At 48.6% G+C, this 57671-nt stretch carries 50 protein-coding genes (1 of these 50 running past the window's edge); 22 read left to right on the forward strand and 28 right to left on the reverse strand.

The window, feature by feature from the left end:
- Positions 1-445, forward strand: partial view of a hypothetical protein gene (locus WC980_00975; GenBank protein ID MFA5793631.1) — the 3' portion only. 281 nt of this gene lie to the left of the window's left edge; the window shows 445 of its 726 coding nt (coding positions 282-726); its start codon lies beyond the left edge, outside the window; its stop codon occupies positions 443-445.
- On the opposite strand, the gene WC980_00980 is transcribed toward WC980_00975, so the two are convergent.
- From WC980_00980 to WC980_01025, 10 genes are all read right to left on the reverse strand, one after another.
- Entirely contained in the window at positions 423-1445 is a 1023-nt protein-coding gene (locus WC980_00980; protein MFA5793632.1) for a glycosyltransferase family 9 protein, read from the reverse strand. The genes WC980_00975 and WC980_00980 overlap by 23 nt on opposite strands.
- A 4-nt stretch (positions 1446-1449) precedes the next feature.
- A complete protein-coding gene (locus WC980_00985) occupies positions 1450-3312 on the reverse strand; it encodes a glycosyltransferase family 2 protein (protein MFA5793633.1) in 1863 nt (620 codons plus the stop codon).
- 6 nt (positions 3313-3318) lie between these two features.
- Positions 3319-5406, reverse strand: coding sequence for a glycosyltransferase (locus WC980_00990; GenBank protein ID MFA5793634.1), 2088 nt, complete (start codon positions 5404-5406; stop codon positions 3319-3321).
- Positions 5407-5409: 3 nt separating this feature from the next.
- Positions 5410-6252 (reverse strand): class I SAM-dependent methyltransferase, encoded by an 843-nt coding sequence (locus WC980_00995; GenBank protein ID MFA5793635.1) that lies wholly within the window; start codon positions 6250-6252, stop codon positions 5410-5412.
- A 242-nt stretch (positions 6253-6494) separates the two neighbouring features.
- A complete protein-coding gene (locus tag WC980_01000; GenBank protein MFA5793636.1) occupies positions 6495-7199 on the reverse strand; it encodes a class I SAM-dependent methyltransferase in 705 nt (234 codons plus the stop codon).
- Positions 7200-7388: 189 nt separating this feature from the next.
- Positions 7389-8132 (reverse strand): ABC transporter ATP-binding protein, encoded by a 744-nt coding sequence (locus WC980_01005; GenBank protein ID MFA5793637.1) that lies wholly within the window; start codon positions 8130-8132, stop codon positions 7389-7391.
- A gap of 3 nt (positions 8133-8135) precedes the next feature.
- Positions 8136-8909, reverse strand: coding sequence for an ABC transporter permease (locus WC980_01010; protein ID MFA5793638.1), 774 nt, complete (start codon positions 8907-8909; stop codon positions 8136-8138).
- 2 nt (positions 8910-8911) lie between these two features.
- The gene (locus WC980_01015) at positions 8912-9271 is read right to left on the reverse strand and encodes an SMR family transporter (GenBank protein MFA5793639.1); all 360 of its coding nucleotides are present in this window, start codon (positions 9269-9271) and stop codon (positions 8912-8914) included.
- A gap of 14 nt (positions 9272-9285) precedes the next feature.
- Positions 9286-10374, reverse strand: coding sequence for a DUF362 domain-containing protein (locus WC980_01020; GenBank protein MFA5793640.1), 1089 nt, complete (start codon positions 10372-10374; stop codon positions 9286-9288).
- Between the two features lie 16 nt (positions 10375-10390).
- Complete coding sequence (locus tag WC980_01025; GenBank protein MFA5793641.1) at positions 10391-11266, reverse strand: decaprenyl-phosphate phosphoribosyltransferase; 876 nt, start codon at positions 11264-11266, stop codon at positions 10391-10393.
- A 424-nt stretch (positions 11267-11690) separates the two neighbouring features.
- Here WC980_01025 and WC980_01030 point away from each other — a divergent pair, with 424 nt between their 5' ends.
- The 12 genes from WC980_01030 to WC980_01085 all read left to right on the forward strand — a co-directional run bounded on the left by WC980_01030 (position 11691) and on the right by WC980_01085 (position 22165).
- On the forward strand, positions 11691-12044 hold the full coding sequence (locus WC980_01030) for a hypothetical protein (GenBank protein MFA5793642.1): 354 nt from the start codon (positions 11691-11693) through the stop codon (positions 12042-12044).
- Between the two features lie 36 nt (positions 12045-12080).
- Positions 12081-12989, forward strand: coding sequence for a HEAT repeat domain-containing protein (locus WC980_01035; protein ID MFA5793643.1), 909 nt, complete (start codon positions 12081-12083; stop codon positions 12987-12989).
- Positions 12990-13032: 43 nt separating this feature from the next.
- Positions 13033-13623, forward strand: coding sequence for a PilZ domain-containing protein (locus WC980_01040; protein ID MFA5793644.1), 591 nt, complete (start codon positions 13033-13035; stop codon positions 13621-13623).
- Between the two features lie 79 nt (positions 13624-13702).
- Positions 13703-14551 (forward strand): acetyl-CoA carboxylase, carboxyltransferase subunit beta, encoded by an 849-nt coding sequence (accD, locus tag WC980_01045; protein ID MFA5793645.1) that lies wholly within the window; start codon positions 13703-13705, stop codon positions 14549-14551.
- Between the two features lie 9 nt (positions 14552-14560).
- Positions 14561-15172: a 2-oxoacid:acceptor oxidoreductase family protein gene (locus tag WC980_01050; protein MFA5793646.1), complete on the forward strand. Its 612-nt coding sequence runs from the start codon at positions 14561-14563 to the stop codon at positions 15170-15172.
- Positions 15173-15184: 12 nt separating this feature from the next.
- The gene (locus tag WC980_01055) at positions 15185-15472 is read left to right on the forward strand and encodes a 4Fe-4S binding protein (protein MFA5793647.1); all 288 of its coding nucleotides are present in this window, start codon (positions 15185-15187) and stop codon (positions 15470-15472) included.
- A 2-nt stretch (positions 15473-15474) separates the two neighbouring features.
- Positions 15475-15726, forward strand: a complete 252-nt coding sequence (locus WC980_01060; GenBank protein MFA5793648.1) for a SemiSWEET transporter — start codon at positions 15475-15477, stop codon at positions 15724-15726.
- A gap of 17 nt (positions 15727-15743) precedes the next feature.
- Complete coding sequence (porA, locus tag WC980_01065) at positions 15744-16931, forward strand: pyruvate ferredoxin oxidoreductase (protein ID MFA5793649.1); 1188 nt, start codon at positions 15744-15746, stop codon at positions 16929-16931.
- A gap of 34 nt (positions 16932-16965) precedes the next feature.
- Positions 16966-17430, forward strand: a complete 465-nt coding sequence (locus WC980_01070; protein MFA5793650.1) for an NAD(P)H-dependent oxidoreductase subunit E — start codon at positions 16966-16968, stop codon at positions 17428-17430.
- A 9-nt stretch (positions 17431-17439) separates the two neighbouring features.
- The gene (locus WC980_01075) at positions 17440-19347 is read left to right on the forward strand and encodes an NADH-quinone oxidoreductase subunit NuoF (protein ID MFA5793651.1); all 1908 of its coding nucleotides are present in this window, start codon (positions 17440-17442) and stop codon (positions 19345-19347) included.
- A gap of 5 nt (positions 19348-19352) precedes the next feature.
- Positions 19353-20825: a 2Fe-2S iron-sulfur cluster-binding protein gene (locus tag WC980_01080; GenBank protein MFA5793652.1), complete on the forward strand. Its 1473-nt coding sequence runs from the start codon at positions 19353-19355 to the stop codon at positions 20823-20825.
- A 329-nt stretch (positions 20826-21154) separates the two neighbouring features.
- Positions 21155-22165 (forward strand): hemolysin family protein, encoded by a 1011-nt coding sequence (locus WC980_01085; protein MFA5793653.1) that lies wholly within the window; start codon positions 21155-21157, stop codon positions 22163-22165.
- A gap of 191 nt (positions 22166-22356) precedes the next feature.
- Here WC980_01085 and WC980_01090 read toward each other — a convergent pair whose 3' ends face one another.
- From WC980_01090 to WC980_01135, 10 genes are all read right to left on the reverse strand, one after another.
- Positions 22357-25032 carry a valine--tRNA ligase gene (locus WC980_01090; GenBank protein MFA5793654.1) on the reverse strand — a complete coding sequence of 892 codons (2676 nt, stop codon included), beginning with the start codon at positions 25030-25032 and terminating at the stop codon, positions 22357-22359.
- 1756 nt (positions 25033-26788) lie between these two features.
- Complete coding sequence (locus tag WC980_01095; protein MFA5793655.1) at positions 26789-27343, reverse strand: biopolymer transporter ExbD; 555 nt, start codon at positions 27341-27343, stop codon at positions 26789-26791.
- A gap of 14 nt (positions 27344-27357) precedes the next feature.
- Entirely contained in the window at positions 27358-27672 is a 315-nt protein-coding gene (locus WC980_01100) for a hypothetical protein (GenBank protein ID MFA5793656.1), read from the reverse strand.
- A 260-nt stretch (positions 27673-27932) separates the two neighbouring features.
- Positions 27933-28631: a MotA/TolQ/ExbB proton channel family protein gene (locus WC980_01105; protein MFA5793657.1), complete on the reverse strand. Its 699-nt coding sequence runs from the start codon at positions 28629-28631 to the stop codon at positions 27933-27935.
- 129 nt (positions 28632-28760) lie between these two features.
- On the reverse strand, positions 28761-30098 hold the full coding sequence (locus tag WC980_01110) for a DUF3999 family protein (GenBank protein ID MFA5793658.1): 1338 nt from the start codon (positions 30096-30098) through the stop codon (positions 28761-28763).
- Positions 30099-30111: 13 nt separating this feature from the next.
- The gene (locus tag WC980_01115) at positions 30112-31857 is read right to left on the reverse strand and encodes a DUF2339 domain-containing protein (GenBank protein ID MFA5793659.1); all 1746 of its coding nucleotides are present in this window, start codon (positions 31855-31857) and stop codon (positions 30112-30114) included.
- Between the two features lie 140 nt (positions 31858-31997).
- Complete coding sequence (locus WC980_01120) at positions 31998-32594, reverse strand: DUF502 domain-containing protein (GenBank protein MFA5793660.1); 597 nt, start codon at positions 32592-32594, stop codon at positions 31998-32000.
- A gap of 80 nt (positions 32595-32674) precedes the next feature.
- The gene (gene ppdK, locus WC980_01125; GenBank protein MFA5793661.1) at positions 32675-35335 is read right to left on the reverse strand and encodes a pyruvate, phosphate dikinase; all 2661 of its coding nucleotides are present in this window, start codon (positions 35333-35335) and stop codon (positions 32675-32677) included.
- Between the two features lie 42 nt (positions 35336-35377).
- On the reverse strand, positions 35378-35914 hold the full coding sequence (locus tag WC980_01130) for a hypothetical protein (GenBank protein ID MFA5793662.1): 537 nt from the start codon (positions 35912-35914) through the stop codon (positions 35378-35380).
- An 87-nt stretch (positions 35915-36001) separates the two neighbouring features.
- The gene (locus WC980_01135; GenBank protein MFA5793663.1) at positions 36002-36871 is read right to left on the reverse strand and encodes an NAD(P)H-hydrate dehydratase; all 870 of its coding nucleotides are present in this window, start codon (positions 36869-36871) and stop codon (positions 36002-36004) included.
- A 92-nt stretch (positions 36872-36963) separates the two neighbouring features.
- On the opposite strand from WC980_01135, the gene WC980_01140 reads away from it, so the two are divergent.
- The 7 genes from WC980_01140 to sppA all read left to right on the forward strand — a co-directional run bounded on the left by WC980_01140 (position 36964) and on the right by sppA (position 44327).
- On the forward strand, positions 36964-37395 hold the full coding sequence (locus WC980_01140) for a hypothetical protein (GenBank protein ID MFA5793664.1): 432 nt from the start codon (positions 36964-36966) through the stop codon (positions 37393-37395).
- 48 nt (positions 37396-37443) lie between these two features.
- On the forward strand, positions 37444-38499 hold the full coding sequence (locus tag WC980_01145) for a peptidylprolyl isomerase (protein MFA5793665.1): 1056 nt from the start codon (positions 37444-37446) through the stop codon (positions 38497-38499).
- A gap of 99 nt (positions 38500-38598) precedes the next feature.
- Complete coding sequence (locus WC980_01150) at positions 38599-39414, forward strand: ribonuclease Z (protein MFA5793666.1); 816 nt, start codon at positions 38599-38601, stop codon at positions 39412-39414.
- Between the two features lie 27 nt (positions 39415-39441).
- A complete protein-coding gene (gene groL, locus WC980_01155; GenBank protein MFA5793667.1) occupies positions 39442-41187 on the forward strand; it encodes a chaperonin GroEL in 1746 nt (581 codons plus the stop codon).
- A gap of 44 nt (positions 41188-41231) precedes the next feature.
- On the forward strand, positions 41232-41519 hold the full coding sequence (locus WC980_01160) for a co-chaperone GroES (GenBank protein MFA5793668.1): 288 nt from the start codon (positions 41232-41234) through the stop codon (positions 41517-41519).
- Positions 41520-41607: 88 nt separating this feature from the next.
- Entirely contained in the window at positions 41608-43230 is a 1623-nt protein-coding gene (gene groL / locus WC980_01165; protein ID MFA5793669.1) for a chaperonin GroEL, read from the forward strand.
- A gap of 47 nt (positions 43231-43277) precedes the next feature.
- Complete coding sequence (gene sppA / locus WC980_01170) at positions 43278-44327, forward strand: signal peptide peptidase SppA (protein ID MFA5793670.1); 1050 nt, start codon at positions 43278-43280, stop codon at positions 44325-44327.
- 149 nt (positions 44328-44476) lie between these two features.
- Here the strand turns inward: sppA and WC980_01175 are convergent, their stop codons facing one another.
- The 4 genes from WC980_01175 to WC980_01190 all read right to left on the reverse strand — a co-directional run bounded on the left by WC980_01175 (position 44477) and on the right by WC980_01190 (position 48129).
- Positions 44477-45397 carry a hypothetical protein gene (locus WC980_01175; GenBank protein MFA5793671.1) on the reverse strand — a complete coding sequence of 307 codons (921 nt, stop codon included), beginning with the start codon at positions 45395-45397 and terminating at the stop codon, positions 44477-44479.
- 31 nt (positions 45398-45428) lie between these two features.
- A complete protein-coding gene (locus WC980_01180; protein ID MFA5793672.1) occupies positions 45429-46331 on the reverse strand; it encodes a hypothetical protein in 903 nt (300 codons plus the stop codon).
- A 140-nt stretch (positions 46332-46471) separates the two neighbouring features.
- Positions 46472-46627 (reverse strand): DUF5679 domain-containing protein, encoded by a 156-nt coding sequence (locus WC980_01185; GenBank protein ID MFA5793673.1) that lies wholly within the window; start codon positions 46625-46627, stop codon positions 46472-46474.
- A gap of 110 nt (positions 46628-46737) precedes the next feature.
- Complete coding sequence (locus tag WC980_01190; GenBank protein ID MFA5793674.1) at positions 46738-48129, reverse strand: pitrilysin family protein; 1392 nt, start codon at positions 48127-48129, stop codon at positions 46738-46740.
- A gap of 12 nt (positions 48130-48141) precedes the next feature.
- On the opposite strand from WC980_01190, the gene WC980_01195 reads away from it, so the two are divergent.
- Positions 48142-49227, forward strand: coding sequence for a HEAT repeat domain-containing protein (locus WC980_01195; GenBank protein ID MFA5793675.1), 1086 nt, complete (start codon positions 48142-48144; stop codon positions 49225-49227).
- A gap of 6 nt (positions 49228-49233) precedes the next feature.
- Here WC980_01195 and mutL read toward each other — a convergent pair whose 3' ends face one another.
- The 3 genes from mutL to WC980_01210 form a co-directional block, all read right to left on the reverse strand.
- Positions 49234-50997, reverse strand: a complete 1764-nt coding sequence (mutL, locus tag WC980_01200; protein MFA5793676.1) for a DNA mismatch repair endonuclease MutL — start codon at positions 50995-50997, stop codon at positions 49234-49236.
- Between the two features lie 421 nt (positions 50998-51418).
- A complete protein-coding gene (locus WC980_01205) occupies positions 51419-52681 on the reverse strand; it encodes a (Fe-S)-binding protein (protein MFA5793677.1) in 1263 nt (420 codons plus the stop codon).
- Positions 52682-52732: 51 nt separating this feature from the next.
- Entirely contained in the window at positions 52733-54136 is a 1404-nt protein-coding gene (locus tag WC980_01210; GenBank protein ID MFA5793678.1) for an FAD-binding oxidoreductase, read from the reverse strand.
- Between the two features lie 284 nt (positions 54137-54420).
- Between WC980_01210 and WC980_01215 the strand changes: the two genes are divergently transcribed.
- Positions 54421-56244, forward strand: coding sequence for a DUF4272 domain-containing protein (locus tag WC980_01215; protein MFA5793679.1), 1824 nt, complete (start codon positions 54421-54423; stop codon positions 56242-56244).
- A 570-nt stretch (positions 56245-56814) separates the two neighbouring features.
- Here the strand turns inward: WC980_01215 and WC980_01220 are convergent.
- Positions 56815-57621 carry an inositol monophosphatase family protein gene (locus WC980_01220; protein ID MFA5793680.1) on the reverse strand — a complete coding sequence of 269 codons (807 nt, stop codon included), beginning with the start codon at positions 57619-57621 and terminating at the stop codon, positions 56815-56817.
- Between the last annotated feature and the right edge of the window lie 50 nt (positions 57622-57671).

A 57671-nucleotide genomic window follows, 5' to 3' on the forward strand; every position in this document is an offset into this window, starting at 1 on the left:
TCCCCTTTGCGCCATAAAATTCCTTAAATCTATCCGGGACGGTATATTTAAAACTTCAAATGAAAAATTATTGCATCGCGAACTTTCCTATAATACGGAAATTTATGCCGGCAGAAATACATCAGATGCTATAAAATGCAGATTAATCAATCTTAGCTCTACCGGCATGCTTGTGGAAAATTTTCTACCAACCATAGGCGGAGACATCAAAAAAGAGCGTGAAAAATTCAATTCGTTTTTCTCTAAATTCGAGGAGAATAAGAAAGATAAATTCACCGCTTCCTTGCTATTAAAACAAAACGATCAGTTAAATATCAGAACCCACATCGCCTTCATTGATCGTGAACCTAGTGAAAGTATTAAAGATATCGGATTTAGGTTTGATGATCTTAAGCAAGAAGAGCTTCAAGCCTTAGAAAAAATTATTTTGACAGAAGCTGCTTAATGCTTTCTAAGGTTTTCCCCACACTGATAGAGACCATACATTCCAACGTTTCCTTGGGACATTCTTTTTTGTCACAACCTAAACAATCCAAATCGCTAGCTAAACAAATATGGCGCTCTTTATCCCAGTAAGGCCCCCAGTTTTGAGGTAGACTCACACCCCAAAAGGATAACGTCGAAGTTCCCATAAGATAGGCTAAGTGCGTAGGGCCACTACTGTGCCCTATAAGTATTGATAACCTTGATATAAGATACGCTAACTGAGCAACTGTGGTTTGGCCTGTAAAATCAATTATTTTTCGCCCCATTTGTGATTGAATATCATCAACAATTACTTTTTCACTAATGGAGCCAATACAAATAATTTTTGCATGATGGTTTTTGATTAATTCGTCTGCCAATTTAGCAAAATGTTCTGGTGACCAACGTGGTGCCGTGCGAGAACCCGGATGTATTCCAATAATCAATTCTCTCTGATTTACTCCATTTTTGATTAGTATTTTATCTACCATATCTTTAGCATCTTCGGGTATATTCATAACTGGGCGACCTCTTAAACAAGATAAGCCCAGTTCTTTTATAGAATTAAGATTTAGTTCAATCATATGAATATCCCTTGAGAAATGAACCAATCTATTATACATTTTAGCCAGTTTAGCGCAGTCATATCCAATACGAACCGGTATGCCTGACAAATAAAGAACCAATCCAATAAATGAGGAACTATCATAAGATGAGATTGAAATATTAAACTTCTTATTTATAATCCGCAGCCACAACTTTGTAAACCAAAAAATAGATCTAGCCTCTCCCGGAGATGTTATCCATATATTATCAACTAATCTAGTGATCGCACTCAGTTCTGCCCCAACCGAAGTAGTTAACAGCGTAATTTCCGCATCCGGCATACCTTTTCTAAGCGAATTAAGCATTGGCAAAAATGTAACCATATCCCCCAACATGTTAATTTTAACCACTAAAATTTTTTTAGCGACTCGCATAATATTACTTAATAGACTTGAGGGAATAATCCTCTTTGTCAACATTTAAATTAGGGTTAAAATATGGGTCGCCTTTTTCTAGTTTAGTCTTCCATCTATTCCAAAATATAATTCTGTCTTTTGGCAATGGCTTATAAACGTCAATACGGCTAATCGCCTCGTGGTGAAGCAGTCTAGCAAAAGGCGTCCAGATGATACGATATCCTTTTTCTATTACTCGTAAACATAGATCAGTATCATTACATTCAACTTCCAAAGTCTCATCAAAACCATTTAATTCCCGAAAAACTTCACGACGCATCATCATGCAAGCCCCTGTTACCGCTGAAGTATTTCGTACTACGTCTAGAAATCCGTAATAATCAGCACCATCTTTAACAAATCTAAAACTATGTCGCCCCATAACATCGTTTTTCCCAGTGAAAAATATACCCCCATGCTGAACCGTTCCATCTGGGTATAAAAGTTTCGCCCCGACAATACCAATTTCCTTGCGTTGGCAATGCTCTATCATCGCCCCCATCCAATCACTGTTTAATGCTTCAGTATCATCATTAAGGAAAAGCAACATTGCGCCATTAGCCTCTTTCGCCGCTATATTATTTATTCGCGCATAATTGAATTCGTCCTTATATTTAATCACTCGACATTTCATCTGAGACATATCTATAGAACATCGGGATAAATCACTCCGACTATTATCTATAATAATAATTTCGATATTCCGGTAAGCTGTCTTCTGCGCTAATGAAGAAAAACATTTTTGGAATATATCCGGTTTACTAAATGCAGTAGGTATAATAATAGAAATAAGCGGGTTCTCTATAATTTTATATCTAACCCGATAAGCGTCATTACGAGGCAGCGACAATACTTCTGCTTCACGACCACGCTTCCTGATAATATACTCTAAGGTTTCTTTCCCACTTTTAGCATCAGAATGATGGTCAAAATAGCTGCACAAAATATTAGGGATATGCAATATTTTTTTACACTTTGATTCGGCAATTAAAAGCATTTTGTATAAATTATCATCTAATCCTTCAGTCTTTTTCAAACAGCTCGCTTTGACGCAAAAAAACCTACCCACATAGTTCATACCCATCAACAGATCAGGAGAGTAATCCGGCTTAAAAAAAGGTTTCACCCTGTTACCCGATTCGTTTAGCCAATCATTATCACAATATACTAAATCTATCTCCTTTTCGATATTAAGCCGTTGAACAATTTTAAATAAACAATGGGGCTGTATGATGTCACCCGGATAAACGAACCCAATAAAATCATTCTCTTTATCAACAAACAAATCTTTTACTGAATCCACACCAACCACGGAAGCTCCTTCTTGTTTACTAAAAGGCAAGTCACCTGCACCAATAAGATAAATCTTCCAGTTATGATAAACCTGTCCTGCCACAGACTTAATTGATTTCTGCCAAGCAAACGATTCAACACCCTCGCGAGCAATAATACCAATAGCAATCTTAGGCTGGTATGGAAACTCGTTGATTTCTCTTTGCATCCCGTAAAGGACATTTTCTGACGGATGTCTCTTAGACAACCATTCTTCATAACTAATAGAATGTTCATCCATGACACCCTGACCTGCTACAGCCCCCCTAAAAACTGTTGTAATTCTTTCGTAGAATCTGCGCCTCCGGCTTCCGAAAGGTAATATCCGACCTTTAGCTATCCGGTATTGTAAAATTAACGAATCGCCTAATGGTTGATCCTTAACAACTCCAAAAAATCTCTTTACTCGAAACAGTAAAAAATCATAACCGCCTCGCAGAATAGTACCTTCCGGTATTAATCGCTTCTTAATCCTTCGGAATTTATCCAGTAAAATCTCACCTAATGCTTTCATATGTTCTTATTTAATTAATTTCGATGCATCAGTTACCCATTTTATTTCTATCTGGCCTTCCAGCAATTTTGTAAACTTGTCATTACTATAATCCCAACTCCATCTTTTAGCCGTTTCTAGACCACCTTCAATAAGTTTCCTTAGTAAAATCCTATCTTTTATAAGTATTTCAAGCTTCTCACGTGCTGCCCGAACATCACCTTGCTCTATAACTAACGCATTAACACCATCCACAATATACTCATCGTAACCAGTAACTTTATTCATTATTACCGTACCACCACAAGCCATCATTTCCAGTGGTGGCATTGCAAATGACTCCACCTTAGACATCTTGACAAGAACATCACAGGCTGAGTATATTTTTCGCATATCCTTCAGCGGCACTTTCTCAAAAAAACGATCGCATTTCCAGCCCGGCTTGGGACGACCGCCCGAAGAAACACACCAAACATCCACATCCATCCTGTCAACTACTTCAAAAGCCTCTTTCATACCCTTAAAAGATACATCAATAGGTCCCTCTAAAAGAACCCTTAATCGAGCGCCTTTAGGTTCAAGCGGCTCGTCTGGGAAAAATAGTTTATTATCCAAACCATTGGGAATATAGCTCGCCATCTTACCGAAATCATCTTTAAGCCATTGTCTTAACCACTTGGCAATAACTATCATTTCAAAATCGAAGGTATAAGTCTGCCTGGCCAGTTTTGATTCCTCACTCCCAGGTGGATTCAAACGAGTCTCATCTGACTGAATAAAGTAAATCTTTCGTCCAACTGGTATATCTTTCACAGTATAAACTGTTTGCCAACTTGTACTAATTGCAATATCAATCCGTGGCATCAGGCTTTTCATATCATTTATTGATATAACCTGGGGCAAAACTTCCGGGAACCATTCTTCAAGACCTTTCTTAAAAGGAAACAACTCATTATCAATTATCAAAACATCATATCCTTTCTGCAAAAACCTGTTAGCATGCTGGCAAACTACAGCTGTTCCACCGGTAATCCCCTGGCTGGGTATAATAAAGGCTATCGTCGGCTTTATGGTTGGCACCATTTTATGCAATTTAATAGATTTCTCTCTCCACATTTTCTCATCAGGAATAAATCGTTCGCCCAGATTACCTGAATGAAACCGCAGAGTTGCCAACACCTCCGGCACTGCCTTAAACTTACAGCCCAGATAAGCCAACCTCAACCATAGTTCGTAATCCTCACAATAACACATATCCGGCCTTAAACCGCCGGCTTTAAACAAAACCTCTGTTTTAGCCATTACCGTGCTTTGGGAAATAAGGTTTTTCTCTAATAAACTGGCATAATCAATGCCTGATGCATAAATTATTGCACTATCTCCATAACACAAAGCATCCAAATTACGACACCCTTTTTCGTTTTTTACCTTCCATGAACCATAAATTAAATCGGCATCAAACTGTTCCATGCATTTCACCGATAACTCCAATCGATTCGTCTCAGCTATATCATCACTATCTAAAAATGCCAGATATTTCCCCCGGGCTTCCTTTATTCCACGGTTACGACCTCTTACCGAAGTCCCACTATTGTCCTTATATATAAAAATTCTAACCTGAGGATTCGATTTATAACTATTAACTACTGCTAGCGTTTCGGCCGGCGATCCGTCGCAAACTAGTATCAACTCAAAATTCTTGTATGTTTGCGCCAGTATAGACTCGATACTCTCTTCCAAAAAATCCGTCCGGTCATAAACCGGGATAACCACGCTCACCTTTGATCCATTTGCCAAATCAACCGGCATCATCTGCCCCCCTAGCGTAGCAACTTGGTATTGATACTGCAATCCAAACACTTTTTTAATACCACCAACTATTGTTTGATATGCCATTCGCCGACGGCTATGCCAAGGCATAAGTTTCTCCTTAAAAACACGAAGCCGACCTAAAATATATTCCGACAATGCCTTATCATAAGATAAACCAAATAAGTCCTTCCATCGCCTTAAAAACCAATCATAAAACAGCTTGCTGATGTAATGCTTCATCAAAAACTTATCCTTAAGCCGACGGTATTTCGCTAATAATCTATCCCCAATCCCTGATTGCATGATCTATTTCCTTCCAGCAATTATCACATTATTCAACAATCTAAACGGCAGCTTCCCAGCTAATATCCACCGCAGAGAAAAAGGTAATATTTCTGTAAACCACTCAACCAGTTTTATAATAATTAGCGGCATACCAATATACCTTCTTTTTATATAGATATATGACTTTATTTTATCAAATCCACCTTGTCTAAACAGATTGGCAAGCTCACCGTAGGTGTATTCTTTCAGATGAAATCCTGTAGCTACCTTATCCCCAAAATAGCCGGAGATGTCGTGGGGTCCGTGCAAACGGTTGGGCGTCAAACAAATATACACCCCATTTTCTTTCAAAACCCGGTTAATATTCTTAATTTGACCAACGGCATCATCCGGATGTATATGCTCTATCACGTGATTGCTGTAAGCAATATCAACGCTTTTTTGACCAACCGGCATTTCGCATCCATCATAAATAACTAATTTAAAGTTATCCGGCAGGCGCTGATTCTTGGTTATTTCTGCTGAAACATCCATCGCGTAAACATGCTTAACTCTTTTCGCCACCTCAAAAGCCAACCGGCAATTACCCGGCCCTATTTCTAAAAATTGAGCCCCTGGAAACAGGAACTTCTCCAACAGCTTTGTCTGCACCGCTACAATATCATTCTGGGCTTCCGCAGATAATTCCATAGCAGACAGCTCCGGCACCGCCCGATAAAGCTCATCATAAAGTAATTTGTAAAGATTCTTGCGTTCACCTTGGCTTGAATTTCGCAACTTATGTGCCAACTGCTTTTCCAGTTCATAATGTCTGGTTAATTGCTCTACGGTCCGCTTCTCACCTGCCGGGATCCTGACAGCCATATTATTTCTGCTATTCAATAAATTCAAGAGTATTACAAACACCATTAATATTTTAATGTTATGTTAATTATATACCCGGGTCAAGATTTTGTAATTAGGTGCAAACTCCGAATAGTCCTAATTGTGAGTATATTTCACATACCTCCACCGCCGGAGCAAATGTATCATAGCATTTCGTTATATTTAAGCTTCAAAGATCCTAAGGAGCTGCAAAAGGTGTTGCCTAACGAAGCCAAACCAGATTATTCCTTAACCGCTATGATTATATCTTGATAACTCAAAAAGTTATTCCTTCCGCACCATACCCCATATTGAATAGGCTCCCTGACTTTTAGTCCATATTTCTGAGATATCTCCTGGATGAACCCCTCGGCATAAGCCACAGCAAACTCTGGTGCATCCTTATTTACCGTACGACACCCGCCGATATCATATTTAAAATCCAGAGTGCTTAATTTTGCGTCAATGAGTTTTTCCGATTCAGTATTTAACAGAAAAAAAGTAATGAAGCATCGCCCGCCACTTTTTAGTACGCGAGCAATCTCAGACAGGTAACTTTCCATATCCCTGGGAAGCATGTGAGTGAACACGGATGTCAAGAATATAAAATCAAACGATTTATTATCGTAAGGAAACCTGTATTCCGACGCCTTATATTTACCCTGCGGGTTATATGATTTATTGAACACATCGGCCAATCGAAAACTAAAATTAGAATATCTGGGGGTAATCCTTTTTCGGCACCAGTTAATTCCGTCAGCGGCTATATCAAATCCCTCATAAGCGCCTCTTTTATCCAGATATTTTGTCAGAGGAACAGCCATCCGACCGATACCGCATCCGACATCCAGCACCTTTTCATCCGGTTTTAGCCCGCCAATTTCCAGGAAATAACTAAAAAACTCTTGACCGGTCTTCTTAAAATCACCATCGCCGACAAAAATCATGCCTTTTGGAGGAGTCAATTCATCCCGCCGGCCCAGCAATAAATCAATAGTATCTACAATAAAATAATAAAACCATCTGATTAACCGCCAGATAGACCTTGGCATAAATCTCCGAATAATATTTTTCATATAAGACTAAAACGCCGTGCAGGATAATACCGCTAGTTTCGCATATTTGACGGCCCGCGGTTACTGTTTCATCAGCTCATCGTATGACTTGATGACCTCATCCGGGTTGCCTTCCTTGGCAATCTTACCTTTGTCCAGAAATATCACTCTTTCTGAAAATCTAATTATATCACTCATGGAATGAGAAACCAAAACTATCGTTGTTCCTTTCTCCTTGAAAGACAACATCTTTTTGTAGCATTTCTGTTGGAATGCAATATCTCCCACAGCCAGTATCTCATCAATCAGCATAATTTCCGGGTCAAGATGAGCAATAATAGAAAATGCTAGCCGGGCCACCATGCCGCTGGAATATGTCCTGAGAGGCTGGTCGAGAAACGCCCCAATTTCCGAAAACGCAATGATGTCGCTGAAATTCTTATTGACTTCCGCCTTGGTCATACCCATCAAAATGCCGTTAAGGAAAATATTCTCTATGCCAGTAAGCTCAGCATTAAAACCCATCCCCAGTTCCAGCAATGGTGAAACACGGCCGTTTATAGTTACTTGGCCTTTATTAGGCTTAAGAACCCCGGCCATAAGCCCAAGCGTTGTACTCTTACCCGAACCATTTCTTCCGATAATACCTACCCGCTCACCCCGGCCGACCTTAAGCGAAACACCTTCCAGCGCATGGAAAGTAGTCTGGTTTAAAGCCTTTATTGAAGAAGGCAGACTAAACAAGAACTTCTTAAACCCGCCGGTCACCGCGTGATACAGCGGATAAGATTTAAAAACATTCTCAAAATTAATAACCGTTTCCATAATTTACAATACTTCCGCAAAACGCCATCTCAACGCTCTAAAAATATAATACCCGATAATGAATATCACCAGTCCAAAAATCAGTGCATTCAGCATCATAATCCAATCAATGGTTCCGGTTAAAAATAGGTTGCGCCAGGAAATCAACAACGGAGAAAACGGGTTATACTTTATAATAAACTGGTATTCTTTGGGCACCTGCGATTCATGGTAAAATATCGGTGTGGCGTAAAATAAGGCCATAGTTAGCAAATTGACTATCCGCTCTAAGTCTCGAAAAAACAGGTTAATAGAAGCAATTGTCAACGCCAACCCGCAAACCAAAAAGAATTGAATCAATATTAATATGGGCAGCCCGTAAATCCATGACCAGGTCGGGTATTCACCGAAAAAAAACATAAACGCCAGAATCACTGGTATCGACAGGATAAAGTGCACCATGTTATTAAAAACATCGGCTAGTATCACCGCCTCACGCGGAAAATTAGTTTTCTTAATCAGAGAAGAATTACCTAGAAATAAAAGCGGCGCGATATTAACAGAATTCATCACCCATTGCCACGGGAAAAGGCCAGCAATCAGAAACAAGGTGTAATTCTCTATCATTGCGCTCTTGGGAACTCTCATAACTATCCCGAATGCAAAATAAAAAATTACGGTGAGGAAAAGCGGGTGCGCCACGGACCAAATGTACCCCAACAGGCTGCTTTTATACCTAACTTTTATTTCCTTCTGAGTCAGCACCACTACCAAATCACGATAATATTCCAAACTCATACTTATTTTACGGCTACCATCCAGACGCCAGCTGTTATCAGTATCAAACCGGATATCTGCACCCAGTTAAGAACCTCTTTCATAAACAACACAGAGACCAGAATAACTATCGCATATCCGCAACTGGTCATAATCGGATAAGCAATGCTCAGGTTCATTTTAGAAAGTGCGTAGCTGTAAGCCACCAGAGCCAGGATAAAGCACGTAACGCCTAACCAAAGTATATAATTTCCAGCCATTCTTAAAAGCATTTCCGTTATTTTCAGGCCGTCCAAACTACCGCCTTTGGTCATACCCACCTTTATCAAAATATTAGCTAAAGCATTAAACACAATAGCCAGTGTCAAGATAACATATAGCATTTAAAACTCCTCGCTTACTCTTCCGGATATGTTTTAAACAGTTTCCCCCATTTGCTGTTTTTAAGAATTTGCTCCATTATACCAGCGCCTTTGAAAGGCCACCATATTTTATCATGATATAAATACGAACCGAATATAAATATATATACCAACGGCGTGTGGAAAAATAACCTCTGGAATATTTTCAACGGGCTAAACCACAATGTATCCCCGCACTTGCTGGCCAGGTTATCGCCCACGCAGAACGAAAAACACTCCTTAGAGATATCCTCTCCTACTATCTCAATATCCTCCGTTAAACCAACACCTAGCCCGGCTTCGTGCGCCAGACGGATGTATTTAAGGCTCATCGGGTCGAATCCCATCATTTTTGCGGCCACCGCATCAATCGCCACGCTGTCCGCGCTGGCCAAGATATAATCCTTTTCAACCGGTATCATCGTCCGCGGACCCGGCCCGTTGCCACAGATGGTGCCGTCCATTATCGCAAATATGCCTGAATGAATTTCCTTCTGAATCTGCAATAAATCCACCAGCGTTTCGTGAATAACGCTGTGCGTATAGTGGCGCTTAGTATTGAGCAAGCCACCAAATGCGTTTTTCATCGCACCGGTCGTAGTCGTGTAAATATGACACTTAACGGTCGGCAGGTGGATAATGCTTTTACCGATGAAATACTCCGGAATCATGATTCCATCTGGGAAAATCTTATCCAACACCAGCATCCTGGCCTTGGGCTGATAACGTACCCATTTAATATCTTCGGGCCGGAAGTTATACAACTCCGGTATCTGGTATTTCTTGTAAACCGGCCCTAAGCGATTGAGTTGCCCCCCCTTAAACGGATCGGTAACAACCGTATTATTGTGCACCGCTGAAACCTGCTTATAACCAAACATCCTTAATGTCTGGATCGTTCCTTCTAATTGCCACGGCGTGGTATTAGCGCCCGGGAAAGGAAAATGCCAGGAAATATTATCCTTGAGTATCACCGGCTTATCTTTAGGTAACGCCTGTCGGATTCCGGCCATTTCGGATAAACGCTCAATATCCGTCAGGACTGTTCCCGGATTGGTTTTTATAACTGCGACCTTAGATTTCATATTAAATGCGGGAATCTTAACCGACAAAATAGATGATACTGACGCAGGCGATAACCCAAAGTATCAAATTAATCAAAAGCGGCTTATCACTAAACATCAGCGATGCCGGGTCACCGCCCTTTTCTTTCTGATGCACCAGATAAAGATACCTGAATATCCCGTAAAGAACAAACGGAGTGGTCCAGAGCAGACGTTTGGTCCCGAAAGTCCTGAATGTTTCCTCGCTGACCGTATATAACATATAAGACATTACCGTTGAAGCCGTTACCACAGCCATCATCTGATCCAAAAAATAAGTGCTGTAATGCTCCAGCACCTCGCGGTGGCTCTCCGCATCACCGCCCATAACTATGATTTCGTGGCGCCGCTTGCCAAAAGCCAGGAATAACGCCAGAAGCACCGTACAAATAACCAGCCAGCTGGAAGGCAGAACCGAGATAACCGCCGCTCCAGCCAGTACCCTCAGAACGAACCCGGCGGCAATAACCATCACATCGATAATGACCATATGTTTCAGGGCTATTGAATAAAACAGGTTTATAAGAATATAGACCGCCAGCATCGAACCAAACCCTTTATTCAGTATGAAAGCTACCAAAACCGAGCCGGCCCCGAGCATGGCGGAAATAAGTGATGCCGCCCTAACCGATATCAGCCCGGATGCCAACGGGCGTGTCTTTTTCCGAGGATGCTGCTTATCGCTTTCCAGGTCCAGAATATCGTTAACAATATACACTGCACTAGCCGCTAAAGAGAATAATCCAAATCCGGCTAAGGATGAAAGAATATCCGGCCACTGAAAAAGCTTCCGGGAAAAGATAAGCGCCGCAAATACAAACAGATTCTTATTCCACTGTTTTACTCTGAAAAGTTGTATCAATGTTAATATCATAAATGATGCCATCACCTAAATTTTATCGCCTTATTTAATATATTATCGTCAAGTAACGCTTGCTTACTAAATTAATGTTCGGGAAATTACCAAAGCTATCCTGTCAAACAGAAATAACCAGGTTTTTGCCATTGCGTTTAGCGGGATAAAATACCACATCATCCCAACTTGAACAACAAACTTTCTTTATACGTATATCGCTATTTTTACACACAAGTGCTAATCCTGTTAATCAACGCCTCACCTTTTACATATCTCAAAAGCTTGACACGGCTTGTGAAATCTTATACATTAAATACTTTTTATGAGGACTATAAAACTCTTTCGGCTATTGTTACCAGTCTTTCTGCCCGTTCTGGTTGTTACGGGCTGCGTATCTTCCCGCCCGGATGAACGACCAGTGACTCCTAAAGAGCAAAAGGATATGGCCGAAATTAAGGCCAGTTTTATCCTGTTAGCGGACGGAATGACCTCAGGAGACCTGGACAAAGTCTTCAAAGTGGTCAGCGTCCAAGAATGGGATAGACAGCCTTTCAAGGAGTTCAAGGACAGCTACGAGAAGAACAAGCTGGTCTGGCAAGCGATGTTCAGGGGATCGTTCCTAAAAACCATCGGGATTGAAAATAACATGGCTTCGGCTGTGGTTATCTGGGGTACCGGTGAATCGGCCCTGCTGGAGTTCATTAAGGAAGGCGAAGGCTGGAAACTCCTGAGTATGAGCCTGCCGGCGCCGGTAATTTTCCCGGGCGGCGCGCCGCCGTCACCGGTTGGTCAGTAATAATTTAGTAATATTTTTATGGAGGGCGTTAACACTATGAAATCGATATTAAACATCAAGAATACCATATCGGTAATTTTAACAATGTCATTATTCTGTTCCGGCGCTTTTGCGGCCGATGCCAAGACTGAAGCCCCGAAACCGGCACCGTCAGCGATTACGCCAACTCCGGTTGCGCCGATACCCGAACCTGTTAAAGAACCGACCCAGCCCAAACCGACGCTTGACCCGGCAGTCATCCTGGAAAAGCAGGTGGCGTCACTCTTGGAATCATTAACCAGCAACGACCCGACAACCACGGAAGAATCCCGCCGGGAACTGCTGGAAATAGGCCGGCCGACCGTGCCGCACTTGCTTAAAGCGCTAGAAACAGCCAAACCGGACATGCGTTATATGGTGGTGGAAATAATATCAGATTTACGGGACGAACGAGCAATCAATTATCTGGTCAAACTCTTGGCGGATAATGATGAGTATACGGCCAGTATCGCTTCGGTAGCCGCCCGGGCATTAGGCCGGATGGGTAATAGTATTGCCATACCTCACCTGATGAAATCAATAACTTCGACCGACGTAGAACTGCGCTATGAATCCATCCGGGCGCTGGGACTGCTGCGCGCCAAGGACTCAATTCCTCTTATCAGACTAGCCGTCTCGGATACGGCCCAAACATTTTTAGGCTATTATGTCCGTGCCGCGGCTATCCAGGCGCTGGGACGGATGAAAGATGCGAATTCGGTTAAGGAATTAATTCCGATGCTCAGGAATACGGATGTGGAACCAGCTTCCGATGAACCGGTAGCCCGCTACGCGGTAAAATCACTGGAATTTATCACCGATTATAAAACAGGCAGTTTTTCAGCCAGGACCGACCAGAAGAAAAAGGATGAAATCATCAAGTCATGGGAAGATTGGTGGGAAAAGAACAAAAAGAATTACGAATAATAAGCGCCCTTACAACGCTTAACCCATAAAAAGGAGAATAAATATGAGTGACAGTGATAAAAGAAGGTCTTTCAGATTCCCAATAAAAGGCGGAAGCGTCCAATATAAGGAAGCAGGCGGATTATTCGCATTCCTTAAAGGGTCATCGGAAAGATATCCAATTATTAATCTCAGCTCCACCGGGTTAAGATTTTTAACTACAGACACCCTGTTAATCGGCGACAAGATGACTTTTGTTATCGGTATCCCAACCCTAGGCGGAGAACCGCTTTCCGCCGACGGACGGGTAACCTGGGTACAACGTTCCAACCGCTATAAAGCCAATGTTATCGGCGTGCAATTCACGGCCATGACCAAGGATTCAATTGCCCGGTTAAAAAACCTGGTTGCTTTTATGGGCAGAAAAATCAGGGTCCGGTCACGGATTAAAGTTCAGTTCAGCGAAGAAATGCGCAAACAACCGACGCTTTGGGAAATCGCCAGGGACTTTGACGTTAAGGTCAACCTGCTTAAAGGTTCGATGACTGACGTAGCTACCTGGCTAGAAATGGAAATCGAAGGCGAGAAGGAAGAGGTTCGGCGGGTTATCAAGCACCTGCAGGAACACGGCGCTAAAATAGCCCCTCTCAAATAGCTTATAAAGGCTATTTCACATAGTAAACACTGATTTGGCAGAATAAAACTGACCTGCCCCAATAAAAAAAGGACAGTCTATGGCTACCTGGGAAGGCTTAAAAAAGTTCGTCTTCCACCGCCGGCGCGAGATGCCGGACGGATTATGGATGCAATGTGACAGTTGTAATAACCTAGTCCACAAAAAAGCGGTGGTCGAAAAAATACAGGTCTGTCCGGAATGCAACTACCATTTCTATATTTCGCCACGTCAAAGGATTGACCTGATTATCGATAAAGGCAGCTTCCAGGAATACTGGACTGACCTGGATTCGGTCGACCCGCTTAATTTCAAAGCGGCTAAAACCTATAAAGATAAATTAGCGGAGGCTCAGAAGCTGACCGGAATGAAAGATGCCATTATCACCGGTAAGGGAACTATAAACGGATTGCCGGCGGTGCTGACGATGACCGACTCGCGTTTCCTAATGGGCAGTATGGGTTCGGTCCTGGGAGAAAAGGTGACCCGCTCGATAGAACTTGCCACCAGTGAAAGACTTCCGGTCATCATCATTTCCGGTTCAGGCGGCGGAGCCCGGATGGAGGAAGGCTGCATTTCCCTGATGCAAATGGCCAAAACATCGGCCGCGCTGGCCCGGCACCACGAAGCCGGGTTGCTCCATATATCCATACTGACCAATCCGACAATGGGCGGCGTAATGGCCAGCTTTGCCGGCCTGGGTGACATCATCATGGCCGAACCCAGGGCTCTGATTGGGTTCACCGGACCGAGAATCATCGCGCAAACAATCAAACAGGAACTTCCGTCCGGATTCCAAACCTCGGAATTTATGCTGGCGCACGGGATGATAGACCGGATTATCGAACGTAAAAACATGAAGTCTGATTTAACCGAGATACTGCAATATTTATCAACTGTAAAGAATTGAGGATGTGATATGCTAACAGAAATACGCTGGCATGCACGGGGAGGACAGGGAACACTGTTAGCCGCCCGAACACTGGCCAGGGTGGCAATCAAGGAAGGTAAGTACGCTCAGGGTATGCCGGAATTCGGCGCCGAAAGGATGGGCGCTCCGGTCAGGGCCTATAACCGCATCTCGGACCAGAAACTGTTCATGTATTTCGCCATTTCCAATCCGGATGTGGTGATTGTCCTGGACCCGACGTTGCTTAGCTTTGTCAACGTCACCGAAGGTCTGCCGAAAAGCGGCATCGTCCTGGTCAATACGGCGCTCAGCCCCGAGGAAATAAAGAAGAAACTGAATCTTAAAGACGGCAAAACAGCCACGATTGACGCCACCGGCATATCAATCGCCACGCTGCGCCGGCCGATGCCCAACACTCCGATGCTCGGCGCCCTGCTCAAATTACTGGAAATCAGGGCGGACGGACTCAAGGATAAGGCGGCCGTTAAAAATACCATCAAGATGGACTCGCTTTTAGCCGACGTTCAGGAAACATTCGCCGGCAAGTTTTCACCCAAAGTAGTTGAAGCCAACATCACCTCGATCAAAAGAGGTTACCAAGAACTAAAAGTACAAATATAAAGGAAATTATATATGAAGCTGATGAAATCAAAAGAACTGCCCCTCGGAAGCGTGATTGTCACCCCGGGTAACTCGGTGGAATACAAAACCGGTTCCTGGCGCAATGCCCGTCCGATACACGACAAGGACAAATGCGCTAACTGCCTGATTTGCTGGGTTTATTGCCCGGAAGGCTGCATCAGAGTCAAGGAAGGGCATATCGACACCATAGACCTGGATTACTGCAAAGGCTGCGGTATCTGCGCCCAGGAATGCCCGCTCAAGGAAAAGGCCATTAAGATGGTCGAAGAGGAGAAATAAGGATGAACATGCTGCTACACGGAATAATCGCCGGCATCCTGACGACCAGCGCTTTCCTGCCGCAGGTTATAAAAAGCTGGTCTTCGCACAAAACCGAAGACCTGTCTTCCGGAATGCTTATTCTCCTGGTCAGCGGCGCCTCATTATGGCTGATTTACGGCATCAGGCTTAAAGACAAACCGATTATTATCGCCAACGGAGCAACCCTGATGCTGGTAATTTCACTGGTAATATTAAAAATAAAATACGGTTAATAGAAAGAAGTTTAATTATGAGAATCGCAGCTTTGACGGGGAATAATGCGATAGCTGAGGCGATGCGCCAGATGAACCCTGACGTAGTGGCCGCATACCCGATTACGCCTCAGACCGAACTGGCCGAAGAATTCGCCGAGTTCGTGGCCAACGGGAAAGTTGATACCGAGTACATCGCGGTGGAAAGCGAACACAGCGCCATGAGCGCCTGCATCGGCGCGTCGGCGGCCGGAGCACGGGTGATGACCGCGACTTCTTCAGCCGGGTTCGCGCTGATGTGGGAAATGCTGCCCATCGCGGCCGGGCTCAGAACACCGATCATCATGACCGTGGTCAACCGGGCTTTTTCGGCCCCGCTCAACATCCACTGCTCACATGACGACACCATGGGCGGCCGTGATACGGGTTGGATACAAATCTACTCCGAAAACGCTCAGGAAGCCTATGATAACCTTATCCAGGCCATGCGCATAGGAGAAGATATGTCGGTCCGCCTGCCGGTAATGGTCTGCATGGACGGATTCATTATCAGCCACGCGGTCGAGCGCGTAGAACTGCTGGAAGACGACCCGGTGCGTAAGTTCGTCGGTCCGTACAAAAAAACCAATCCGCTTATCGATGTTTCCAAGCCGGTTACTTACGGCGCCATCGCCCTGCCGGATTATTATACCGAACATAAGCGGCTCCAGTCCGAAGCCATGCTCAACTCCAAGGATAAAATACTGGAAGTGGCCAAGGAATTCAAAAAGATGTCGGGCCGGGCTTACGGACTATTCGAAACTTATCCGGAAAACCTCAAGGACACCGATATCGCCATCGTGGTCCTGAACTCGGCGGCTGGCGTAACCAGGATGGTAGTCGACGAACTGCGGGCCAAAGGCGTCAAGGCCGGAATGCTCAAACCCAGGATTTACCGTCCGTTCCCCAGCCTTGAAATAAAAGAAGCGCTCAAGAATACCAAGGCGATTGCCGTGCTGGACCGGACCGATTCCTTCGGCGCCGGCGGCAGTCCGACATATACAGAAGTATCATCGGCGCTTTACGGACTGGCCAAACCACCCCTGATGATTAATTACATCTACGGGCTAGGCGGCCGCGACATCGTCCCCACCGACGTTCACAAAGTCTTCAAGCGCCTGGCTGACATAGCCAAAACCAAAAAAATTACCGGCAGGATCAATGATTACCTGACGGTTAGAGAGTAATAGATCTGACTTTTCTTATGAAAGAGGAGTAAACATGGTAACGGTAATGAAAGATAACGAAGTGGAAAAAATCATAGACAAATACAACGGCGATAAGGGCGCCCTTATCCAGATACTGCTGGATATCCAGCAGAAAAAAAGGTGGCTGTCCAAGGAGACCCTATCCCTGGTGAGCAAGAAGCTGGGCGTGCCCCTGACCCGGGTCTATCACGCGGCAACATTCTACAAGGCATTCAGCCTTGAACCGCGCGGACGGCATATGGTTACAGTCTGCCTGGGCACTGCCTGCCACGTTCGCGGCGCCTCAACCCTGCTGGACCGGGTATCCCAGGAAATGGGCATCAACGTCAACGGCACCACCAAAGACCAGAAATTCTCGCTGGCTACGGTCAACTGCATCGGCTGCTGCGCTCTGGGGCCGGTCATGGTCGTGGATGAAAATTATTACAGCAACCCTTCCGGCGCTGAATTATCAAAGATTATTAACAGTTTCGATTAAGGAGTTATTATGGCTAAGCTGAAATCTATCGCTGACCTGGAATCAATCAAGAAGAAAGCCGCGGATAAATTCTCCGGCAAGAAAGTAGTCGCGGTCTGCGCCGGAACGGGATGCCTGGCCTACGGCGGGCACAAGGTATCGGACGCTTTCGCCCAGGAATTCAAGAAGCAGAAACTTGATAGCAAGTTCATCCTTCGGCCCTGCGGATGCCCGGGCATCTGCGAGCTCGGCCCGGTCGTGGTTGTCTATCCGGAAGAAACCTGCTACCTTAAAGTCAAGCTGGAAGACGTCCCGGAAATCATATCCGAAACCCTTCTCAAAGGCAAGGTCATTGACCGGCTGGTCTTCAAGGATGAATCGGGCAAGCTTATTGCCAAGGAATCGGAAATACCGTTCTACAAGCACCAGAATCGGCTGATACTTTCGACTAACACGCGGATTGACCCGACCAGCATCGAAGATTACATCAATATCGGCGGCTATTTCGCCTTGGGCAAGGTGCTTTCGGGCATGGCCCCGGACCAGGTGCTGGATATCATCAAGAAATCATACCTCAGGGGCCGGGGCGGCGGCGGCTTTCCGACCGGGCAAAAATGGGAAACTACCAAGAACGCTCCGGAAAAGACCAAGTACGTGGTTGTTAACGCCGACGAAGGCGACCCAGGCGCTTTTATGAACCGGAGCGTCCTCGAAGGCAACCCCCACTCGGTTCTGGAAGGACTGATTATCGCCGGTTACACCATCGGCGCCAATGAAGGGTTCCTCTACGTCCGGCAGGAATACCCGCTGGCCCTGCAAAACACCCTTAAAGCTATCGCCGACGCCGAGGAATACGGCTTGCTGGGCGATAATATCCTGGGTTCGAAATTCAGCTTCAAGGTCAAGGTCCACCGCGGCGCCGGCGCGTTCGTTTCCGGCGAATCCAGCGCCCTGATGACCGCCATCGAGGGACGGGTCGGCGAGCCCAGGCTCAAATACATCAAGACCGCCATCAGCGGACTCTGGGAAAAACCGACTAATCTTAATAACGTGGAAACATACGCCAATGTCCCGCTCATCATCAACAATGGCGTGGACTGGTTCACTAAAATCGGCATCAAGAACAATTACGGCACCAAGATATTCTCATTGGTCGGCAAGGTCAAGAACACCGGCCTGGTCGAAGTCCCGCTGGGTACTCCCCTACGTAAAATCATCTATGAAATCGGCGGCGGCATCAGGGACGGCAAGAAGTTCAAAGCCGTTCAGACTGGCGGACCGTCCGGCGGCTGCCTGCCTGAAAGCATGCTCGACCTGCCGGTCGACTTCGACGAACTGACCAAGGCCGGCTCGATGATGGGCTCGGGCGGCATGATCGTCATGGACGAAGATTCCTGCATGGTCGATGTGGCCAAATACTTCCTGCAGTTCCTATCCGAGGAATCCTGCGGCAAATGCATCCCCTGCCGAGAAGGCATCGCCCAGATGCTGGATATTCTCAAGCGGATAACTGAGGGTAAAGGCAAGCCCGGCGACATACAGCTCCTGCTGGATATCAGCGATATGCTCGAAGCCGCTCTCTGCGCCCTGGGCACCACCGCGGCCAACCCGGTATTGACGACATTAAAATACTTCCGCAGCGAGTATGAAGAACATATCAACAACAAACATTGCCCGGCCCACGTTTGCAAGGCATTGACCACTTATTACGTCAACCCCCAGAAATGCGCCGGCTGCATGATATGCCTCAAGCAATGCCCGGTCAAAGCAATCAAAGGCGACCGCAAGATGGTCCACGTCATCGACCAGAAGACCTGCACTAAGTGCGGCACCTGCTTTGAGGTCTGTCCGGCCAAGTTCCGGGCGGTAGAAAAGATTTCACCGGTAAGCAAACTCCCAACAACACCAACCGAACCAATACCGGTTACGAAAGGATAGATGAAATGAGCCAGATAAAACTCAAAATCGACGGCAAAGACATCACAATAGAATCGGGCAAAACTTTGCTCGAGGCGGCCTGGGCAGCCGGTATCAAGATACCGACCCTGTGCTACCACGAAAAGCTGTCCCCCTACGGCGCCTGCCGGCTGTGCATGGTGGAAATCACCCAACGCGGCAGGTCCAAAATGGTCGCTTCCTGCGCCTATCCGGTCGAAGAAGGGCTTGAAGTCCAGACCAAATCAGCCAAGGTCATCAAAATCAGGAAACTGCTGATAGAACTGCTCCTGCCTCTGGCCAAGAACAGCATCCAGATAAGGAAGCTGGCCGAAGAATACGGAGTGACCGCCACCAGATTCCCGCGCAAGGTCGACGCCTGCATCCTGTGCGGATTGTGCGTCAGGTATTCATCCGACGTCAAGGATATCAACCAGGTCGGCTTTGCCGGCCGCGGCGTGGAACGCCACATCAACTGGGTGCCCCGGGAAGACGGCGAACCGCTGGCCCATTGCGAAGAATGCGCTACCATCTGCCCGACAGAGGTCTACCGGCTGAAAGAATTATCCAATAAAAAAGAGAATTTCGTATCCGGGCACAGGCTCTGCGCCGGTTGCGGTGCGGCCGTAGTCATGCGCCAAGCCCTGATGTCCATCGATGAACCGGTCGTCATCTCCAACGCCACCGGATGCCTCTACGTAGCCTCAGCAACCTATCCTTACACTTCCTGGGGATGCAACTATATCCACAGCGCCTTTGAGAACGCCTCAGCCACCATCTCAGGCATAATCGGGGCTTATAACGCCCTGAAACGCCGGGGCGACCCACTGGTCAAGGACAAGGAAATCAAATTCGTGGCCATCGGCGGCGACGGCGGCACCTATGACATTGGCCTGCAGTCACTTTCCGGCGCGCTGGAACGCGGCCATAACTTCCTGTATATCTGTTACAATAACGAGGCTTATATGAATACCGGCATCCAGCGCTCGGGCGCAACTCCCCTGGGCGCTTCGACCACCACCACGCCGAGCGGCAGCCAGGGCTACGGCAAGAAGGAATACCCCAAGGACCTGACGGCCATCATAGCCGCCCATAATATTCCCTACGTCGCCCAGACCACTCCGGCCCACCGGGATGATTTGATGGCCAAAGTCAGGAAAGCCATATCAATAAAAGGACCCACTTTCATAAACGTCCTTTCGCCCTGCCATCGCGGCTGGAGGTCCGATATGCCCATGTCGCTCGAAATGCTACGCCTGGCCGTGGACACCTGCTACTGGCCGCTCTATGAAATAGAGAACGGCAACTATAAAATCAACTACAAGCCCAAGGAAAAAACGCCCATAAAGAACCTGCTTAAAGCCGAAGGCCGATTCAAGCACCTGTTCGAACCCAAAGAGCAGACCGAGGTCATAAACCAGTTCCAAACCACGCTGGACCGGGGGTGGGAAAGACTGGTGGCGTTGTCCGCCAAGAAGTAAGAAACCAAAGCCCCAAACGCCCCGTTACCGTGAGGCTTCGGGGCGTTTTTGTTCAGTATAGAAAAGCATACTTCGAATGGATAAAATGCTTTTCTATACTGCCTGTGGGGGTCTGGGGGATTGCAGCCAATCTCCCAGGGGGTAACAGTGGAAGCCCGACCCGCTGGGACGGGCTGAAACGCCATAGGGGTGATAACCCCTATGGAAGAAAATCCCGAGGTATTCCGAAGGAATTTTCTTTATAGCAATTGCTTGTCTTTCCCCATATTTCCCGTATAATTCCGCATCACCCTGGAATATTAAATCAATAGTTTTGTAAGGAGTAAATTATGTACGATTTTATGTCTCAACTACCGCTCCATACCATGCTGGTCGTGGCCATAGCGCTCCTGCCGCTGAGCTTTTTCTTCTCGGCCACGGAAATAGCCATGTTCACCTTCCGAAAAAGCAAGCTGGCCATGCTGGTCAAACAGAACAACAAAGGCGCCCTGCTCATCAACCGGATTATGCAAAAACCGGATAAGCTCCTAAGCACCATCCTGGTGGGCAACAACCTGGTTAATATAGCCATAACCGCGCTGGCCACCACTATCTTCCTGGCCTGGTTCGGCGAAAAAGGCCTGTTCATCTCCATGGCCGTGACCACTTTTGTCCTGATAGAGTTCGGCGAAATCACGCCCAAGGTCCTGTCCAGCCAGTACTGGGAGAAATTCGCCTTTGCCTGCGCCCGGCCGATTTACCTGTTTTCTTTCCTGTTTTACCCGTTCATCCAGATGTTTTCGAGCATAACCCGGGTAGTCACTTACATATTCAACATCAAGATACAATACCGAAAACCCATGATTACCAAAGAGGAAATCAAGCACATCGTTGAATTATCCTCGGAAACCGGGCACCTCGGAAAAGATGAAGTCACCTTTCTGCAGAACGTCCTGAAATTCACCGACCAGGTAATCAGCGACGTAATGGTGCCCCGCGACAAGATAGTCGCCCTGGACGCCAATATAAAGCCCGAAGAAGCCACCAAATTCGTCACCGAGAAGCACTATACCCGCATCCCGATATATGAAGGCAACCTGGATAACATCGTCGGCATCCTGCATACCAAGGACTATTTCAACGTCATCTGCTACCAGAACCTGATTGTCATGGATGACCTGCTGCGCGAGCCGTTCTTTGTTTCCGAAGAAGACAAGATAAGCGACGTCCTGAAAAAGCTGCAAACTAACCGCGTCCACTTGGCGCTAGTCCGCGACAGTCATAATAAAATCACAGGGCTGGTCACCATAGAGAACATTCTGGAAGAAATCGTCGGGGATATAATGGACGAGTACAAGTAGTTTTACTAAATTCAACCACTGAAAGCACTGAAACCACTGAGAATTATGGAGTGTCAATACTTCGGCATCTTATGGCACTCAAACGTAGCGTAATGCTAAAAGCTGATAACACCAAAACTATAAACGTCTAAATCTTTATATAAATTCAGAGCCTTCAGTGTCCTCAGTGGTTTAATGTGGCAGATACTGGTCTATCCCAGCAGGTCTTTGAGCGCGTCGCTCAGCCGGGCCGACTGGTCGGACAGCTCCTTGCACAGGGCTTCCTCCCTTTCAACAATCACCTCCGGCGCGCGCTTGCGGAAATTATCGTCAGCCAGCTTGTTTTTGGATGCAGCCAGCAGTTCGGTCAGCTTCTTGAGCTTGCCCTCTATCCGCTTCTTCTCGGCGGCGATGTCGATGATGCCTTCGAGCGGTATGAATATCTGGATATCGCCGACCACTTCGGTGGCGGACAGTTGCGGTTTGGCCGCATTAATGCCCCACTCCACCTGCTCTATCGCGCCCAGATGCTTTATCAGTGATTCAAACTGCCTGATATCCTTGAGCATCCCGTCGCTGTTAGCCGAGATGACCAGCTTCAGCGGCTTACGCTTGTCGATATCCATCTTGTTGCGGATATCGCGCACACCCCGGACAATGCTCATCAGCTGGCCAAATGTCTTTTCCACCGGCAGGTCGAACAGCCGTTCATCCGGTTTGGGCCAGTCCGCCCGGGCGATTGATTCCACCGGCTCAAATCCAAACCGCTCCCAGAGCTCCTCGGTAATAAAAGGAATATACGGATGAAGCATCCTCAGCAGACTGCTAAACACCTTCCTGAGCACTATGTCCACACCGGCCGGGTCGACTCCGGCCTGCTTGTACAGCCGGGGCTTAGCTATTTCCAGATACCAGTCGCAGAACTCGCTCCAGAAAAAATGATACGCAATATAAGCGGCCTGACTGAATTCATACTTCTCCAGCGCGTTAGTGTAATCGCGGATGGTCGAGTTCAACCGGCTGAGTATCCAGCGGTCTTCGGGCAGATGCGGATAAAAATCAGCTTTATTGTCTGCTGACGGAATGCCCGCCTGACCGGCATAGTCGGGCAGGTTTGAGATAACCAGCCTTGAAGCGTTCCAGAGCTTGGTGCAGAAGTTGCGCCCGGACTCGTAGGTGTTATTGTTCAGGCAGATGTCGCCGCCCAGTGGGATGTTGGCCATAATCCCAAACCTGAGCGCGTCGGCGCTGTATTTACTCATCAAGTCCAGCGGGTCCGGCGAGTTGCCCAGTGTCTTGCTCAGCTTCCGGCCCCGTTCGTCGCGGGCAATGCCGTGGATATAGACGTGGCGGAACGGCACATCGCCCATAAACTCCAGCCCGGCCATTATCATCCGCGATACCCAGAAAAATATTATGTCCTTGCCTGAGTTCAACCAAGCCGTCGGGTAAAAATACTTCAAATCCGGCGTCTTGGCCGGCCAGCCGAATACGGCAAACGGCCACAGCCAGGACGAAAACCAGGTGTCCAGCACGTCCGGGTCCTGCTCCAGCTCGGTCCCGCCGCAGTGCGGGCATTTGGCCGGCGCAGTCCTCGCGGCTATGGGCGGACATTCATTAGAATTTTTGGTTTTATTCTCAATACAATACCATATCGGTATCCGGTGCCCCCACCAGAGTTGCCTGGAGATGCACCAGTCGCGGATATTGGACATCCATTCCATATAGACCTTGGACCAGCGTTCCGGATAGAACTTCACCCGGCCGTCCTGGACGGCCTTGATAGCCGGCTCGGCCAGCGGTTTCATCTTGACAAACCACTGCTTGGAAAGATACGGCTCAATGACCGTATTGCACCGGTAACAATGGCCGACGGCGTGGAGGTGCTTGTCCTTCTTCTCATACAGACCGCCCTGTTCCAGATCGGCAACGATGCGCTTGCGGCATTCGAACCGGTCCAGCCCTTTGTAAAGCCCGGCGTTCTCGTTCATCCGACCGGTCTCGTCAAAAACCTTGATGAACGGCAGGTTATGCCGCCCGGCCAGCTGGAAATCGTTGGGGTCGTGCGCCGGGGTGACCTTGACCGCGCCGGAGCCGAACTCCTGGCTAACCATCGGGTCGGCAATAATAGGTATCCGGCGGTTAACTATAGGCAAAAGCACGGTCTTGCCGACCAGGCCTTTATAACGCTTGTCCGACGGATGCACCGCCACGGCCGTATCGCCCAGTATCGTTTCCGGCCGGGTGGTGGCCACGGTAATGAATTCAGGAGAATCCGCGATGGGATATTTAATCCAATACAGCCCGCCCTCGATATCCTGGTGCTCTACCTCCTCGTCCGAAAGCGCCGTCTGGCAGCGCGGACACCAGTTGATGATATAATCGCCGCGGTAGATTAGGCCCTTCTCGTAAAGCCGGACAAATACCTCAGTCACGGCCGCCGAGTACGGTTCGTCCATGGTAAAGCGCAAGCGTTCCCAGTCGCAGGAACAACCCAGGCGCTTGAGTTGCTGTATGATGGTGCCGCCGAACTTTTCCTTCCACTCCCAGACGCGCTTAAGGAAGCCGTGCCGTCCGATGTCGTGGCGCTTGACGCCCTCCTCGGCCAGCTTCTTCTCCACCATATTCTGGGTGGCGATGCCGGCGTGGTCCGTGCCCGGCACCCAGGCCGTCTCGAAACCCTGCATCCGCTTAAAACGAACTATGATATCCTGAGGCGTCTCGTCCATAACATGGCCCATATGGAGAATGCCGGTGACATTAGGCGGCGGAATGACCACGGAGAACGGCTTCTTCCGGTCCGCAACCTTGGCCCGGCCGATGCCCAGCGCCTCCCACTTGGCCTGGATGCGCGGTTCAACCTCTGATGGTTTATAAATAGACTCCATAGTTAGCCGTTAGCCTCGCAGTGATGCCAAAGGCATCTCGAGAGACTTACGGATAACTATCCCGTGGCCTATATTGGCACGGGGCAATTAGCCGTTAGCCTCGCAGTGGCGCCAAAGGCGCCTCGAGAGACTTACGGATAACTATCCCATGCCAATCAGGCATGGGGTAATTAACCACATAGTACACAGATTATCTCAAGGGTCAAGAAAAATAGCAGCCGCGAAGATGCAAGTGCCTAAAAATACAAGGATTCATTTACATTCGTGGTTTCATAGTTTCGTGCCTTCGTGGTAAAAATCATTTAGTTTATTTTTCTGAATACCCCCCATTATAAAATGCCAGGGTGGGCAGAATGCTGATTATAGGCCTGTGGATTATGACATATAAGACTATCGGGTGTTAGACATAAGGCTATCGGATGTTAGATATAAGGCTATCGGATGTTAGACATAAGGCTATCGGATGTTAAATATAAGGCTATCGGATGTTGGATATAAGGCTATCGGGTGTTGGATATAAGGCTATCGGATGTTGGATATAAGACTATCGGATGTTATATATAAGGCTATCGGATGTTAGATATAAGGCTATCGGGTGTTAGATATAAGGCTATCGGATGTTAGATATAAGGCTATCGGGTGTTAGATATAAGGCTATCGGATTTTAGATATAAGGCTATGGACTATGACATATAGGTGTTATAGATGGGGGTACTAGGGGGGTGGGGGTAGGGTATAGGTACCCCCCTGCCAAATATGCATTATATTAGGATTTGGAATAAAAGGGGGGGGGTGATTTCAGGAAAACTTCGCCCGGAAATGAGCTTAATTACTGCGTTACAGGGGATGAGAAGTGTCCCCAAGACCAATGACGCCATAACCCGTTCCGAGTTCTTGCTCTGGAACCCGCCCGTTCCGGGTCCTCGCCCTGAGGACCAGTCAGGGTCCGTAAGGTCAGGGTTCGTAGAGTGGCGACACTTTCTTTCATTTCCTATTTAGGTTCTATCTCACATAGCCCTTATGGGATGTCCCATAACACTTATGGGATGTCCCACAGCTCTTATGGGATGTCCCACAGCCCTTATGGGATGTCCCACAGCTCTTATGGGATGTCCCACAGCCCTTATGGGATGTCCCATAGCCTTTATGGGATGTCCCATAGCGCTAATCCGCCATAAAATAGGTCATAAAAACCACCCCGCTCTCACAGCGGCGCTCAATCATACCGTCACCGGGTGGCGGCATGCTTATAGCGCCCCTTATCCCGACTACTCGTCGGGAAACCCGCCATTTCCCCTTGTTTTCTGTCCATCGTCTGATGTCTATTGTCCATAGTCTATTACGCATCCCTCTATATATATTATTAGAGCCAGTTGGAGCAGAGCGACTTACTGGCTCTTATCCCGATGAGCAAAGCATCATCGGGGTCTACTATAGCCCTCTATTTATATTAAACGTAAAATCTCGGAAAAAGTGGCGCTACGCGAGCCCCGTTCGCTATGCTCAGGGATAATGTGGCAGCCCGTACGGGTTCTTGTCCCAAGACCCCTCAGGGTCTAGGGATAACTCCCTTTGGTCGAACTGCCACTAATCCTTCGGAACATTTTATTATTGAGAATTTGTGAAGTTTTTTTTTGTAGAAGTATTGACAGGGAATCCCATTCACGATGCTCAAGGATAAGGGACACTAACTCCCTTGGGTCGAAGTGTCCCTAATAGGGTCTGGAAATTTGCAATTGTAGATTGAAATGAACTGCTAATCCGTGTCCAAATTAACAGTAGCTATACCTACCTTTTTACACGTATTCAGGGCATTAATCACTGCCTGCATCGGAACGTTATCATCAGCCTTTATGGTAAATTGCACCCGTAGATTTTTAGACCTATATTCGCCATACATAGATTTTAATTCATCACAAAGCGCATTCCAATCTTTTAGCTCCGTATCATCAATAAATATCCTTGTTTGCAAAGGCTCTTTTTCACTCGCATATTTTAGGTTAATTAATACTAATGTTTTTTTGCCTTCATCATAATCAATAATAGCATTAGGCTTAAATACATCATCCTCATCATCCTCGGTCGCGTTATTTACAACCGGCGGCCTATTAACAATAACCTTCTTAGGCAGATAACAATACAGTCTCCCCTCGAGTTGACCACTCCCAAAAACGAAAGAAAACGAAAAGAAACAACCTATTATGGCAACAACTACCAGAACCGCAAAAAGTATGCCCAGAATAATAATGTAGCTATCACTATTCGGTATCACCGGTATATTTTTACCAAATATTTGATTTCTGGATGTCATTGAATATTTCCTCATCAATCCTCAGAGCCCGGCGGTTTTGTCGCAGCTAATTCTATCTTCCAAATAAGATTTTCCTTGGCAGACCGGAGTATTTTTTTAACCAGTGAGTACGGCGCGCCGGCATCAGCCCTTATCATTATCGAGCTGTTCGAAGGCGTGCCCGGACCGCCGGGCCGGTCATTATCCGCAGCTTTTGACAAGACATCTTCAATTCCCTTTTTATCAATAATCTTACCCTTAATGATTACCTTCCAATGGTCCAGGTTGTGGCAAAGCTTCTTGACTTCTCCGTTTTCAAACATCCAGTCCCGGCATACAGCATTCTCCATACTAATATGAGGTACATAGATCAAAAGATGATCCGGGTCAGGTTCCATATCTTCAGCGCAAGCTGATGCCATTGGCAAATAAATACGCGGCCCGATTTTACAAAAACGTATAGCTACCGAGGCAAGTATAAAAAGAACTATCAATATGATTCCAGAGCACAGCGCAATAATACCGGCCGGTAAATAATACGGCCAAGTCTTCTGGTTATCATTTTTATCAAACACCAATAATCTCATAATACTTCCTGTAATGCCGCACTTTACTTTACCAAGACAATCAATTTCCGGCTGACAGCGCCCAGCTTAAAAACATAGTAATTCAACCTTATCCTTAACAACAGATATAAAAATATATTAAGCATCGATATGGTTAGTCCGATTGTCATAATTATCAATATTTTTTCAAATGAATAACTAAGCTGGTGAGGACTTCCCATTGTGCAGTATAGATTATAAAATATATCAATCATGCCGGATGCCGTGCTGAATGCGCCTATAAGTAATGCCAGTATCCCGGCAAATAGGTATTTATTGGGTTTATTATTGATTCTGAATGTCATTTCCTGCAGGGATAACTCCATGGCATTGACGATAGCATCTTTGCCCTTGTCTTTTTTATCCAAACCATCCAGAACCACCGTCATCAATGGTTTTTCGGATGTTTCACAGAGCTCTAACGCCTCGTCATACTGCCCTTTTGCCATTAACGGCTCCAGTTCCGCAATGGTTTTAATCGGCGCGATATTGCCCACCCGGAACTCAAGGATATCGCTTATGCCATAAATAATAAATGCAAAGCACCATACTATCATTACAAACCCTAAAATACCAGAGGTCTTTACAAGGTTGAAAGGACTTGTATAGTAGTACGGTATAGACTCATATACTTTATAAAGTATGACTACCCCTAAAATATACAAGCCGATGCTTACCGCCCAGATGACAATATGTTTTACCATTTTTATCCTCCATATCACGGAGCTAGGGGAACGCCAGCTATCAGGCGTATCCACCGCCCCTAATAATTTTTGAACTGCTACTATTAACCCGCGTTCCCCGGCTTATCCGCCGGCGTATCGAGTCAGTTTCTATTGTTCTTCCGGCTTGATGGATTTGGACCACTTGACGATGGCGTAGCCCATCACCAGTATGGCCACGATAACCACCACCCACATCAGCACGGCGTTGCGCTCGGACCAGGGCCGTTCCGGCGGCAGGTTCAGGTATCGGGCGTTCTTGGCCTCTTTGCCCAGACTCAACTCGTTCAGCCGGACTGCTCCCATATAAGGCAATAGTTTTTCTATGTCGTAAACAGGCCGGAGGGCCCAGTTGTTGCCGTAATAAATGGTATACCCGGCGCCGGTCTTGCAGTCGAACACTATACGGCGCACCGCCCCAGCCACCTTGACGGAGCCGTCCGGGAATTCCAGCGGACGGTCGTCGTAGTTATAGACCAGCACCTTCAGATAGCGATAACCGTTTTCGCGGTATCCCAGCTTGCCCTGCCGGGTTATCAGCTGGGCGGTGTTGAAATCGTAGATGTAGCCGGAGCCGAGCGAATTCCAGTAGACCTCGGTCTGGGGCGGGGTGCGTTTGTCCTTAGGCGCGGGCGGCACCAATTCGTCGGCGCCTAGCACTTCGACCCGGCGGTGGTAGTTCTCGCCGGTGGGCTTGAGCTCCATCCGGTAATTCGGCTGGCCGATACTGCCCGTATCGACTATCAGCTCGCCGGCCTTAAGAACGCTGTTGGCAGTCCGGCTGATGATTTTGATGTCGGCCAGGTAATATTCCTCGGCATCCTTGCTGAGCTTGCGGTGCACCGTAGCCCGGCTGACGTCGAAGGGGTTGGGCCCCTGCCCCATAATACTGACCTTGATGTAGCGGTAGTCGTTTTCCGGATACTCCATCGCGGTGTAAGCCGACTTGTAATCGTTGGTGGTGAAGTCGAAGATGTAGCAGTCGTTCCGGAGCATATACCAGGTCTGCTGGTCGTTGCTGGCCCGGAGCTCGACCCGGTTCCTGAAGTTCTGCTCCTTGGTCTCTATGCGCAGGCTGTTGTTGCGCCGCTGGGTGATGTCCTGGCCCAGGTCCATCGTAAAGACGGTCTGCTCGGCCGGCACGAAGGAACGGTTGAACATATTGGCTAAAACATCGGTTTCCTGCGCCGACTGGGCGTTAACGAAGACCTTGTAGGGCGTCTCCTGGAACTGGTTATTGATTATCCGCAAATCGGACAGGTCGCTTTTAGCGCCGGCGAATATTTCCCGGTCAACGGTTATGCCGGCATAACCGGCGGCGCCGCCACCCGGGTTTTCGACAGGCTTGCAATACTGCCAGTCCTTGACGTTGAACTCAGCCATCGCCCAGCCGGCAACCAGCATCAGGCATATCAATGATATTTTTTTAAGTGTGGTGTGTTTGAGCATAACTGACTCCTTGTTAATTTTGCAGGCGCTTATAAAACTTCTGGTACAAGAACGACACCCCGACCAGGATAATGCCCAGTATCATAAACGAGGTTATCCGGTATATCGGCTCCAGCCCGGCCATATCGAACAGGAAGACCTTAACGATGGTGACGCCAAACATGACAAAGGACAGCCAGCGGACCAGCGCCGATTTCCGGGCGATGCCGATGACCAACAGCGCCAGCGCGTAAACGGCCCATTCGACCGAAAGAGTCCGAAGCATCATCGATTCGGGCAACACCTTGCCGCAATAGCGGTACCAGGCCACGGTCTCCATAGTCATCATCCAGAATCCCAGGCCGACGCTGAGCACCAGCAAGAGCGGCACCATAACATTGCGTTCGGTCCGGGCCGGGGCGCGCCGCATATATATGTAAGCCGCGCCCAGATATCCAGCCAGGGCTATAAGGAAGGTGATGAATCGCTCGTTGATGATAGCCATGAAGCCGACGGCGTTGACGTTCATCGATTCGTATCCGGCCAGCCGGATGAATACCAGGAATACCAGAATCAGGATGCCGCCGACGCGGGTGGCCCAGGAACCGGTCTGGAAGCCTATCCATACCAGGCCGACGGCCTCAACTACCCAGGCGATGGTTATCCATTTGTGCGACAGCTGGATGGGCACGACCAGGGTCAGGAAGGTCAGGGCGATGCCCAACAGAATCAGCACCAGGTATTTGTCCTCTTTATTACGCATCTGGGCCAGACGGCCCAGGCCCATATAAACCCCGGTCATCAGCAGGGTGAATATGCCCATATAGGCCTCGTAATCTGACCAGAGCAGGCCCAGACTGGCGCCGTAATACAGGAACGGCACAAATATCAGCAAGAACAGGTCGCCGAAGCCGGTCTTCTTGCGATTAACGATATTATAGAAGAATGACAGGAAGGCAAATATCAGGAAGAACAGGGACATGAATAACTCGGTCCGGGGCAGTTTCTCAATATGGTAATGCTGGGCGGCCCAGCCGATGAACAGACCGATGGTGAAGAAAAATGCCAGGTAATCCAGAAACTTCCAGCGCTTGAAATAGGCCGTGGCCAGGATGCCGATGTCAAGAATGGCGATGTAGGAAAACAGGGCAATCTGGTTATCGATGCCGGTGGAAAGCATTATCGGGGTCAGGAATCCGCCGATAAGAGCCAGCACGGCGATGGGCGCGGCCGAATACCGGACCGACAGGATTATGCCTATGAGCGTGACCAGTATCATGAATCCGAAGGCCGGCCTCTGCCCTATCAAGCCGTAGAAGGAGAATGCCGCAAAGACGGACAGGTAAAGTATGGCCAGCCCGCCGCCCATCAATCCGAAGGCCGGCCCGCGGAACTTGCGTAATACCGCGAAGTGGCCGATGGTTATCAGTCCCAACCCGCCGATGATGCCCAGTACCACCCGGCCGGTCTCGCCTATCCATTTATTGTCGAAGGCGTATTTGAGGAAGAACCCGGCGCCGATAATCAGGGCGAAGATGCCTATCCAGTTGGCGTACTTCATTCCGATTTTGGTTTCGATGCTATCGCCGGCCGGCTTGGGCTCGGCTGTAACCGTGGTCGGCTGTGATTCCATAACCTTGGCTACGACCGTTTCCACTTGGGCTTGTTCCGCCGGCTCAGGCGCTTTTTCGATGCCCAGTTGTTTTTCTATCCGGGCCAGGCGCTCGGCCAGCTCGTCAATCCGATGGGACAGGTTTTCATCAAAGGGTTTGTCTGCCATATGCGGGTAATTTATTACCGAATGAGGTAATTGTCAACGAAATATAACCATATTTGACTGGGATTAAACTTATTGTCCCGACGGAATAGTCGGGATAACGTGGCAGATAACTCGCTTCGCTCGAACTGTCACTAACGAGCTTATTTAGCGTCTGCAGAACTGCCGCTGATACCGGCCGAGACGATGAACTTCATCACCTCCGGGCCGTTCTTGTTTATGGGCGTGACCTGGTCTTTGCAGACTATTATCAGGTTGCCGGCGAAGTTATATGCCTGGGGCACATAGACCGCGACGTGGTCCTTAAGGTCCAACCCTGCCTGTCCCGTTGGGCGGGACGCAGACAGGCCCAGCTCGGCCAGGTCGTCACGGGTGATAAAGCCTAATACTCTAACACTTGACTCAGAAGATAAAGATACCAGCACCGGGCGGTCAAACATCTTCTTTTCTCCGGTAAAGGCGCCGGTCAGGTCCTTGATGGATGTATATATCAGTTTTATCAGTGGGATGTGCTTGAAGGCCCTGTCAATCAGGTTCAATATGCTCCCGGCAAAAATGCCCGAAAGCAAATACCCCACCGCCGTGACCAGCAGAATGGTGGCTACAAACCCAACACCGGGCAGAGGGATATGCAAAAGGCCATCAACCCAGTTAAAGACCAGATAGAGCACGTAAACCGTAGCGGCTATCGGGACGATGAACAACAGGCCTTTGATAAAGTAACCGAGCATTTTTTTCATAGGTTTACCTTTACCACAAAGACACTAAGGACACAAAGAATAATTTACCTTCGTGCTCTTTGTGCCTTTGTGGTTAATTATTACTCTTTAAGCGCCGCATGCGCCGCCGCCAGCCGGGCGATAGGCACGCGGTAAGGCGAAGCGCTGACGTAATCCAGTCCGACCTTATGGCAGAAATGGATGGATTGCGGGTCGCCGCCGTGTTCGCCGCATATGCCGATGCGGATGCCCTTACGGGCTTTGCGGCCCTTGGCCGCGGCCATAGCTATCAACTGGCCGACGCCGTCTTCGTCTATGCTGACGAACGGGTCGTAAGGAAGTATTTTATTGGCTACGTAGTATTTGATGAACCGGCCGGCGTCGTCGCGCGAGAAACCGAAGGTCATCTGAGTCAGGTCGTTGGTGCCGAACGAAAAGAACTCGGCCTCGAGCGCGATTTTCTCGGCCGTCAGCGCCGCCCGGGGGATTTCTATCATCGTTCCGACCTTGTAATGGACCCGGATGCACTGCTCTTTCATTACCTGTTCGGCCACGCGGACCGCGATGGCCTTCTGGTCCTTGATTTCGTTGACGTGCCCGACTATGGGAATCATTATTTCGGGCTGGACCTTCTTGCCCTTCTTGGCCACGGCGCAGGCGGCCTCGATAATGGCCCGGACCTGCATCTCGGTTATCTCCGGATAGGTGATGCCCAGCCGGCAGCCACGGTGGCCCATCATAGGGTTGAACTCGGACAGCTCTTCGACGCGCTTGAGCAGTTTTTCCTTGGCCACGATTTCATCAGGTTCGCGGCTGCCTTCGAACTTGATGGTGGTGATTTCAACCATCAATTCCTCGCGCTTGGGCAGGAACTCGTGCAACGGCGGGTCTATCATCCGGATGGTCACCGGATAGCCCTTCATTATGTCAAAGAGCCTGAAGAAATCGTCTCTTTGCAGTGGCAAAAGCTTGTTCAGCGCTTTGCGGCGGAGTTCTTCGGTTTCAGCCAGAATCATTTCCTGGACAATGGGCAGGCGGTCCGGCGCGAAGAACATATGTTCGGTTCGGCACAGGCCGATGCCCATGGCGCCGAATTTTATGGCCATATCGGCGTCGCGCGGGATGTCGGCGTTGGCTTCGACGCCCAGCGTGCGGAACTTGTCGGCCCAGCTCAGGAGCTTGTTGAAATCCTGGAACATCTTTGATTTCTCAGGCGCCAGAGTCCCCTTGACCACCTGCATTATTTCCGAATCGTTGGTCTTGATGTCGCCCAGAAACACCTCGCCGGTCGAGCCGTCAATGGATATGAAATCGCCTTCCTTGACGGTAACGTTGCCGGAAGTAAATCTCTTATGCTTTTCGCTGACCTTGATGACCGAACAACCAACCACGCAGGGCTTGCCCATCTGGCGGCCGACCACGGCGGCGTGCGAGGTCATTCCGCCGGTGGCGGTCAGAACGCCCCTGGCCTTTATCATGCCCTCGACGTCGTCCGGCGACGTCTCCATCCTGACCAGCACCACCCGCTCGCCTTTCTGCGCCTGGTGCACGGCGTCAACGGCGTTGAACACTGCCTTGCCGGAAGCCGCGCCGGGTGAGGCGTTAAGCCCTTTGGCGATGACCTTGGCCTTTTTCCTTGCTTCCAAATCGAATATCGGATGCAAGACCTGGTTAATCTGGTCCGGTTCTATCCTTAAAACGGCTTCTTTAATACTTATCAATTTTTCCTCGACCATATCCACGGCGATGCGCATGGCGGCGTAGCCGGTACGCTTGCCGTTCCTGGTCTGGAGCATATAGAGCTTGCCTTTTTCGATGGTGAATTCAAAATCCTGGATGTCACGGTAGTGTTTTTCCAGGCGGTCGGTGATACCGCGCAGTTGCTTGAAGGCCTCGGGCATTTCGTCAGCCAGCTTGGTAATCGGCTGGGGCGTACGGATGCCGGCCACCACGTCCTCGCCCTGGGCGTTGGTCAGGTATTCGCCGTAGAACTTTTTCTCTCCGTTAGCCGGATTGCGGGTGAAACCAACGCCGGTGGCGCTGGTCATGCCCAAATTGCCGAAAACCATGGTCTGGATATTTACGGCCGTGCCGATTTCTTCGGGTATCTTGTACATAGCCCGGTAGGCGTTGGCCCGGGGATTGCGCCAGGAACGGAATACGGCGTCGCGGGCCATCGACAGCTGGACCAGCGGGTCCTGCGGGAACGGCTTGCCTGAGCGCTCCAGTATCAGTTTCTTAAGCTTGGCAACCTTATCTTTATTGCTGCCTTCGGACATACCCAGGTTCTTGGCGTATTCGATTTCTAAAACCACCTCACCGAACATCATCAGCAGGCGGCGGTAGCAGTCATAGGCAAAATCGGGGTTATTGGTCAGCTTGGCCAGCCCTTCGACGGTCTGGTCGTTCATGCCGACGTTAAGGATGGTGTCCATCATACCGGGCATGGAAAACTTGGCGCCAGAACGGACCGAAACCAGCAGCGGATTGACCGGGTCGCTGAACTTCTTGCCGGTGGCCGATTCGAGCATCTGGATATATTTAATGTATGTCTTTTCCAGGGCCGGCGGGAATTTCTGGCCGCTTTCATAATACAAGCGGCAAACTGCGGTGGATATGGTGAATCCCGGAGGAATCGGCACGCCCAACCGGGACATCTCGGCTAGGTTAGCGCCCTTGCCGCCCAGGATGTCTTTCATCGCACCCTTGCCTTCGGTCTTCTTACCGCCGAAGAAATACAAATACTTTTTACTGTCAACCATTTTTTTCTCCTATAGTCTTATTATAAAGTACACAATTAATGCTTATTCGCCTTCTTTCGTGGTTGCATTTTTAGTTGGCGGCGGGAACAAGCGGTCCTCGTCCTCCTGGGGCATTTCCAGTATGCCGGCCAGGGTGAAATCAACCCGCCAGGCCAGCGCCTTGGTCTCAGCCGATGCCGGCTCATACACGAAAGTAAATGTCTTGGAATATTCCGGATATTTCCAATGCCGCAGAACTACTTTGGCTTTCTGAACGTCTAGTCCAGTCCGACTGTCCTTTTCGTTATAATAATCGATTGATTGCGTTTCCCAGTTTATCATCAAACTCCGGATAAGCACTCCGAAAATGGTCCATTTCATCATCATGTTGAAATCGCCGTATTTATAGCGGCTGCGGGTATTTTCCGACATACAGTAATAAGCCGTGCCGTAGTCTTCCTTTTCCAGGGCATCACGGAATATCTGCAGGTTCTTTTCCGGCGTCTCAATCGGGGCAATCGGCGGCCGGGGCGGGCAGGAAGCGCCCGGCAGCATAATAAGAAACACCGCGACCAATAATATTATTTGGTAAATTTTCATAATTAACTGGCTGATTGTATAGCCATTAAGCCTGATGTCAAGAGAAATCAATAGGTTTAACTAATAAAGCTATTTATATTCAAATGGTTATTTAGATAAAGTCCGCATCGCACGGGTCAGGTATTTTAAGAGGTCCGAGGCTATCAACGAGTGCTGGCCGAGGTCTTTGGCGGCCAGGTCTCCAGCCTTGCCATGCAGGTAGACAGCCAGCTGGGTAGCCTGGAAATCGGGCAGCTTCTGGCCAAGTAAACCGGCGATGATTCCGGTCAGGACATCGCCCGAACCGGCCGTAGCCATGCCCGGGTTGCCGGTATCATTAATGTAAATACGCTTGCCGTCGGTGACTATGGTCTGATAGCCCTTGAGGGCTATGATAATGCGGTGTTTCTTAGCGGTTTCTACGGATACTTTTTGGCGGTTGTGCTGGACATAAGCGCCGGACTTATTAATCAGACGGGCCATTTCGCCGGCGTGCGGAGTTAGAATAATGGAATTAGCTATGGACTTGACCATCCTGGGAATATATTCAGCATCGGATATGGCGTTAAGACCGTCGGCGTCAATCACTACTGGTTTCCGGCAGGCCAGCAGGAAATCCTGAACCAGCTTGATGGTCTCGTTGTTGCGCGATATGCCCGGACCGACCACGACAACATCAATATCCCTAGCCAGAGAAACCAGGCGCTCTTTGGCTTTATAAGCAAAGGTGCCGTCGTAGGTCTCGGGCATCGGAAAGGTAATAACCTCGGTCAGTTTGGAAGCCAGGATAGGCTGCTGTGATTTAGGCACGGCCAGGTAGACCAGCCCGGCGCCGGACCTCAAAGCACCCATAGAACAGAGGTAGGCCGCGCCGGACATACCGGTAGAACCGGCCACCATCAGTATCTTGCCGTTATCGCCCTTATGGCAGTCGGGCCGACGGCAAGGCATTTCGGGTAATGTATCTATCAGTTTCATATTTTTTATTATACGTATTCTATATTTTGCATTTGGAAAATCAACTTTTTATTGACATTAATGCAAATATGCTATAAATGGGAACTTAAATTATGGCAATGAAACTTCCAGGTAAAAGCCGTATATCAGCGGCCGCTCATAAGGCGCCAGAGGTAAAAAAGGCACCGGAGCCCGCGGCACCGCCCTCACCGTCCGCCTATCCGATGAAGACGGCCATAACCTTCGGCGTGCTCCATGTAATATTCGCTTTATCTGTCACCGTCTGGAACTTTAACCTGAGCATTTTGCAACCCAACAGCGCCGATTGGATTATCAGATTACTGGAAATCCCGGGCGCCCTGTTTGTCAGCCTGATCGGACAGGCCGATAATGTCAACTCATTCCTGCCCTATCTTATTGTTTACCTCATCAATACACTTATCTATGCTGCCATAGGCTATGGCGTCGGCATCCTTATAATAAAATATAAGATAGACGAGGAATTAAAAACCATCCTCCATCTGGAGGAAGAAGCATATCAATAGTTCCGGATTGCATCCGCTGATAATATTTTTACTGAAAGGAGAATTTATATGTTCAAAAGATTAACCATAGCAACCGTAATAGCCGTACTCATCGGAGGATTTTATATGAATATCCACAGCGAAGAAAACGATAACGCTAATATCAAAACAACAACACCGGTTCTTAAAGTATCCATAGAAATTCCCAAGAGTATGGTCAATCTGGGCGAAAATGTTGACATAAACTTTACTTTGGCCAACCTTTCCCAGCAAAAGACCGATGTTATCAAGCCGATATTGGATGTTGACTCGGTTTCGTTCGAACTATCCCATACGCCGGACCAGGGTAAACCGTACAGCTTCACTTATACCATTATAAATCCTTCTGTTTACGAGCATTCCCGCGATAAGATGGAAAAAATAACTCTGGATAAGTTCGGGCTGCCCGGCAGCACAAATAAGATAACATTTTCCATTCCGGCCATAAAACAGGGGCGATGGACAGCCAAAGCTTTTTATAAAGGCGGGCCTAACACTGTCAACTCAGAGGTAGCCTCATTCGCATCCCTGCCGCCGGCCCAGGATGCGGCCAAGGCCGGTATGAAATCAAACAACAACGAAGTGACCGCTACTATCGAAACCAACAAAGGCAATATGACCCTTCGTTTCTTCCCTGAGGACGCGCCGAACCATGTAATAAATTTCATCCAACTGGCCAGGAAGGGCTTCTATAATAACCTGATTTTCCACCGGGTCATCAAGGATTTTATGATTCAGGGCGGCTGTCCGGAAAAAACCGGCCGGGGCGGTCCGGGATATAATGTAAAAGGCGAATTTAACCAGCGTCAGCATCTCAAGGGAACGCTTTCAATGGCCAGAAGTAAGAGCAACGACAGCGGCGGCAGTCAGTTTTTCATCTGTCTGGAAGCAAGACCTGACTTGGATAGAAATTACACCGTATTCGGCGAGATACTGGAAGGCATCAACGTGCTGGAAACCATCGGAAATGCCCCGACCAGCGGATCACAGGGTAAAACGCCAGACCGGCCGCTGGAAGATATGGTAATCAAGAATGTTACCGTCCAGACCAGGCCGGTGGTTGAACCAGCGCCATCCGGCAAATAAACAGGTCCCTCTCTTTGCGCCTGCTTGTATAATAAACTCTGCGGCAGTCTGGGAATTTTTCTTGACAGAATGCCTGATTTTGATTACTATAACGTGTCTATGAAAGTCACTTTTCTTGGTTCCGGAACAGGGATACCTTATACTCGGCGTGCTTCGCCCGGGATACTGGTTGAGTCAGGTAACATCCGTTTGCTTATGGACTCCGGCCCCGGCGCCTTAAGGCAGCTGGCTCAGCTGGGCATCAATTCACATCAGATTAGCCACCTGCTTTATACCCATTTTCACCCGGACCATACCAGCGACCTGATTACGTTCCTGTTCACAGCCCGTTACCAGATAACATCGCCCTTAAAAAACGGTCTGACCCGAGCAACACAAAAGTTCATTAATAGCCATAAAACCGGATTTCGAACCGCCCCGCTGACAATCATCGCGCCTAAGGGATTGAATAAATTCTACCGGAATATCCTTAACCTCTATTATAAGTGGATCGTACCCACTACCTATAAATTGACACTTAAAGAAGTACTGGAAAGTTCCTTCAAAGTCGGCAATCTCAATATCAAATCATCTGAGATGAAGCACGAAAAGTACAGCGTAGGTTATCGGCTGACAACTCCTGGCGGAAAAAGCCTGGTTTATTCAGGCGATACTGAATACTGCCCGAACATCGTACGGCTGGCCAAGAACTCCGATGTTCTGGTCTTAGAGGCCTCGGCTCCGGATGAAGTAGCTATGCCCTACCATCTCAGACCGCTGACCTCGGCCCGGATAGCATCCGAAGTAAACCCGAGAAAGCTTATTCTGACCCATCTTTATCCGGTCTGCGACGAACATAACATTACCAATCAGGTGCATAGTCATTGGCCCGGCAAAGTGGAAACAGCATTGGATTTCAAGAGTTTTAAACTGTAATATTTTATATTAATAGGAGGAATCAACATGTCAAAGAATGTAGTTTTCGATGAACAGATACGGCTTTTGCTTAAAAAAGGCGTAGACAAAACGGTCCGGGCGGTTAAATACACCTATGGCCCGGCCGGACGGGCGGTGATGATTGACAAGGGCTGGGGCAGCCCGTCCGTTACCCGGGACGGGGCCAGCGTAGCAGACGAAATCGATCTGATTGACCCGCAAGAAAATCTGGGAGCCCAGATGGTCAAAGCGGCCGCCTCTAAAACAAATGACGATACCGGCGACGGCTCAACCACTACCGTTATCCTGGTCGGTGCGATATTCACCGAAGGGCTCAAACACGTCACCGCCGGCGGCAACGCCATGGCCATAGGCCGGGGGATCAAAAAGGCTGTCGCCAAACTGACCGAAGAAATTAAAAAGATATCAGAACCGGTCAAGGTCGAACGCAGCAAAACCAACAAAATAATCAACCAGATAGCCACTGTGGCGGCCGGCAACGACCCGGTCATCGGGAAATTCATAGCTGACGCCATGGACAAGGTCTTGGCCGACGGCGTCATTACCATCGAAGAAGGCAAAGGCACCGAAACCGATGTCAAAATCGTCGAGGGTATGCAATTCGACCGCGGTTTCGTGTCGCCCTACTTCATAACTAACCAGGAAAAGATGGAAGTTATCCTGAACAACCCATACATTCTTATCTACGAAGACAAAATCTCCAACCAGAATGATTTAATCCCGCTGATGGAGTCGCTCATCAAGGAAAAACGCCCGCTTCTTATTATCGCCGAGGACATTGAAGGCGATGCCCTGGCTACGCTGGTCGTCAATAAAGTTAAAGGCACGCTGGAATGCGCCGCGGTCAAAGCGCCCGGTTACGGCGACCGCCGGAAGGAAATGATTGAAGACATCGCTATAATGACCGGCGGCAAGGCCGTATTCAAAGACCTGGGCGTAAACATCAAGAAACTGCCTAAGGAATACCTGGGCACAGCCCGCAAGGTCATTATCGATTCGGAAAATACCACCATCGTCGAAGGCGCCGGAACTTCCAAGGAAATTAAAGCACGTACCGAAAAAATAAGGTCAGAGATGGCCAAAAGCGATTCCGATTACGACCGGGAAAAACTCCAGGAACGACTGGCCCGGTTCAGCGGCGGAATCGCACAGATAAACATAGGCGCGTCCACCGAAACCGAACTCAAGGGCAAGAAAGAGCGGGCTGAGTCGGCACTGTCAGCCGTTAAGGCGGCCCTGGAAGAAGGCGTAGTCACGGGCGGCGGAATTGCGCTGCTCCGTATCACCAGCGCGCTGGATAAACTTAAGTTCGAAGGCGACGAACAGATTGGCGTCGAGGTCATCAGAAAAGCCCTGGAACTGCCCTTCCGCCAACTCATTGAAAACAGCGGACGCGAACCGTCATCAATACGACGCAAACTCAACTTATCCACTAAACCAGACTGGGGATTTGATATCCAAGCCGGCGAAATCCGCAACATGACCGAAGCAGGCATCCTGGACGCCACCAAGGTAGTTCGGACTGCATTACAAAACGCGGCCAGCGTAGCTGAACTGCTTTTAACCACCAACGCCGCAATCACCGATATCAAGGAAAAAAATGGGGGCGGACCGCAGATGCCTCCGGGCGGAATGCCCGGCATGGGCGGTATGCCTGGTATGGGTGGAATGCCCGGAATGGGTGGTATGCCCGATATGGGTGGTATGCCCGATATGGGTGGCATGGATATGCGCGGAATGGGTATGGATTAAAATTATTCTCCCCGCCATTAGCCGGGGGTCAAAGGAGATTAAATATGAATATCAGACCGTTAGAAGACAGAATCGTGATAAAACCACTTGAGGAAAAAACTACCACTGCCGGCGGAATCATCCTGCCGGATACAGTCAAGGAAAAACCCCAGAGGGGCGAGGTCGTAGCGGCCGGCTCCGGTAAAATTATGACCAGCGGTAAAAAAGCTCCTCTGATCCTAAAAAAAGGAGATACCGTCATATTCGGCAAATACGCCGGAACAGAAATCAAGGTCGACGAGAAAACTTACATCATAATGAAGGAAGACGAAATCCTGGCCCGGATAGAATAATAATAAAAGTCTGCGGGTAACGAGTTCATCGGCTCGAAAATGAACTATCTTATGAACTCGTAAACCCATGAACCTGAAGGAGTAAACTATGTCTAAGCAACTAATGTTCGATTACGAAGCGCACCAAAAAATACTTAAAGGCGCCAAGTCCCTGGCCGATACACTCAGAATAACCCTTGGCCCGACCGGGCGGAACGTCCTGCTGGATAAGTCGTTCGGTAACCCGGAAATCATCAAGGACGGCAATGCCATATCTAAAGAGGTAGAACTACCCGATCCGTTCGAGAACATGGGAAGCAAAATGATCAGCGAGGCCGCTTCCAAAACTTCCGACGTCATAGGCGACGGCGCATCTGTCTCGGCCCTGCTGGCTTACGCCATATACGAATCCGGACTTAAATACCTGACTTCGGGCGCTAATCCGGTCGGGCTCAAAAACGGCATAGAAAAAGCCACGTCCACAATAGTAGACACGCTTAAAGAAATGTCCAGACCGGCCACCGAAAAATCAGATTACCAGAATATTGCTACCGTTTCGGCCAATCGGGATGAGAAAATCGGCAAGCTTATCGCCGAAGCGATGACTAAAGTCGGCAAAGAAGGCGTGATTACGGTCGATGAAGGCAAAGGCCGGGAAACCACCCTGGAATTCACCGAAGGGCTATCGTTTGACAAGGGCTACATCTCGCCGTATTTCGTAACCAACCCGGAGAATCTGACCTGCGTCTTGAACGACTGCTATATCCTGCTCTACGAAAAAAAGATTACCAATCTGCAGGAAATGCTGCCGCTTCTGGAGCAGGTGGTCCAGACCGGAAAATCAATATTAATAGTGGCCGAGGAAATCGAAGGCGAGGCGCTTACGGCCCTGGTCATCAACAAACTCCAGGGCAGCTTGAAATGCTGCGCCGTCAAGACGCCGGCTTTCGGAGACCGCAAGAAAGCCATTATGGAAGATATCGCCATAGTCACCGGCGGACAGTTCTTCTCCGAGGAACTGGGAGCTAAGCTAGAAGAAATATCGGTCAATAACCTAGGCAAGGCTAAAAGTATCAAAATCGATAAAGACAATACCTACATCGTCGAAGGCGCCGGCGCTAAGAAGAAAATCGAGGCACGCGTGGCTCAGATACGCAACCTGATTAAAACCACCACCTCGGATTATGACCGGGAAAAATATGAGGAACGGCTGGCTAAATTAGTCGGCGGCGTAGCGGTCATTAAGGTCGGCGCGCTGATGGAAACGATGATAAAAGAGAAGAAATCGGTCATTGAAAACGCGGTAAACTCGGCTCGAGCGGCCCGGGATGAAGGTTATCTGCCGGGCGGCGGACTGGCTTACCTAAAATGCCTGCCGGCGCTGGAAGACCTGAAAGAGAAAACATCAAACCCGGACGAACGTATGGGCATAACTATCGTAGCCCAGGCAATGGAAATACCGCTCCGCCAGATTGCCGACAACAGCGGCCGCGACGGCGCCATGATCGTGGAAGACCTCAAAGAGAAATCAAAGGATGACGACCCCATCGGGTTTGACGCCTTCTCGGGCGAATATACCCATATGATCAAGGCCGGTATCGTCGACCCGACCAAGCTCCTGAGAAGCGCCATCCAGAATGCTTCGAGCATCGCCGGACTGATGCTTTCTTCACGGACATTAATCACCGATTTCAAGGAGAAGGAAAAAACTATCGAAGGCAGTATCCAGTAAATATCATCCCGACAAGCGGGACTAACTGATTCCGAACGGAGGATTATATGAACGATACCACAAATACCGGGATGATCCAGCCCGAAATACGCAAAGGAAAAACAGCTAGCTTCTGGATATCAATAATCCTGGGCATACTGCTGGTATTCAGCGCACTGGGTAATTTTATCCTGCTTATCGCATTAGCAGCTAAAGTCGGAAGCGTCGGGCAGTATAACAAAAGCGATTTCAATGAAACCTTCGTTCACGGCGACAACTCGGCCGACCACAAGATAGTCTGCATCACCGTGTCCGGCCCAATTATAAGAGATTCAGCTCCATCGATGTTCAACCAGAGATTAGACCCGGTCAGCACGGTCATGGAATCCCTGGAAATGGCCAAGAATGACCATGATGTCAAAGCGATTATACTTGAAGTCAACAGCCCGGGCGGCGGCATAACCGAAAGCGACCAGATTTATAACGAACTGTTGCGGTTCAAAAAAGCACGTCCCGAAGTTAAAATCATCACTTCCATGGACAGCGTAGCCGCATCGGGCGGTTATTATATCTCTATGGCTACAGACCGGGTGGTCGCCCGGCCGACAACCATCACCGGCAGTATCGGCGTGATTATGGGGCTGATTAATATGGAAGAGCTCTTCAAGAAAATCGGCGTCAAGGAAGTCATCTTCAAATCCGGCGCCAAGAAGGATATGTTCTCACCCACTCGACAGATAACCGATGAGGAGAAACAGATTGCCCAAGCCATCATCAAGGAGATGTACGACCGATTCGTATCCGTGGTAGTCGAGGGACGCAAGAACCTGGACAAGGAAAAAATACTCCAGCTGGCCGACGGCCGCATCTATACGGGACAACAGGCTTTCGAACACGGGCTGGTCGATGAACTGGGTGACTTTAATGACGCATTTGAAGCGACCAAGAAGCTGGCCAACCTGACTAATGCCCGGGTAATCCGCTATAAAAAACGCTGGTCGTTCGGCGAGCTGTTCCTTTCAGAAATGCAGAATTTAAAACCGTCTATCAGCCTGCTGCCTGAAAATTCCGGACTTTCAATGGATACGCCCAGGTTCATGTATCTGTGGACATATTAATACCACTAACTCCCTTCGGTCGAAGTGGCCTAACCCCATACACTTCGTGTATGGGATAAAAACCAGTAACTCGCTTTGCTAGCTCTAACCCAGTTATTTCTTTGAAATAACTGGATAAGTGCCAGTACGTCGCTTCGCTCCTACTGGCACTAATTATGGCCACCGCTCAGGAAGAAGTAGATTGTCAGGATAGAGCCCAGAATGCTCAACACCGCAAAGGCCTTGCTAGATATCTTGTTCTTGCCGCTGCCTACACCTTTGATAAGTATCAGTATAACCACCCAATAGACGAATATCATCAGGCTCTTATTATCCACGTCATTAGGGTCCATCACCTCGGGTATGCCGGTCCAGGGCCGACCGTAGGCAACATAGGCTACGTAACATCCTATCGGGAAGCTGGTAATGAAGAAAAACAGGTTAGCCCAAAACGAGGAAAGAACCGCCTTCATTATCGGGAATTGGCTGGTAGCCAGATGCATCAACCCGTAATATAATATATGCAGCAGGAACAATACGGTCATGACCATCATGGCGATATGAAGCGCGGTCACCCACAAAACACTCTCTCTTCGGAAAGTAATATTTTCTATCTTGGCGTCCGGGGCATCGGCGCCTTTGGGATAAATGTGGCTGGCGCCGGCATCATCGGTCATGATAATGTAAAAATAATACTGCTCATCCATTTTCATCCCGACTAAGGTTGCCGTATAAAATCCCGTATTACCGGCCGGGTACATGGGCGCCAGGTTAAACGGTTTTTTGGGCGCCGGCGTCTTGAAAACCATAGTCGGCCGGGCTTCTTCAACGTTAAGGCTGTAATAGGCCAGCTTCACATCCTTGGGCTTATTATCTGAAGTAACCAAAAGGTTTATGATGGCATCTTTACCCTCATAAAACTCTCCCCGGTTGCTGTATTCCATCTTGAATGAACCGACATCCTTGGTCTTGTGGCGGCTGGTCACGGCCATAAGCATTCCAAACGAATAGACAAAACCGATAAGCAAACCTATCCCTAACGTTACATAAAGCGGCCAGCGCGGGAATTTCTTTGTGGTTTCTTCTGACATAATTCCTCCTGTATTTTATATTATTTAATTATTAAATATCACCATGCCCTATTGCAAACCTGACAACCATAGTCAGAATTCCGCCCAGCACGGTCAGCCAGGCAAAAGTCTTGTAGCTGACCAGGTTCTTCTGGGGGTTATTGGAAAAGACCGAACCCTTTACCAGGATTATTACAACAAACCAATAAGCAAAATTAAACAGCGTCTTGCTGTCGGTCATATCCCAACCCAGCGGGAAACCGGTCCAGTATGTCCCGTACTTTTCGTACTCGATCCAGATGCCCAGTGGGAATGCCGAAATACCATAACATAAAAGACCCCAAGCGATACCGGAAACCGCCTTATTGAAGCTCCAGTCAACCTTGTTCCACAGATAATTGAAGGCATAATAGAACCCGTGTAACAAGAAGAACAACGCCACAATCATCAGCAGGATATGCACGGTCAAACCAAAGGTATTTGGATCCTGTTTAAACGACACGTGATAAGGCACCTTGGTGGTCAGGAAGCTCTCGGGCATAACAACCACGTTATTCTGGCTGTCCGTAACCTCGATAAAGAAATATGTTTTGTGGTTCTTTTCCATAGTCGGCAGCTGGTGCGCATAAAACCTGCCCTTTTCGGTCGGGCTCATTAATTCAATCTTGAAATCAGATTTCTGGATATTGGGATACTTGGCCTTGAATTCCTCGTCCTTAAGCCAGTAAACCTTGGCGCCATCCAGCGGTATCTGCCCCTTCTGGGTCGAGGCGTTGATGAAGAAGCGGTACTGGTAACCCGCGTCCTCTTCCTTGTAGTGGTTATAAACCACTTTCAGGTCGCCCTTGACGGCCATATCCGGCTTGCGTTTGGCCAACATCTCATAGCAGGCAAACGTCAACACCAGGCTCAAGAGCGTGACAAAGATATACATCGGCATCTTGGAATAACTCATAATCGCTCCTTCACAAAATGAATAGTTTAATTAATAAAGGCAATAATTCCGTTCCGGGAAGAATCTTGATAGCAGGGGCGCCTCCGGCATTATGCCGGAGGCCGCGCCCTGATGATGGTCTTAGGGTATTTATCCTTAAATTACTTGGCCTTGCCCATGATTCTGAACATGCCTGTGCCGCAGGTCGGGCATTTGCCCTTCATAGCCTGTCTCTTGTTCTTCATCGTCACCACTTTGGCGTCCTTGATGTCTCTTTTAGCCTTGCATTTCACGCAATAACCTTTTTCTGTCGCCATATTCGCGCTCCTTTACTTGCTGTCAGTTAACCGGCGCCGCGGCTTATTACCGCGGGGACGGAATACCGACATTTCTGAACTATAAACTATTAAGGCCCCCAAATTACTGATTATTTATTCGAAGTCAAGAAATATATCGTGTCTAATTTGAGTTTCCGGGCCGCCGCGGCCACGTCATCCTTGCTGACAGCGTCAATCCGCCCGATGATATCCTTGATGGAAATACCGGTCCGGCCGTTCAGGATAAGCTCCTGGTAAAAATTAATCATGGCCGATGCCGTGTCTTCAACCGATTTTAGGCGGGTGATAATGGACTTCTTGGTGTCGGACAACTCCTTGTCCGGAATGTCTGCCTGCTTCAATGCCTCAATCTGCTCCTTAATGATGGCTACAGCCTGATCGAACTTGTCATGGTTAATGCCGGCCTTGATCATCATCAATCCCTTGGTCCGTTCGATTATGGAAAAGACGAAATAAGCCAGCCCGGCCTTTTCCCTGACATTGCGGAATAGTTTGGAATGCGGGAATCCGCCCAACACGCCATTGGCCACCATAAGATTAAATACATCGTCGTCCTTCCAGGTCGTATCCGTCCTCAATCCCATAACCAGCTTGCCCTGGTCAATCGGCTGATTCTCCTTGATGACCCGCGGCTCGGCCGGCGCCGGCGGGTTCTTGATTGTTATTTTGGTATCTTTAATATCCTTATGAAGCGATTTGAACGGCTTGAGAATAGAAACCACGGCCTTGGCCAGCTGTTCCGGCTTAAACTGCCCGACCGCGAATATCTCTATGGGCGCGCTAACCAATACCTTGCGGTGGTGTTGGTATAATAACTCCGGGGTTACCCGGGCAATGTCTTCAATCGTGCCGTATTCGAATATCCCGTACGGCTCAGTCTTACACATCTCCTGGGTGCAGCGCTCCTCGGCAAAGGACATCTTGTCGTCGAACAAGCCCTCGATAAAGTCCTTGAGCTGCTGCTGTTCCTGTTTGCAGTAATCCGGCCGGAGCTTCTTGCCTTCAGTCAGCGGGTTAAGAAGCATATCCTTAATGAACCCAAACGCCTTCTGGGTCATCTTGGAGCGTAAAACGCGCGACTGGACAAAACTCGGGCTGAGGAACTCGATGTAATATTCCAGGATGGAGTATTCGCCTATCTTGGAGATATCGCTGCCGAATGAGGCGCCGTAAAGCGACTCCATAAATACGCTCATCTTGCGCATCGAGGGGAATTTACCGGAACCGCGCGACATCACCCTCAAGAGCATGGCGTTCAGGGTCGCCTCAAAGCTATTAACCAGCGGCTGGCGGACGAAAAGCTTGGCCACGATGGTCTTAAACTTATCCGTCGGATGAAGATGCAGGGTCACTCCGGGCAGGATGTCTTTAATGGTCGTAAACATATTCAATTTGGTATCACATACGGACCGGACTGTCCAGAAAATAAGGTCTTTACTGTCCGCGGCGATAAAATCATTGACACCCGCACTATTATTCATATGCTGTCCTCGATGAAACAATTATTATCAATCCTGATAGTTATGATATTCCTCTGGCCCGGGCTTATCCTGGCCGAGGAGAAAAAAGCGCCGGCCAAACCCGACCCCAAGGCCGAGCGCGAAGCCAAAATCAAGGAGCTGGTCAAGCAACTCAGCGACCGCGATACCGACGTCCGGGTATCGGCCGCAAAATCGCTGGGCGAGATGGACGCCAAGGAATCAGCGCCGGATATCCGAAAACTGATATTCTCGGAAAAGATAATCGATGTGCGCGTGGCTGCGGTCCGGGCGCTGGGCGATATGGATGCCAAAGACAAAGATTCTGTCAACGACCTGATAAAACTGCTTAAAGACGATGACTACGAGGTCAAACTGGCCGCCATGTCCGTGATGGGACAGCTAAAATCACAGAAGTTCAGCCCGGAACTCTACAAACTCTTTAAGGAAGAGATGTCCGAGGACATGAAAAAGGCCGCCGTCAACGCCCTGTCAAAGATGGGCGTCAAGGACTACAATACCGAACTGACCAAGATGCTCGATGATAAGAACATCGATACGCTCATGAAACGTAACGTTGTTTACGCCTTGGGTAAATTAGGCGCCAAGGAATCAACCATGAAGATAACCAAGCTGGCCAAGAACCCGGAAGAGCACGCCACCATCCGCCAGGCAGCGCTGGGGGCGCTGGGCGACCTGGGCGCGCGCGATATGGTGCCCGATATGATAAAGCTACTGTCCGACCGCGATGTCGATATCAGGAAAACCGTGGTCCGGGCGCTGGGCAAACTCAACGCCCGCGAGGCCATCCCCGACCTCTTGAATATTCTCAAGACCGACGCCTTTGTCCGGAGCATGGCCGCCCTGGCCCTGGGCGATATGAACGCCAAAGACGCCATACCGGACCTGATAGCTTTGCTCAAGGATAAAAGCCAGCAATTGCGCGGCATCGCCGGGATAGCGCTGGTGGCGTTAAAGCAGAAAGACCAGGTGCCAAAGGAAAACATCGCCGATATCAAAGCCCTGCTGGATATCCACGACGACGACCTGATAACCCGGGCCCAAAAAGCGCTCCAGGCCTTAAGCGTGGAGAATAAGTAAAATATCCTACCTCTTAAAGAACTTGCCTATCTGGTCTTTAGTCAGCTTATATATGGCCGGGCGGCCGTGCGGACAGGTGGCTTTGTAGCCGCTCTTTTCAGCCAAATCCAACAGAGCTTTTATCTCTTGCCCGGACATCGGGTCGCCGGCCTTGATGGCCGCCTTGCAGGCCATCATCTTGACCATCTTGTCCAGGACCTTGGTTCGGTCTGATTTTGATATGTCATCATCAGCCAGCTCGTCCAGCAGTGATTTGATAAACTCGGCCATATCAATCTTTGTCAGCAACGCCGGCACGGCCAGTATCCGAACGGTATTCCTGCCGAACTCCTCGACCTCCAGCCCGATATCCTTCAGATACTCCGCCGCCTCGCGGACCAGCAGGAACTGCTTATGGGTCAGCTCGACCGACTGCGGCAGCAATAACCGCTGTTTTAGGACGCTGCCGGCCGAGAACTGTTCCATAAACGCCGTATAAAGCAGGCGCTCGTGCAGGGCGTGCTGGTCTATTATGGCCATGCCGTCCGGGACTTCCATTATAATGTAAGAGTTGTGGATTTGTATGAAAGGCAGCCGAGCGGTCCATCGATTCTCTTGCCCGCTGGTCTCTGTGTCCGGATATGAACTAACCGGCTGACCAACATCCTTGCCTCCGAAAAAATCCATCATCGCTTTCATTGTCCCGCTCTGTACTGATTCCTGAGGTATCACGCCGCCCGGCTCTATGGTGTTAATCCCCTCTAAAGGCCGGCCATCATTTGTCTGATGTGTCTGTGTCTCGCCAACCAGTTTGCCCCTGATAGTCGAGATAATCCGGTCGTGTAGCTGCCAGGCGTTGCGGAAACGCACCTCTATCTTGGTCGGGTGGGCGTTAACGTCCACCTGCGACGGGTCGATATCGATAAACAAGACCACGAACGGGTACTGGCCGGACGGTATCAGCGAATAATACGACTGCCCGATAGCCCGGCTGATGACTCGGTCGCGGATGTAACGGCGGTTTACGTAATAGAACTGGTATTTGGAATTAGGCCGGTTATATTCCGGGCGCGACATATACGCCCTGATGCTTAGGCCTTCGGACCGGTATTCGACGTATTCCAGCTGGCCGGCCGTGTCAGTGCCGAAAAACTGCCTGATGCGCTCCATCAAATCATCGGTCGCCGGCAGGTTGATTAACTGCTTATCCTGATGCTTGAGCAAAAAGCGCACCTCCGGGTGCGACAGTGCAAAACGGGTGACCGCGTCGGTGATATGCCCCAGCTCCACGGGCGGGCTTTTGAGGAACCGGCGCCGGGCCGGGGTATTGAAAAATATGTTCTCCACGGTGATGCTTGTGCCGGGCGCGCCGGCTGTCGGCTTGGGTTCGGTCACCTGTCCGCCTGATGCGGTAATCTCGTATGCCTCGGTCCGGTCAGCCGTCCGGGACACCAGCCTGACCTGCCCGATGGCGCCGATGCTGGCCAGCGCCTCGCCCCGAAACCCGAATGTCCGGACGGCAAACAGGTCTTCCTCGGTATCTATCTTGCTGGTCGAATGCTGTTTGAATACCAGCGGCAGGTCGTCCGGCAGGATACCCCGTCCGTCATCGGTGATGCGGATGACCCGCTTGCCGCCCTCTTCGACATAGACCTCGATGGACCGGGCGCCGGCGTCGAGCGAGTTCTCTATCAACTCCTTGACCACCGAGGCCGGGCGCTCGATAACCTCACCAGCCGCTATTTTGTCTGCCAGCAGCTGTGATAATACTTTTATCCTATTTGAATCCATTTTTGTAAGCAGATTAAGCTGATTTATCTGATTTTAATCAAGTATTAATTTAGATTAGTAGACCGCTTATGTCAACCAAATTTCCTACACCCGAATACTTCAAATATAACCACTAAAACTACTGATTTTTAATTTTACCACGAAGACACGAAAGTAAGAAAGCACTAAATTTCGTGTTTTGATAGTTTGGCTGTTAGAACATAGTGAGTTATCAGCCGACTATACCTAGCAGTCCATCGGCTGTTAGCGACAAAGGAGCGTTACAGCCGAGGATACCCAGCAGTAATTCACTAACGTTCAAACTGCTGGAGTATAATTCGCTAACACTCAAACTGCCAGAGTACTGTTTCGAGTTTTCGTGGTATATTAATAAAATAATCAGTGTTCTCAGTGCCCTCAGTGGTTTAATATGGCGGATTTCTTAAACAGTATCAGCCAATACGCTAATGGCGTGGCGGACCTTGACCCGGCCCTTATCAGCCGAACCGAGCAGGTATTCCAATTGCATCATACAGCCCGGGCAGTTGGTGACCACAACATCGGGATTGGATTTGACAATACCGTCCAGCCGGGCTTGGCCGATGCGCCGGGACAGCTCCGGATACTTAAAACCGAACAACCCGCCCCCGCCGCAGCACAGGTCGGCCTCGGATTCACGATAGGCAGTTTCCTTGCGCAGGAACGACCTTATCATCTCCGGCGAATTATTCCAGGTGGAATGGCAAGGCTCGTGGTATAATGTAGAGTTCGGAGCGCTGGGTTTGGAGTAATTAATTCTATTCTCAGCCAGGCAGAATTCCATCACATCCATTATCTCAGGATGGCTCTGTGTCCTCTGAGCCTCCGTAGCTAGTAACAAAGGATACTCCGTTTTAAGCATCCGGCCGCAGGTAGCGCAAGCGGTCAGGACGATGTCAGCGTCCTTAAGCGCTTTGATATTATGTTGGGCCAGCTTCCGGGCGGTCCGGACATCACCCGAAAGCAATGCCGGCAGTCCGCAGCATAACTGGTCCTGCGGAATATAGTAATACACGCCCATCTTATCCAGCACCTTGATGATATCGCCCAGCACTTCAGGGTAGATATAATTTATGGCACATCCGACGAATATAGCCACCTTTGGCTTATTGCCTCTGTGGCTCTGTGGCAAATATGAATCCAGCGCCGGTTTCTTAGCCAGCCGCGGTATCTTGGCAGTCAGCTCGCCCAGCGCCAGAGGCAGGTGCCGGAGCGGCGGACGGGCATACCCTGTAGAGGCAGGCCTCGCGCCTGCCTTATTTCGGGCAACCGCAAGGGTTGCCCCTACAAATTTCCAAATAGGAATAATCCGACTCATTACCCAAATCGACAGGTCATAGAGCCAGCGGTGCGGCAGAATCCAGTTAAACCCGAGCCATACCGGCAGAGGCAGTCCCTTTTGACGGACCGCCCGGGCCCGGCCGGACTTGAAGGCCTTGCCGGTCTCAACCAATGACGGGCAATTATCCTCACAGCGCAGGCACATCAGGCAGGAGTTGATAATCTCACGGGACCGGCTGGAATGGATGGGCAGTTGTTCCTTAAGGAAGGCAATGCGTCCGCGTGCCACCAGGGCTTCATCTTTAAGCGCGGCGAATACCGGGCAGACCGACCGGCACTGGCCGCATTTAGCGCACTGTTCTAAAACTTGAGGGTCTAATCTCATTATTAATTAGCCACGAATAAACTCGAATTAACACTAAATTATTCGTGTTTATTAGTGTGCATTCGTGGTTTCAGCGGGGAATATTTTGCCGGAATTCATTATCCCCTTGGGGTCAAAGAGTGTTTTCAACTGCTTCATCAGCTCTATCTCGGCGGCGCTCAGCTCCAGCGCCAGGAAACGCGACTTGGTCAGCCCGATGCCGTGCTCGCCTGAAAGCGTTCCGCCGCACTTAACGGTCTCGGTAAAGAGTTCGTCCAACGCCTTTTCCAACGATGTTTTGTGTGCCTCGTTAGAGATAAGGAAATTAACGTGCAGGTTGCCGTCGCCCAGATGGCCGAAGGTGGCAATGGGGATTCCGTATTTTGATTCTATGGACTTAATCACGGCCAGGATATGGGTGATTTGGTCACGCGGCACGCAGATGTCCTCACTGGCCTTCTGGGCGGTGATGGAATAAAGCGCCGGAGAAACGGCCTTGCGGATGGCCCAGAGCGATTTGGCTTCTTCCGGGCCGTTTGCCCGGAGCATCTTGCCCGGCCTTGACTGGCTGATTAATTCCTCCAGCGCCTTGGCTTGGCCGGCCAAGTCGTTCGGGTCGCCGTCCAGCTCTATCAAAATCCCGCTCCCAATTTCGGATTTCGGATTTCGGATTTCGGATTTACCAAAATCAATATCTTTAAGATATGCTGTAACCGCCTTGAGCGATGAAGCGTCCATAAACTCTATGGCCCGGGGCAATATCCGTTTGGCCAGCGTATCCAACCCCAGCTTTACGGCCGCCGGTTCATTATCGTAAAATATAAAGAAAGTCGCCTCGGACTGCGGTTTGGGCACCAGCCGCAGGATTATCTGGGTGATGATGCCCAGGGTTCCCTCGGAACCGATAAACAGGCGGGCCAGGTCGTAGCCGGTCGAGCGCTTGAGCGTCTTGCGTCCGGTATGGATGATTTGACCGCTGGGCAGGACAGCTTCCAGCCCAAGCACGTAATCCCTGGTGGTGCCGTATTTGATACAGCGCAGGCCTCCGGCGCCGCAGGCAACATTGCCGCCCAGGGTGCAGAAATCGGCGCTGGCCGGGTCAGGCGGGTAAAACAGGCCGTGCCGGCTGACCGCCTTCTGAAAATCAGCGCAGACCACACCCGGCTCAACCACGGCCGTGAAGTTAACCGGATTAATCTCTATGATACGGTTCATTAAAGACAGGTCTATGACAATCCCGCCCTTGACCGGCACGGCCGAGCCGGTAACGGAACTGGCCGCACCCCGCGGGTAGACCGGGGTAGCGTGCTCCGAGGCAATCTTAAGGACATCGGATATCTCGGCGGCATTAAGCGGCTTAACAACTATGTCCGGCAGATGCTGGAGTTTGGAGGCGTCGTAAGACGCGGCTAACCGGTCCTCAGGCAACCTGGAAATCCGTTCCGCCGAGATTATTTTTCTTAGTTTGTCGTACATATTAATTAGTTTACTTAGGATTATGTATAAATCAAGACATTTAAGAAAGTATACTCTGGCAGTTTGATGGCGTCTTTGGCGCCAGAATTACTGCCAAGTATCCTGGGCTAATAACTCACTGCATTCTAACAGCCCACGGATAATTAAAGTTGAGTTCTGGCCAAATAAATTGACACTTCCGGATAAAATGACTTAATATGATTTAAGGAAAATAAAATCAGGCAAAAGGAAATAGACGCGAACGGGTGTGTTTCCAACCCAAATAATAATGATGGAGGCTAAATATGGGTTTATTTGCGTCAATAATTCATTTACGAGATGTTGAGCAAAACCAGGTAATCAAAGAAATTGATAAGCGTATGAGTGAGTCAGGGTATCGCAGGAGTGAATTATTGTCTATTCCCCAAAGTGGTCCTTCCACACTCCCCGACCACAAAAAATGGATGAACGATGGCAAGTACTACTTAGTTTCGCCTAAACAAGGTAATTGGGTAACCATTATTGAGTCGCCACTTGTAACTACCGAACCATATGGAAGCGGCCTTGCCAACATGTTAAGCAAAACATTATCCACATACTCATTAGCGTTAAGTGTCCACGATAGTGATATCTTCTTCTACAATTTAGATTATAAGGGAGTCCCCAAAGACGGGTATAACAGTTATCCTCAGTACTTTGAGGATGCGCGACTCAGTAATGCTAAGGTAAAAGAACAAAGGCATACGCCGGAAGAGTTTCAACCAATTTTACCTCAAGGCGTAACAATGGAGCAATTAAAAAACATTTTAAATGCCGGCTGGTGGAATGAATTTGATACGGGTTCTTTAGGTAATGATGGCGCAGTCACCGGAAATGATGAGTATTTTGGTTCAGAGGAAAATAGAATGACCGATTTTGGCACCTTACTACAATTAGGTGGCAAAGTGACTAAATATCCATATGCGTTTTGGGATGGGTCGGAAGATATTCTATGGAAGGAATTCAAGGCTATTAGATACTTAAAACAGAAAAATAGCTGTATGATATTTTTCGATAATGAAATCCAGGAGAACTCAACTTATGCACAAAGGTTTTTTTCCTTATGCATTGATTTCAGCACATTTTTATTATTAGCATTAATTTGTACACTAGCGCCTGAGCCATACGATACAATTTCCGCATTTACCTTGATTGTATGGTATATTGTATGGCATAAAATATTCCGAAAAACAGGACAAACCATTGGAACAAAGTTAATGAGAATAAGAGTTGTTCCGATGTATGGGTCTAAATTATCTTTTATAGCCCCGTTTTACCGAATATTTTTAAGCGCTCCTCAATTTGCTCTTTTTGCGGCATACGAAAACATAGACCGGCATGAAGACCAATCTATCCTTGATAAGGTATCGCATACATATACAATTAAACTAAAAAATAAAATCGTTAGCAAAGGGACCGTTTCTACCGGCGGAGATGCTGCAACCCAGGGACAAAAAATCTTTACAGGCAGAAATAAATACCGCCAAGCGAGCATTCAACGACTGAGCAAGTTTGGTATCAAAATTCCCGGACACCTACCTTTAATCGAGAATAATTCGGAGTTGAATCCTAGAAGTAAGGATGAGGTAATAGGCAAAATATGCGCCTTTGGATATGTCATTGGCATGGGGTACACTGATAAAACAGATGATTTGATTGCCAGTATAGATAAATACAAACTTTGGCCATATGTCAGTCAGTTCCAGGCCAAGTGCCTTAAAAATCCGGGTAGTATAACAAAACAGGACAAGACAAATTTTATGTGGCTGGCCGAGTGCGTTTATGCATTTGCTTGGTGTCTGAAGATTGTTGAACTGGATTGCACTAAAACCTGCCCTGATAATCTGGCTGATTTAACCGTTCCAGGCCATACGCCGGATGAATTCATGAAGAACAAGGAAATGAGGAGCCTTGAAGAAATACAACAAGAAGCGGATTTTCATTACTGCTTACATTGGTATGAGCAACAATGCCGTATAGATGGCAAAAAGGGGTTAGTTGGAGAAGGGGTAATCTGGGAAAGAAGAAGAGCATTGGATTGGACGATTGGCGTTTCTAACGACTGGGATGATATGCCAAGCGATACCTAAGAGCCCTTGGGGACAGTCCCGCATTCGAGAGCCCTTGGGGACAGTCCCGCATTCGGCAAGAGCCCTTGGGGACAGTCCCGCATTCGGCAAACGCTGTTTTTATAGCCATTCCAAGGCGTTATTTTCTAAAAATAACCCTCTTTTAGCCTTGGAGAGTATTATATAGGAGCTGTGTTAGTCAACACCGGAGCTATGTGATATAACATAAGAGCTGTGTGATATAACATAAGAGCTGTGTGATATAACATAAGAGCTGTGTGATATAACATAAGAGCAATATGACATCATATTGCTCTTGGGGCCCGGATAAACCAAGTAATTAAGCCCATTTAAGAGCATCATTTTCTCAAACCCGCCCTATTCCACCTCAAAAACGAATATAACGCACTTCCAGCCAGGGGGGGGTATCCCCCCCATACTATACCCCCTCCCCCCGGATACTACATACCTTGTGAGGTGGTTATATATACCTTGTGAGGTGGTTATATATACCTTGTGAGGTGGTTATATATACCTTGTGAGGTGGTTATACATACCTTGTAAGGTGGTTATATATACCTTGCATCTTACCTACCCCCTATTTATGACCCGGACCATCTCGTTATGTATCAATCCGTTGGAGGCAAGAATCTCTCTCTTGCCAAACAACCGGAACGGCCCGCCCTTGAAGTCGCTGACCTTGCCGCCGGCCTCCTGCGCGATAAGCGCTCCGGCCGCCGTATCCCAGGGCTTTAATTCCCGTTCCCAGAACCCGTCCAGCCGACCCATAGCTAAATAGCATAAATCCAAAGCGGCCGCCCCAGCCCGGCGCACCGCCTGGGCCGTCAGGCAGAAGCGTTGGAAGTTCCTAAAGTTATCACCAGGCTTCTGTCTTATAATGTAAGGAAACCCGGTGCAGAGCATGCCGCTGGTCAGGCGTTTGACCTTTGATACCTTTATTCTTCCATCATTAAGCCACGCGCCCTTTCCTTTGACGGCTGAGAATAACTCGTCCAGGGCCGGACTATAGACCGCGCCGATAAGCGGCGTCTGGCCTTGCACCAGGGCTATGGACACGCAATAGAACGGGAATGAGTGCGAGAAGTTTGTAGTGCCGTCCAAAGGGTCGATGACCCAACATAATGATGAATTATGAGTTATAAATTCTGAATTATAACGCCTTATCGAACCAGCGTCTTCTTCGGACAAGATTTGGTGCTGTGGAAAGCGCTTGCGGATGGCGCTGATAATCAGCTTCTCGGAGAGCTTGTCGGCTTTGGTGACCAGGTCAAGCTCGGTGGACTTGGTTTTGGCAGAACATCTGCCTTCGAGACTGTGTATTAACCGCCCAGCCCGACGGGCAAGAACCCTGGCAAATTGGAGATATTCGTTCATCATATAAAGTTATTTTAATAATACCCTCTTAGGGCCGGACTGTCAAAACAATC

This window comes from Candidatus Brocadiia bacterium, assembly GCA_041658285.1.
Classification (GTDB): Bacteria; Planctomycetota; MHYJ01; order JACQXL01; family JACQXL01; genus JBBAAP01.

Bases quoted from the DNA above. Each gene is read 5' to 3' on its own strand.
- WC980_01080 (MFA5793652.1), top strand. From the start codon at position 19,353: ATGAGCCAGATAAAACTCAAAATCGACGGCAAAGACATCACAATAGAA.
- mutL (MFA5793676.1), bottom strand. From the start codon at position 50,997: ATGGATTCAAATAGGATAAAAGTATTATCACAGCTGCTGGCAGACAAA.
- WC980_01220 (MFA5793680.1), bottom strand. From the start codon at position 57,621: ATGATGAACGAATATCTCCAATTTGCCAGGGTTCTTGCCCGTCGGGCT.
- WC980_00995 (MFA5793635.1), bottom strand. From the start codon at position 6,252: ATGGCTGTCAGGATCCCGGCAGGTGAGAAGCGGACCGTAGAGCAATTA.
- WC980_01205 (MFA5793677.1), bottom strand. From the start codon at position 52,681: ATGAGATTAGACCCTCAAGTTTTAGAACAGTGCGCTAAATGCGGCCAG.
- WC980_01150 (MFA5793666.1), top strand. From the start codon at position 38,599: ATGAAAGTCACTTTTCTTGGTTCCGGAACAGGGATACCTTATACTCGG.
- WC980_01195 (MFA5793675.1), top strand. From the start codon at position 48,142: ATGAAACAATTATTATCAATCCTGATAGTTATGATATTCCTCTGGCCC.
- sppA (MFA5793670.1), top strand. From the start codon at position 43,278: ATGAACGATACCACAAATACCGGGATGATCCAGCCCGAAATACGCAAA.
- WC980_01090 (MFA5793654.1), bottom strand. From the start codon at position 25,032: ATGGAGTCTATTTATAAACCATCAGAGGTTGAACCGCGCATCCAGGCC.
- WC980_01210 (MFA5793678.1), bottom strand. From the start codon at position 54,136: ATGTACGACAAACTAAGAAAAATAATCTCGGCGGAACGGATTTCCAGG.
- WC980_01140 (MFA5793664.1), top strand. From the start codon at position 36,964: ATGGCAATGAAACTTCCAGGTAAAAGCCGTATATCAGCGGCCGCTCAT.
- WC980_01005 (MFA5793637.1), bottom strand. From the start codon at position 8,132: ATGGAAACGGTTATTAATTTTGAGAATGTTTTTAAATCTTATCCGCTG.
- WC980_00985 (MFA5793633.1), bottom strand. From the start codon at position 3,312: ATGAAAGCATTAGGTGAGATTTTACTGGATAAATTCCGAAGGATTAAG.
- WC980_01185 (MFA5793673.1), bottom strand. From the start codon at position 46,627: ATGGCGACAGAAAAAGGTTATTGCGTGAAATGCAAGGCTAAAAGAGAC.
- WC980_01055 (MFA5793647.1), top strand. From the start codon at position 15,185: ATGAAGCTGATGAAATCAAAAGAACTGCCCCTCGGAAGCGTGATTGTC.
- WC980_01115 (MFA5793659.1), bottom strand. From the start codon at position 31,857: ATGGCAGACAAACCCTTTGATGAAAACCTGTCCCATCGGATTGACGAG.
- WC980_00980 (MFA5793632.1), bottom strand. From the start codon at position 1,445: ATGCGAGTCGCTAAAAAAATTTTAGTGGTTAAAATTAACATGTTGGGG.
- WC980_01025 (MFA5793641.1), bottom strand. From the start codon at position 11,266: ATGATATTAACATTGATACAACTTTTCAGAGTAAAACAGTGGAATAAG.
- WC980_01035 (MFA5793643.1), top strand. From the start codon at position 12,081: ATGAAATCGATATTAAACATCAAGAATACCATATCGGTAATTTTAACA.
- WC980_01060 (MFA5793648.1), top strand. From the start codon at position 15,475: ATGAACATGCTGCTACACGGAATAATCGCCGGCATCCTGACGACCAGC.
- WC980_01215 (MFA5793679.1), top strand. From the start codon at position 54,421: ATGGGTTTATTTGCGTCAATAATTCATTTACGAGATGTTGAGCAAAAC.
- WC980_01095 (MFA5793655.1), bottom strand. From the start codon at position 27,343: ATGACATCCAGAAATCAAATATTTGGTAAAAATATACCGGTGATACCG.
- WC980_01120 (MFA5793660.1), bottom strand. From the start codon at position 32,594: ATGAAAAAAATGCTCGGTTACTTTATCAAAGGCCTGTTGTTCATCGTC.
- WC980_01015 (MFA5793639.1), bottom strand. From the start codon at position 9,271: ATGCTATATGTTATCTTGACACTGGCTATTGTGTTTAATGCTTTAGCT.
- WC980_01160 (MFA5793668.1), top strand. From the start codon at position 41,232: ATGAATATCAGACCGTTAGAAGACAGAATCGTGATAAAACCACTTGAG.
- WC980_01075 (MFA5793651.1), top strand. From the start codon at position 17,440: ATGGCTAAGCTGAAATCTATCGCTGACCTGGAATCAATCAAGAAGAAA.
- WC980_01175 (MFA5793671.1), bottom strand. From the start codon at position 45,397: ATGTCAGAAGAAACCACAAAGAAATTCCCGCGCTGGCCGCTTTATGTA.
- WC980_01030 (MFA5793642.1), top strand. From the start codon at position 11,691: ATGGCCGAAATTAAGGCCAGTTTTATCCTGTTAGCGGACGGAATGACC.
- WC980_01105 (MFA5793657.1), bottom strand. From the start codon at position 28,631: ATGGTAAAACATATTGTCATCTGGGCGGTAAGCATCGGCTTGTATATT.
- WC980_01085 (MFA5793653.1), top strand. From the start codon at position 21,155: ATGTACGATTTTATGTCTCAACTACCGCTCCATACCATGCTGGTCGTG.
- WC980_01040 (MFA5793644.1), top strand. From the start codon at position 13,033: ATGAGTGACAGTGATAAAAGAAGGTCTTTCAGATTCCCAATAAAAGGC.
- WC980_01180 (MFA5793672.1), bottom strand. From the start codon at position 46,331: ATGAGTTATTCCAAGATGCCGATGTATATCTTTGTCACGCTCTTGAGC.
- porA (MFA5793649.1), top strand. From the start codon at position 15,744: ATGAGAATCGCAGCTTTGACGGGGAATAATGCGATAGCTGAGGCGATG.
- groL (MFA5793669.1), top strand. From the start codon at position 41,608: ATGTCTAAGCAACTAATGTTCGATTACGAAGCGCACCAAAAAATACTT.
- WC980_01100 (MFA5793656.1), bottom strand. From the start codon at position 27,672: ATGGAGAATGCTGTATGCCGGGACTGGATGTTTGAAAACGGAGAAGTC.
- WC980_01010 (MFA5793638.1), bottom strand. From the start codon at position 8,909: ATGAGTTTGGAATATTATCGTGATTTGGTAGTGGTGCTGACTCAGAAG.
- WC980_01000 (MFA5793636.1), bottom strand. From the start codon at position 7,199: ATGATTTTTGTCGGCGATGGTGATTTTAAGAAGACCGGTCAAGAGTTT.
- WC980_01020 (MFA5793640.1), bottom strand. From the start codon at position 10,374: ATGAAATCTAAGGTCGCAGTTATAAAAACCAATCCGGGAACAGTCCTG.
- WC980_01135 (MFA5793663.1), bottom strand. From the start codon at position 36,871: ATGAAACTGATAGATACATTACCCGAAATGCCTTGCCGTCGGCCCGAC.
- accD (MFA5793645.1), top strand. From the start codon at position 13,703: ATGGCTACCTGGGAAGGCTTAAAAAAGTTCGTCTTCCACCGCCGGCGC.
- WC980_01190 (MFA5793674.1), bottom strand. From the start codon at position 48,129: ATGAATAATAGTGCGGGTGTCAATGATTTTATCGCCGCGGACAGTAAA.
- WC980_01110 (MFA5793658.1), bottom strand. From the start codon at position 30,098: ATGCTCAAACACACCACACTTAAAAAAATATCATTGATATGCCTGATG.
- WC980_01130 (MFA5793662.1), bottom strand. From the start codon at position 35,914: ATGAAAATTTACCAAATAATATTATTGGTCGCGGTGTTTCTTATTATG.
- WC980_01050 (MFA5793646.1), top strand. From the start codon at position 14,561: ATGCTAACAGAAATACGCTGGCATGCACGGGGAGGACAGGGAACACTG.
- ppdK (MFA5793661.1), bottom strand. From the start codon at position 35,335: ATGGTTGACAGTAAAAAGTATTTGTATTTCTTCGGCGGTAAGAAGACC.
- WC980_01145 (MFA5793665.1), top strand. From the start codon at position 37,444: ATGTTCAAAAGATTAACCATAGCAACCGTAATAGCCGTACTCATCGGA.
- WC980_00990 (MFA5793634.1), bottom strand. From the start codon at position 5,406: ATGCAATCAGGGATTGGGGATAGATTATTAGCGAAATACCGTCGGCTT.
- groL (MFA5793667.1), top strand. From the start codon at position 39,442: ATGTCAAAGAATGTAGTTTTCGATGAACAGATACGGCTTTTGCTTAAA.
- WC980_01070 (MFA5793650.1), top strand. From the start codon at position 16,966: ATGGTAACGGTAATGAAAGATAACGAAGTGGAAAAAATCATAGACAAA.